This window comes from Ruegeria sp. CDSC052 (genome assembly GCF_059610685.1).
Window position 1 is genome coordinate 1 of the sequence record NZ_JBXWOB010000015.1, and the last position, 55917, is coordinate 55917.

Annotated in this window: 59 protein-coding genes (1 of these 59 only partly in view); 28 read left to right on the plus strand and 31 right to left on the minus strand. The window is 57.8% G+C overall.

The window, feature by feature from the left end:
* Positions 1 to 123, plus strand: a 123-nt coding sequence (locus AC2FIM_RS17745) for an EF-Tu C-terminal domain-related protein (protein ID WP_496708312.1), incomplete at its 5' end; no start/stop codon positions are given.
* Between the two features lie 217 nt (positions 124 to 340).
* On the opposite strand, the gene AC2FIM_RS17750 is transcribed toward AC2FIM_RS17745, so the two are convergent.
* Both AC2FIM_RS17750 and AC2FIM_RS17755 read right to left on the minus strand, forming a co-directional pair.
* Positions 341 to 790 (minus strand): hypothetical protein, encoded by a 450-nt coding sequence (locus tag AC2FIM_RS17750; RefSeq protein WP_142639317.1) that lies wholly within the window; start codon positions 788 to 790, stop codon positions 341 to 343.
* Between the two features lie 21 nt (positions 791 to 811).
* Positions 812 to 1180, minus strand: a complete 369-nt coding sequence (locus AC2FIM_RS17755; RefSeq protein ID WP_142639319.1) for an antibiotic biosynthesis monooxygenase family protein — start codon at positions 1178 to 1180, stop codon at positions 812 to 814.
* 79 nt (positions 1181 to 1259) lie between these two features.
* Here AC2FIM_RS17755 and AC2FIM_RS17760 point away from each other — a divergent pair, with 79 nt between their 5' ends.
* Entirely contained in the window at positions 1260 to 1691 is a 432-nt protein-coding gene (locus AC2FIM_RS17760) for a MarR family winged helix-turn-helix transcriptional regulator (protein ID WP_142639321.1), read from the plus strand.
* Positions 1692 to 1695: 4 nt separating this feature from the next.
* On the opposite strand, the gene rpe is transcribed toward AC2FIM_RS17760, so the two are convergent.
* A complete protein-coding gene (rpe, locus tag AC2FIM_RS17765) occupies positions 1696 to 2382 on the minus strand; it encodes a ribulose-phosphate 3-epimerase (RefSeq protein WP_496678889.1) in 687 nt (228 codons plus the stop codon).
* Positions 2383 to 2545: 163 nt separating this feature from the next.
* Between rpe and phnC the strand changes: the two genes are divergently transcribed.
* From phnC to AC2FIM_RS17790, 5 genes are all read left to right on the plus strand, one after another.
* Positions 2546 to 3367 (plus strand): phosphonate ABC transporter ATP-binding protein, encoded by an 822-nt coding sequence (gene phnC / locus AC2FIM_RS17770; RefSeq protein ID WP_496732207.1) that lies wholly within the window; start codon positions 2546 to 2548, stop codon positions 3365 to 3367.
* A gap of 68 nt (positions 3368 to 3435) precedes the next feature.
* The gene (gene phnD / locus AC2FIM_RS17775) at positions 3436 to 4338 is read left to right on the plus strand and encodes a phosphonate ABC transporter substrate-binding protein (protein ID WP_496678891.1); all 903 of its coding nucleotides are present in this window, start codon (positions 3436 to 3438) and stop codon (positions 4336 to 4338) included.
* A 63-nt stretch (positions 4339 to 4401) separates the two neighbouring features.
* Positions 4402 to 5283, plus strand: coding sequence for a phosphonate ABC transporter, permease protein PhnE (phnE, locus tag AC2FIM_RS17780; protein WP_271951512.1), 882 nt, complete (start codon positions 4402 to 4404; stop codon positions 5281 to 5283).
* On the plus strand, positions 5280 to 6647 hold the full coding sequence (gene phnE / locus AC2FIM_RS17785; RefSeq protein WP_271951513.1) for a phosphonate ABC transporter, permease protein PhnE: 1368 nt from the start codon (positions 5280 to 5282) through the stop codon (positions 6645 to 6647). The genes phnE (AC2FIM_RS17780) and phnE (AC2FIM_RS17785) overlap by 4 nt, the downstream gene beginning before the upstream one ends.
* 23 nt (positions 6648 to 6670) lie before the next feature.
* Complete coding sequence (locus AC2FIM_RS17790) at positions 6671 to 7285, plus strand: LbetaH domain-containing protein (protein WP_271951514.1); 615 nt, start codon at positions 6671 to 6673, stop codon at positions 7283 to 7285.
* Between the two features lie 158 nt (positions 7286 to 7443).
* On the opposite strand, the gene phnF is transcribed toward AC2FIM_RS17790, so the two are convergent.
* Complete coding sequence (gene phnF / locus AC2FIM_RS17795) at positions 7444 to 8154, minus strand: phosphonate metabolism transcriptional regulator PhnF (RefSeq protein WP_271951515.1); 711 nt, start codon at positions 8152 to 8154, stop codon at positions 7444 to 7446.
* A gap of 102 nt (positions 8155 to 8256) precedes the next feature.
* On the opposite strand from phnF, the gene phnG reads away from it, so the two are divergent.
* The 9 genes from phnG to AC2FIM_RS17840 are packed head-to-tail and all read left to right on the plus strand — an operon-like array spanning position 8257 to position 13924.
* Positions 8257 to 8715 carry a phosphonate C-P lyase system protein PhnG gene (phnG, locus tag AC2FIM_RS17800; protein ID WP_496678894.1) on the plus strand — a complete coding sequence of 153 codons (459 nt, stop codon included), beginning with the start codon at positions 8257 to 8259 and terminating at the stop codon, positions 8713 to 8715.
* Positions 8715 to 9290 (plus strand): phosphonate C-P lyase system protein PhnH, encoded by a 576-nt coding sequence (gene phnH, locus AC2FIM_RS17805; RefSeq protein ID WP_496708302.1) that lies wholly within the window; start codon positions 8715 to 8717, stop codon positions 9288 to 9290. Before phnG ends, phnH begins: the two co-directional genes overlap by 1 nt.
* 3 nt (positions 9291 to 9293) lie before the next feature.
* On the plus strand, positions 9294 to 10385 hold the full coding sequence (locus AC2FIM_RS17810) for a carbon-phosphorus lyase complex subunit (protein ID WP_496678898.1): 1092 nt from the start codon (positions 9294 to 9296) through the stop codon (positions 10383 to 10385).
* A complete protein-coding gene (locus tag AC2FIM_RS17815; RefSeq protein WP_282027593.1) occupies positions 10382 to 10654 on the plus strand; it encodes a hypothetical protein in 273 nt (90 codons plus the stop codon). Before AC2FIM_RS17810 ends, AC2FIM_RS17815 begins: the two co-directional genes overlap by 4 nt.
* A complete protein-coding gene (locus tag AC2FIM_RS17820) occupies positions 10647 to 11507 on the plus strand; it encodes an alpha-D-ribose 1-methylphosphonate 5-phosphate C-P-lyase PhnJ (protein WP_142639343.1) in 861 nt (286 codons plus the stop codon). Before AC2FIM_RS17815 ends, AC2FIM_RS17820 begins: the two co-directional genes overlap by 8 nt.
* Positions 11504 to 11908, plus strand: a complete 405-nt coding sequence (locus tag AC2FIM_RS17825) for a VOC family protein (protein WP_281973436.1) — start codon at positions 11504 to 11506, stop codon at positions 11906 to 11908. The genes AC2FIM_RS17820 and AC2FIM_RS17825 overlap by 4 nt, the downstream gene beginning before the upstream one ends.
* Before the next feature lie 5 nt (positions 11909 to 11913).
* A complete protein-coding gene (gene phnK, locus AC2FIM_RS17830; protein ID WP_271951522.1) occupies positions 11914 to 12684 on the plus strand; it encodes a phosphonate C-P lyase system protein PhnK in 771 nt (256 codons plus the stop codon).
* Positions 12685 to 12695: 11 nt separating this feature from the next.
* The gene (gene phnL / locus AC2FIM_RS17835) at positions 12696 to 13379 is read left to right on the plus strand and encodes a phosphonate C-P lyase system protein PhnL (protein ID WP_496708303.1); all 684 of its coding nucleotides are present in this window, start codon (positions 12696 to 12698) and stop codon (positions 13377 to 13379) included.
* On the plus strand, positions 13376 to 13924 hold the full coding sequence (locus AC2FIM_RS17840; RefSeq protein ID WP_142639351.1) for a ribose 1,5-bisphosphate phosphokinase PhnN: 549 nt from the start codon (positions 13376 to 13378) through the stop codon (positions 13922 to 13924). Before phnL ends, AC2FIM_RS17840 begins: the two co-directional genes overlap by 4 nt.
* On the opposite strand, the gene AC2FIM_RS17845 is transcribed toward AC2FIM_RS17840, so the two are convergent.
* A complete protein-coding gene (locus AC2FIM_RS17845) occupies positions 13906 to 14589 on the minus strand; it encodes a DUF1045 domain-containing protein (protein WP_271951524.1) in 684 nt (227 codons plus the stop codon). The two genes, AC2FIM_RS17840 and AC2FIM_RS17845, sit on opposite strands and share 19 nt — an antisense overlap.
* Before the next feature lie 52 nt (positions 14590 to 14641).
* Between AC2FIM_RS17845 and AC2FIM_RS17850 the strand changes: the two genes are divergently transcribed.
* Complete coding sequence (locus tag AC2FIM_RS17850) at positions 14642 to 15781, plus strand: alpha-D-ribose 1-methylphosphonate 5-triphosphate diphosphatase (protein WP_281973438.1); 1140 nt, start codon at positions 14642 to 14644, stop codon at positions 15779 to 15781.
* Here the strand turns inward: AC2FIM_RS17850 and AC2FIM_RS17855 are convergent, their stop codons facing one another.
* From AC2FIM_RS17855 to AC2FIM_RS17885, 7 genes are read right to left on the minus strand one after another with little or no spacing between them, the layout of a single operon-like run.
* Positions 15782 to 16258 carry a class I SAM-dependent methyltransferase gene (locus AC2FIM_RS17855; protein WP_496678904.1) on the minus strand — a complete coding sequence of 159 codons (477 nt, stop codon included), beginning with the start codon at positions 16256 to 16258 and terminating at the stop codon, positions 15782 to 15784.
* A complete protein-coding gene (locus AC2FIM_RS17860) occupies positions 16255 to 17028 on the minus strand; it encodes a polysaccharide deacetylase family protein (RefSeq protein ID WP_496678906.1) in 774 nt (257 codons plus the stop codon). Before AC2FIM_RS17860 ends, AC2FIM_RS17855 begins: the two co-directional genes overlap by 4 nt.
* Positions 17018 to 18166: a glycosyltransferase family protein gene (locus AC2FIM_RS17865; protein WP_496678908.1), complete on the minus strand. Its 1149-nt coding sequence runs from the start codon at positions 18164 to 18166 to the stop codon at positions 17018 to 17020. Before AC2FIM_RS17865 ends, AC2FIM_RS17860 begins: the two co-directional genes overlap by 11 nt.
* Positions 18163 to 18747, minus strand: coding sequence for a histidine phosphatase family protein (locus tag AC2FIM_RS17870; RefSeq protein ID WP_282022259.1), 585 nt, complete (start codon positions 18745 to 18747; stop codon positions 18163 to 18165). The genes AC2FIM_RS17865 and AC2FIM_RS17870 overlap by 4 nt, the downstream gene beginning before the upstream one ends.
* Positions 18744 to 19820: a glycosyltransferase family 4 protein gene (locus AC2FIM_RS17875; RefSeq protein WP_496678910.1), complete on the minus strand. Its 1077-nt coding sequence runs from the start codon at positions 19818 to 19820 to the stop codon at positions 18744 to 18746. Before AC2FIM_RS17875 ends, AC2FIM_RS17870 begins: the two co-directional genes overlap by 4 nt.
* Entirely contained in the window at positions 19820 to 21067 is a 1248-nt protein-coding gene (locus AC2FIM_RS17880) for a glycosyltransferase (protein WP_271951534.1), read from the minus strand. Before AC2FIM_RS17880 ends, AC2FIM_RS17875 begins: the two co-directional genes overlap by 1 nt.
* Positions 21064 to 22278 carry a glycosyltransferase family protein gene (locus AC2FIM_RS17885; RefSeq protein WP_185956733.1) on the minus strand — a complete coding sequence of 405 codons (1215 nt, stop codon included), beginning with the start codon at positions 22276 to 22278 and terminating at the stop codon, positions 21064 to 21066. The genes AC2FIM_RS17880 and AC2FIM_RS17885 overlap by 4 nt, the downstream gene beginning before the upstream one ends.
* Before the next feature lie 368 nt (positions 22279 to 22646).
* Here AC2FIM_RS17885 and AC2FIM_RS17890 point away from each other — a divergent pair, with 368 nt between their 5' ends.
* Entirely contained in the window at positions 22647 to 25022 is a 2376-nt protein-coding gene (locus tag AC2FIM_RS17890; protein WP_281973444.1) for a mechanosensitive ion channel family protein, read from the plus strand.
* Positions 25023 to 25119: 97 nt separating this feature from the next.
* On the opposite strand, the gene AC2FIM_RS17895 is transcribed toward AC2FIM_RS17890, so the two are convergent.
* The 5 genes from AC2FIM_RS17895 to AC2FIM_RS17915 are packed head-to-tail and all read right to left on the minus strand — an operon-like array spanning position 25120 to position 32329.
* The gene (locus AC2FIM_RS17895; protein ID WP_281973446.1) at positions 25120 to 26463 is read right to left on the minus strand and encodes a CoA transferase; all 1344 of its coding nucleotides are present in this window, start codon (positions 26461 to 26463) and stop codon (positions 25120 to 25122) included.
* The gene (locus AC2FIM_RS17900; protein ID WP_142639373.1) at positions 26460 to 27614 is read right to left on the minus strand and encodes an ABC transporter permease; all 1155 of its coding nucleotides are present in this window, start codon (positions 27612 to 27614) and stop codon (positions 26460 to 26462) included. Before AC2FIM_RS17900 ends, AC2FIM_RS17895 begins: the two co-directional genes overlap by 4 nt.
* A complete protein-coding gene (locus AC2FIM_RS17905; RefSeq protein ID WP_142639375.1) occupies positions 27611 to 28639 on the minus strand; it encodes an ABC transporter permease in 1029 nt (342 codons plus the stop codon). The genes AC2FIM_RS17900 and AC2FIM_RS17905 overlap by 4 nt, the downstream gene beginning before the upstream one ends.
* Before the next feature lie 14 nt (positions 28640 to 28653).
* Positions 28654 to 30564 (minus strand): ABC transporter substrate-binding protein, encoded by a 1911-nt coding sequence (locus AC2FIM_RS17910; protein WP_142639377.1) that lies wholly within the window; start codon positions 30562 to 30564, stop codon positions 28654 to 28656.
* Positions 30557 to 32329, minus strand: a complete 1773-nt coding sequence (locus AC2FIM_RS17915; protein ID WP_271951542.1) for an ABC transporter ATP-binding protein — start codon at positions 32327 to 32329, stop codon at positions 30557 to 30559. The genes AC2FIM_RS17910 and AC2FIM_RS17915 overlap by 8 nt, the downstream gene beginning before the upstream one ends.
* Before the next feature lie 200 nt (positions 32330 to 32529).
* On the opposite strand from AC2FIM_RS17915, the gene AC2FIM_RS17920 reads away from it, so the two are divergent.
* The 7 genes from AC2FIM_RS17920 to AC2FIM_RS17950 all read left to right on the plus strand — a co-directional run bounded on the left by AC2FIM_RS17920 (position 32530) and on the right by AC2FIM_RS17950 (position 40523).
* The gene (locus AC2FIM_RS17920) at positions 32530 to 33060 is read left to right on the plus strand and encodes a class I SAM-dependent methyltransferase (protein WP_271951544.1); all 531 of its coding nucleotides are present in this window, start codon (positions 32530 to 32532) and stop codon (positions 33058 to 33060) included.
* An 18-nt stretch (positions 33061 to 33078) separates the two neighbouring features.
* On the plus strand, positions 33079 to 33708 hold the full coding sequence (locus tag AC2FIM_RS17925; protein WP_271951546.1) for a glutathione S-transferase: 630 nt from the start codon (positions 33079 to 33081) through the stop codon (positions 33706 to 33708).
* Between the two features lie 111 nt (positions 33709 to 33819).
* Positions 33820 to 36222, plus strand: a complete 2403-nt coding sequence (locus AC2FIM_RS17930) for a GcvT family protein (RefSeq protein ID WP_496708306.1) — start codon at positions 33820 to 33822, stop codon at positions 36220 to 36222.
* Between the two features lie 2 nt (positions 36223 to 36224).
* Positions 36225 to 37769 (plus strand): trimethylamine methyltransferase family protein, encoded by a 1545-nt coding sequence (locus AC2FIM_RS17935; protein ID WP_271951550.1) that lies wholly within the window; start codon positions 36225 to 36227, stop codon positions 37767 to 37769.
* Positions 37770 to 38444, plus strand: a complete 675-nt coding sequence (locus AC2FIM_RS17940) for a TetR/AcrR family transcriptional regulator (protein WP_271951552.1) — start codon at positions 37770 to 37772, stop codon at positions 38442 to 38444.
* On the plus strand, positions 38441 to 39745 hold the full coding sequence (locus tag AC2FIM_RS17945) for an NAD(P)/FAD-dependent oxidoreductase (RefSeq protein WP_496678922.1): 1305 nt from the start codon (positions 38441 to 38443) through the stop codon (positions 39743 to 39745). The genes AC2FIM_RS17940 and AC2FIM_RS17945 overlap by 4 nt, the downstream gene beginning before the upstream one ends.
* Positions 39746 to 39800: 55 nt before the next feature.
* A complete protein-coding gene (locus tag AC2FIM_RS17950) occupies positions 39801 to 40523 on the plus strand; it encodes a hypothetical protein (RefSeq protein WP_496678924.1) in 723 nt (240 codons plus the stop codon).
* Between the two features lie 20 nt (positions 40524 to 40543).
* On the opposite strand, the gene AC2FIM_RS17955 is transcribed toward AC2FIM_RS17950, so the two are convergent.
* Positions 40544 to 40933, minus strand: coding sequence for a DUF3307 domain-containing protein (locus tag AC2FIM_RS17955; protein ID WP_416383939.1), 390 nt, complete (start codon positions 40931 to 40933; stop codon positions 40544 to 40546).
* A gap of 214 nt (positions 40934 to 41147) precedes the next feature.
* On the opposite strand from AC2FIM_RS17955, the gene AC2FIM_RS17960 reads away from it, so the two are divergent.
* Positions 41148 to 44144, plus strand: coding sequence for an ABC transporter transmembrane domain-containing protein (locus AC2FIM_RS17960; protein WP_496708313.1), 2997 nt, complete (start codon positions 41148 to 41150; stop codon positions 44142 to 44144).
* Here AC2FIM_RS17960 and AC2FIM_RS17965 read toward each other — a convergent pair.
* From AC2FIM_RS17965 to AC2FIM_RS18005, 9 genes are all read right to left on the minus strand, one after another.
* Positions 44141 to 44434 carry an ArsR/SmtB family transcription factor gene (locus AC2FIM_RS17965; RefSeq protein WP_496692965.1) on the minus strand — a complete coding sequence of 98 codons (294 nt, stop codon included), beginning with the start codon at positions 44432 to 44434 and terminating at the stop codon, positions 44141 to 44143. The two genes, AC2FIM_RS17960 and AC2FIM_RS17965, sit on opposite strands and share 4 nt — an antisense overlap.
* A gap of 109 nt (positions 44435 to 44543) precedes the next feature.
* The gene (locus AC2FIM_RS17970) at positions 44544 to 45776 is read right to left on the minus strand and encodes a mandelate racemase/muconate lactonizing enzyme family protein (RefSeq protein WP_271951557.1); all 1233 of its coding nucleotides are present in this window, start codon (positions 45774 to 45776) and stop codon (positions 44544 to 44546) included.
* A gap of 24 nt (positions 45777 to 45800) precedes the next feature.
* Entirely contained in the window at positions 45801 to 46895 is a 1095-nt protein-coding gene (locus AC2FIM_RS17975; protein WP_271951619.1) for a zinc-binding dehydrogenase, read from the minus strand.
* 82 nt (positions 46896 to 46977) lie between these two features.
* Positions 46978 to 48177: a TCR/Tet family MFS transporter gene (locus AC2FIM_RS17980; RefSeq protein WP_271951559.1), complete on the minus strand. Its 1200-nt coding sequence runs from the start codon at positions 48175 to 48177 to the stop codon at positions 46978 to 46980.
* A 73-nt stretch (positions 48178 to 48250) separates the two neighbouring features.
* Positions 48251 to 48976: an alpha/beta fold hydrolase gene (locus AC2FIM_RS17985; RefSeq protein ID WP_496708307.1), complete on the minus strand. Its 726-nt coding sequence runs from the start codon at positions 48974 to 48976 to the stop codon at positions 48251 to 48253.
* Positions 48977 to 48988: 12 nt separating this feature from the next.
* Entirely contained in the window at positions 48989 to 49777 is a 789-nt protein-coding gene (pcaD, locus tag AC2FIM_RS17990; RefSeq protein WP_496692936.1) for a 3-oxoadipate enol-lactonase, read from the minus strand.
* 57 nt (positions 49778 to 49834) lie between these two features.
* Complete coding sequence (locus AC2FIM_RS17995) at positions 49835 to 50809, minus strand: threonine ammonia-lyase (protein ID WP_496708308.1); 975 nt, start codon at positions 50807 to 50809, stop codon at positions 49835 to 49837.
* Entirely contained in the window at positions 50806 to 51633 is an 828-nt protein-coding gene (locus tag AC2FIM_RS18000; protein WP_496678928.1) for an alpha/beta fold hydrolase, read from the minus strand. Before AC2FIM_RS18000 ends, AC2FIM_RS17995 begins: the two co-directional genes overlap by 4 nt.
* Entirely contained in the window at positions 51633 to 52319 is a 687-nt protein-coding gene (locus AC2FIM_RS18005) for a haloacid dehalogenase type II (protein WP_496678930.1), read from the minus strand. The genes AC2FIM_RS18000 and AC2FIM_RS18005 overlap by 1 nt, the downstream gene beginning before the upstream one ends.
* A gap of 109 nt (positions 52320 to 52428) precedes the next feature.
* Between AC2FIM_RS18005 and AC2FIM_RS18010 the strand changes: the two genes are divergently transcribed.
* Entirely contained in the window at positions 52429 to 52857 is a 429-nt protein-coding gene (locus AC2FIM_RS18010; RefSeq protein WP_142639411.1) for an FKBP-type peptidyl-prolyl cis-trans isomerase, read from the plus strand.
* Between the two features lie 15 nt (positions 52858 to 52872).
* Here AC2FIM_RS18010 and AC2FIM_RS18015 read toward each other — a convergent pair whose 3' ends face one another.
* From AC2FIM_RS18015 to fabA, 4 genes are read right to left on the minus strand one after another with little or no spacing between them, the layout of a single operon-like run.
* Positions 52873 to 53058, minus strand: coding sequence for a hypothetical protein (locus tag AC2FIM_RS18015; protein ID WP_142639413.1), 186 nt, complete (start codon positions 53056 to 53058; stop codon positions 52873 to 52875).
* Positions 53059 to 53117: 59 nt separating this feature from the next.
* Positions 53118 to 53909: an enoyl-ACP reductase FabI gene (locus AC2FIM_RS18020; protein ID WP_142639415.1), complete on the minus strand. Its 792-nt coding sequence runs from the start codon at positions 53907 to 53909 to the stop codon at positions 53118 to 53120.
* A gap of 5 nt (positions 53910 to 53914) precedes the next feature.
* Complete coding sequence (gene fabB / locus AC2FIM_RS18025; RefSeq protein WP_281973459.1) at positions 53915 to 55144, minus strand: beta-ketoacyl-ACP synthase I; 1230 nt, start codon at positions 55142 to 55144, stop codon at positions 53915 to 53917.
* 31 nt (positions 55145 to 55175) lie between these two features.
* Complete coding sequence (fabA, locus tag AC2FIM_RS18030) at positions 55176 to 55685, minus strand: bifunctional 3-hydroxydecanoyl-ACP dehydratase/trans-2-decenoyl-ACP isomerase (RefSeq protein ID WP_142639419.1); 510 nt, start codon at positions 55683 to 55685, stop codon at positions 55176 to 55178.
* Between the two features lie 187 nt (positions 55686 to 55872).
* Between fabA and irrA the strand changes: the two genes are divergently transcribed.
* Positions 55873 to 55917, plus strand: the 5' end (the start) of a protein-coding gene (gene irrA / locus AC2FIM_RS18035) for an iron response transcriptional regulator IrrA (protein WP_142639421.1). It continues 372 nt past the right edge of the window; only the first 45 of its 417 coding nucleotides appear in the window; it begins with the start codon at positions 55873 to 55875; its stop codon lies beyond the right edge, outside the window.

Below are 55917 nucleotides of genomic sequence, written 5' to 3' on the forward strand. Positions count from 1 at the left end.
GACAACGTGTCGTTCGAGGTTGAGCTGATCGCACCGATCGCGATGGAAAACGGCCTGCGTTTCGCCATCCGCGAAGGCGGCCGCACCGTCGGCGCCGGCGTTGTGTCGAAAATCGTCGAGTAATTCGCGCAAGCGAATGATCAAATGGAAAGGGCGCCCATCCGGCACCCTTTCTCGTTTGATCTCGACAAGCCCGCGACGCGCCCATGTCGTACACCAAAGAGTGTTGAGTGATCGGAGGCGGTGATGAGATCGTTCGCCGAATAGTCTCAGACCTAACCGTCGAAACAAAAAAGCCCGCCCCAAACCGGGGCGGGCTTTTTCTGTTTGGAATGCATCTTTATTTCTGGGACTGACTGCGCCTGCGCGCGGTCATTGCCCGTCCGTCACGGATACTCATACCCATCAATGTCAGATTGGTGGCACCAGCGACCAATTCGATGACCTGAACAAGGTAGAAGCTGGTGTCGAAGGCCCCGGCTCCGGCCTTTGCTTTCAGGTAGAGTGCTGCGGGTACCAGAATAAGCAGGCCGTTGGCTGCGATGATCGGCATTCTTTTCTTTTTGGCCAATGCCGAAGCATCTTTGCGCCGGCTTCCCATCGACATTCCTGTGGCGCCGACTATTACCATGGCCGGGACCAGCAAGAACAGGCCATAGACGATCATGGTTTTTACTGATGCCACGGTCGCGTGGGAAGCGAAGATCTCGCTGTACAAAGTAGATGTCCAGAATGTCAGGATTGTTAGAAATCCGATAACTCCAGCGATGGGGTGGATTGTTCTGATCATGGGTCGCCTCCACTTTTTGCCTTAGGCAACACAGTGGTTGTCGACCGTCAGCTTGCGCAGAAGATGTGGTCGCGTCACTGCGCTGTCCGGGTAGTCGGCGATACGGCTTTGGAATTCAGGATTGGTAAAGGCCTGACGGAAACTCTTCACATCTTGCCAGACAGCATAGTTCACGAAGGTCGCGCTGTTGGCGATGCCTTTGTGCAGTTGCGTCGAGATGTATCCCGGTTGCGATTTCATGAAATCCGCGTCGTGGGACCAGGCGGTCAGCAGGGCGTCTTCGTCCTTGGCGTCAACCGTGAACAGGTTGATCAGAACGACGGGGCCTTCCTCGGTTTCCATCTGGTCAGCCAGGGTTGCGATTTCGTCCAGTTCTACGATGCGTGCCATTCTTTGATCCTCTTTCAGAAAATAACATAGCAAGCTATATAATATTGCATAGCATGCTATGCAAGTGTATTTATCCGACATGGATTTCACGAAAGAAGACTCTGCCGGATATCTGGTCAATCACATGGCGCGCTTGTTTGCCCGGGACCTGCAGCAGCGTATCTCTCCTTTGGGGATCGTCGTTGGGCAATTCCCCATTTTGCTGGAGCTTTGGCAAAAGGACGGCGTGTCGCAAAAAGAGCTGCTTGGCAAAATCGACGTCGAGCAGGCGACGTTGGCCAACACGCTCAACCGGATGGAGCGGGACAGTTTGGTCAAGAGAACCAAAAACCCAACCGATGCCAGAGCTCAGCTGATCTGGTTGACCGAAAAGGCGTCAGGGATACGCGCGGAGGCATATGAGGCCGCCCAGACCGTAAACGCGCAGGCGCTTGCGGGGCTGAGCGCCGAGGAACAACGTCAGTTTCTGGACCTCATGCACAGGGTGATTTCGGGCATGCGCCAGGAATAATGAGTTACAGCGCGGAATTCGCAGCGGCCCGCACGGCGCGGATGTTGTCGCCATAGACCCCGGGCTGATCTACCGATCCACCTTTGAACACAGCTGAGCCGGCAACCAGAACGTCGGCGCCTGCGGCCGCGACCAGCGGGGCGGTGTTTGGATCAACGCCGCCATCAATCTCAATATGGACGGGACGGTCGCCAATCATCTGGCGCAGGCGGCGGATTTTGCTGGTCATGTCGATGAACTTCTGGCCGCCAAAGCCGGGGTTTACGGTCATAACGCAGATGAGATCGGTCAGATCCAACAGGTGCTCCACCGCTTCGGCCGGAGTGCCCGGGTTCAGCGCGATACCGGCCTTCATTCCTGCAGCGCGGATGGCCTGCAAGGTGCGGTGCGAATGCGGCCCTGCCTCGATATGGGCGGTCAGGACATCGGCCCCAGCATCCGCATAGGCCTGAATGTAGGGATCGACTGGGGTGATCATCAGATGCACGTCCATCACCGTTTTGACATGCGGACGAAAGGCTTTGACGGCGGGTGGACCAAAGGTCAGGTTGGGGACAAAATGGCCATCCATCACGTCAATATGCACCCAGTCGGCGCCCTGAGCCTCAATGGCCTGAATCTCGGCGCCGAAATTGGCAAAATCGGCGGACAGGATCGACGGGGCGATCTTGATGCTGCGGTCAAAGCTCATGGTTGCCTCGTGTCATCTGAACAGTTGAGGATGCGTATAGCGTTGAGGTCAGTTGATGGATAGCCCCCGCGACAATCGCGCCGTAACAAAACTTTCACCTTACTGACACACAGCCGTTGAACAGTGCCTGTAGCTCACCGCCAAGACGAATTGGGGGTGGCCTGTGCTGCGTATCGACAAACTGACCAAACGCTTCGGCGAAAACATAGCCGTGGATGCGGCGACTTTGGATGTAGACAAGCCGTGCATGATCGGCATCATCGGGCGATCCGGCGCCGGGAAATCCACCCTTTTGCGGATGGTCAATCGCCTGACCGATTCCAGCGAAGGCAAGATCCTGTTCGAAGGCCGCGATGTCACCCAGTTGAAGGGGCGGGACAAGCGGGCCTGGCAAGCCGAATGCGCCATGATCTTTCAGCAGTTCAATCTGGTCCCGCGCATGGATGTGGTGTCGAACGTGCTGCATGGCACGCTGAACCACCAATCGACGCTGGCCACCATGTTCAACCTGTTCCCGATGGAAGACATCCACCGCGCCATCGACATTCTGGATCGTCTGGGCATTGCCGAACATGCGCCGAAACGGGCCGAGGCCCTTTCGGGCGGACAGCAACAGCGTGTCGCTATTGCTCGGTCGCTGATGCAGGACCCGAAAATCATTCTGGCGGACGAACCGATTGCCTCTCTGGACCCGATGAATGCCCAGGTGGTGATGCAAGCCCTGCGCCGCATCCACGAAGAGGATGGCCGCACGGTCATCGCCAACCTTCACACGCTGGATACCGCGCGCCGCTATTGCGACCGCGTCGTCGGCATGCGCGATGGTCGCATCGTCTTTGATGGGCTGCCGGAACAGCTGACCACCGGCGTCGCCCGCGAGATCTATGGGGCCGATGCGAGTTTCTCGGAAGAGGCGACCTCGACCGAGATCGAGACGCTCGACGCCACCCAGAAGGCCCTGATGGAAGCCGAAGCCACCATCTGAGCCACCCCAACCACCTTTCATCGCCCGACCCGATGAGAGGTCGGGGACATCAACCTGGAGAGAGACAGATGAAAAACCTAATTGCTGCCCTTGTTGCGACCACTGCCATGGCCGCGCCCGCTATGGCGCAGGAAATCAGCGAATTCCGCATTGGTATTCTGGGCGGCGAAAACGCCCAGGATCGGATGAGCAAAAACGAATGCCTGCGCGAATACACCGAAGAGCTGCTGGGCGTTCCGACCAAGCTGTTTGCGCCCGCCGATTATAACGGTGTGATTCAGGGCCTGCTGGGTGGCACGATTGACGTCGCTTGGTTGGGTGCATCGGGTTACGCCAAAACCTATCTGAGCGATCCCGAAGCGGTTGAGCCGGTTCTGGTCAAGGTCAACAGTGATGGCGGCTATGGCTACTACTCGGTAGGCTTTGCGCGCAAAGACAGCGGAATCGCTTCGCTGGACGACATGAAGGGTAAGGCCTTTGGTTTTGGTGATCCGAACTCGACCTCGGGCTACCTGATCCCTTCGATCGAGATTCCACAGGCCACCGGCGCCACCATGGACTCGGGCGATTACTTCGGTGAGGTCAAGTTCACCGGCGGTCACGAACAGACTATCGTTGCGGTAAACAACAGTGACGTTGACGGCGGCGTGACCTGGGCCGACGGCCTGGGTGATTGGGAAGATGGCTATCAGTCGGGCGCGCTGCGCCGCGCTGTTGATGCCGGTCTGGTCGACATGAACGATCTGGTCGAGATCTGGAAATCGGCGCCGATCCCGGAAGGCCCGGTCGTTCTGCGCAAGGCCTTGCCCGAAGATGTCAAAGTTCAGGTCACTGAACTGTGGAACACGCTGGATGAAAAAGACCGCGAGTGTTTCTACGGCGTGGCAGCAGGCGAAGCCAAGAGCTTTGATCCCATCACGCATGAGGCCTACGAGGTCATCATCGAAGCGCGCAAGCTGAAGTCCAACTAAGCCTGCACATCACATGATCGGGGTCCGGCGTCTTGCCGGGCCCCGTTTTCTCAGGAGCATTCCATGACAGACCTGACCGCAGGGTCCCACAGCGTCGACCAGATCCGCGACGAATACTCAGCAATGACCCGGCGCAAACGGGCCTATGGTGGCATTCTCCTGATCCTGTTTGTGGCCCTGATGGCCGCAGGGTTCCGCACCGCCGATGATCGAAACGCAGGCAGTTTTGTCGATGGCTGGCACAGGATTTTCGACTATCCGGCCGAGGTCCTCTCGGAAGCGTGGGAAAAGATCGGCGCGATGCCGGAAAATCTGGTTCGGTTCTTTCCGGCCTTGATCGAAACGATCAATATCGCGGCAGCATCAACCCTGATCGGTACGATTGCGGGGACATTTCTTGCCCTGATGTCGACACGGGGCATGGCGCAGTGGCCATCTCTGATCCCATTGTTTCGTCGGATTTCCGATATCTGCAGGGCCATCCCTGAAATCGTTATCGCGCTGGTTTTGATCTTTATTCTCGGCGGCGGTCCGGTTCCGGCAATGATTGCGATTGCCATCCATACCGCCGGTGCATTGGGCAAGCTGTTCTCGGAAGTGAACGAGAACGCTTCGCTGAAGCCGATTGAGGGGCTGCATTCGGTGGGCGCGAACTGGTCGCAACGGATGTATTTGGGCGTGATCCCACAGGTCGGACCGAACTATGTCAGCTATGCCTTGCTGCGGTTCGAGATCAACATCCGTGCCTCGGCCATCCTTGGCTTCGTCGGTGCTGGCGGGCTGGGCTATGAGCTGCGCAACGCGATGTCATGGGGGCAGGGGCGCTACGACGAGGCCGCGGCCATCTTCCTTCTGCTTTTTGTCACAATCATGGTCGTGGATCAGCTGTCCGGCTATCTGCGGGATCGCCTGACCCACGGGTCTGAAAAAGGAGCTTCGGCATGACGACCTTTGCCACTGATCTGTCGACAGATGACCTCAAGGCCGAGGCCGGTCGTCTGTTCAACCGCAAACGGATCGTGAATTTCGGGTTGCCCGGCCTTGTCGCTTTTTACCTGATTTACGTGTTCTTTGCCTTTGACGTGCCTGGTATTGCCGGGCGTGCAAATTGGGAAAACGGCAAGACGCTTGTTGCCGACAGTTACAGCTACAAAACCCATGTCACGCGGGATAACCGCAATGGTGATGTGTCCGTTGCGGTCGAAGGGGACCGCAAAGGCACCTATCCTGACGGGACCGCACCCGACTGGGTGGCGTTGGGCGAAACCACGATCATTGACCTGGAAGATGGTCACGTGGTGCGTTTCGGCCCCGAGACAATCGAATACGATATCCCTGGCTATGGCGTCGTGCGCGCTACGCCCAGCCGGGCCTCTGGGGTGCAAGCCGAGTTACCGGCGGGCGATGTTCCAGACTGGATCAATGTCTCGAAAAATCGGCTGGCGATCACCACCGATGCCGGGCGTCTGACCGTGACCCGCAACCGGTCCGAAGTGTTTCGCTATTTCCCAGGGTGGGAGCTGTTTTGGTTCACCCTCGACAGCCCGTATTATGGCAAATCCTTCCCCGAGTTGGTCAGCCGCGCCACCGCCGGTGAGGCCGGTGCCATTTTCAACGATTTCTGGACCAACAAGATCTGGCGGCATCAGGATGTGGCCTGGGCCATCTTCGAGACGATCCTGATGGCGTTTCTGGGCACCATTGGGGCAGGGATTATCGCCTTGCCACTGGCGTTCCTGGCGACGCGGAACTTTAACCCCTTGCGGTCGGTGCGCTTTGCCACACGGCGGGTGTTCGACTTTGTACGCGGTGTGGACGCCTTGATCTGGACCGTTGTTCTGGCACGGGCCTTCGGCCCAGGGCCGTTGACCGGAGCGCTGGCAATTCTGGTGACCGATACCGGGACATTCGGCAAGATATTCTCAGAAGCGCTGGAGAATGTGGATGAGAAGCAGATCGAGGGCGTGCAGTCGACCGGTGCGAATGCGCCGCAGCGCTATCGCTTTGGGGTGATCCCACAGATCACTCCCGTGCTGTTGAGCCAGCTTTTGTACTTTCTCGAATCCAACACCCGCAGCGCGACCATAATTGGCGCGATTACTGGCGGCGGCATTGGTCTGTTGCTGACGCAGGCGATCATCACTCAGAAAGATTGGGAAGAGGTCGCCTATTACATCGTTCTGATCATTCTCATGGTGATGTTGATGGATTGGTTCTCGGGCTGGTTACGGCGTCGTCTGATCCAGGGCGACAGCGGCAAGAAGAGCAAGCCGAGCAACGCGAAAACCAAAGATTTTATTCTGCCGTGAGCGCAGCTTGAAAGGTCAGGACTATGGCACGATTGCGCGCGGATGAACCGTTCATCCATCCCGATTGCCAGATTACCAACAGCAGCTTTGGTGCATTTGTCGAGATTGGCACCGGCAGCCGGATCGCCAACGCGGTCTGGGGCGACTATTCCTATTGCGACCGGACCTGCGACATCGCTAATGCAAGGATCGGCAAGTTTTCGAACATTGCCAGCTTTACCCGGATAGGCGCTACTGATCACCCGTTGCAAAAGGCCTCGCTGCATCATTTTAGCTATCGGTCGGCTGACTATTGGGACGATGCCGAGGATGATGCGGAGTGGTTTGTCCATCGCGCAAGCCGGCTCGCATATATCGGGCATGACACATGGATCGGTCACGGGGCGATCATCAAGCCCGAGGTGACAATCGGTAATGGTGCGGTCATCGCATCCGGGGCGCTGGTGACCAAAGACGTGCCGCCCTACATGATCGTTGCTGGGGTGGCGGCCCAACCACTCCGCCCCAGGTTCCCACAAGCGGTTGCGGATCGGATGGAGCAGTTGGCCTGGTGGGACTGGGACAACAGCCGCTTGCGTGACGCATTGCCGGATTTTCGCAAACTAGAGGCTGAGGCGTTTTTGGAGAAATACGAATAGCTGGCCCTGTGACCCCAGGTGCTCCGCGCCCGCAGAAGCATCGGTTTCGCCGATCCCCCTTTGCGGCCTTGGGCCGGGCGCCGCGCTTTGCGCGGCGCTACGCCCAACGGGATGAAACCTCCGATAGGAGGTTGAAGACGGGCGGGAGGCTTACGGGATCAATCCTCGTTCAGGGTCAGCGTAACTCGTTCCCCGGCAAAGGTTGTTCTCCCGTACTCGACAGGATTGCCCTCGGGGTCTGCATTGATGCCGATCGAAAACAAGACTGGTGCGCCCTCGGGCAGGTGCAGGTGCAGAGCTTGAGTTGCCGTGGCGGCGCGCGCGGTCAGGCGGGTTGAGATGCGCGTGTAATCCGGCACATCGCATCTTTGCAGGGCTTTGGTGACGGATTGGGTTTCGGTCAGAATCTGCAGAATGTCAGGAAATCGCTTGGCCGGAAAAACGCTTTGAAACAGGCCGATGGGTTGCCCGTCGGCCAGAGACAGACCGTCATAGACATGCACCGTGTCGCCTGTATCAAGCCCCAATGCTTCGGCCTCGGCTTCATCCGCGGCCCGTGTGGTCAGGGCGAGGATCTTCTTGCCGGGCATCTTGCCGCTGGCCGAGATGCTCTTGTGGTATCGCACCCGCTTACCAATCGGATACTCGGTTGGTCGGGTGGCGACGAATACACCGGCCCCGCGCCTAGAATGGACCAGCCCCTGGTCGGCCATGTCAGACAGCGCCCGACGAACCGTGTGGCGGTTAACGCCATGCGTTGCGGCCAGTTGCGCTTCGGTCGGCAGCCGGTCACCGGTTTGATATCGCCCTTCGGCAATGTCCGACGTCAGGCTTAGGGCGATGCTTTTCCAGATCGGCGTTTTGTTCATGTCACCAAAAATTCACACAGTTGCGATTGCGAGTCGCCGGGCGGCGGTCTATGATTTGTATAGTTGTATAGGATAAGTAGACAACCCCGCCAAGAGGCTTTGATGACACAACAGACAGATTCCGCGACCGAGGCGCGTAAGACCTGGATGGGCCTGCTGGCCCGCGCGCCAGATGACGCCACGTTGGCGCTGTGGGAGGGCCTCACGGACCGTCCCGGCTTTGAATGGCTGCGCAGCCCCGAAGTGGGCGGCGTGATGGTGCGCGGACGTACCGGCGCCACCGGGGCGACGTTCAACCTGGGTGAAATGACGGTCACGCGCTGCTCGGTGGTCTTGCAGGATGGCACGGTTGGACATGGCTATGTTCAGGGCCGGTCAAAGCCCAAGGCCGAAGCTGCAGCTGTGATTGATGCGATGATGCAGACTGCGGCAGCAGACCATGTGCGGGAAAACCTGCTCGGTCCGCTGGAACAGAAAATGCAGGCGGTCAAAATCGCGCGGGCGGCAAAGGCGGCGGCAACCAAAGTAGAATTCTTCACGCTGGTTCGGGGAGAAGATTGATGACTGCGCAAACTCAATTCTCGGGCGGGTTCCAGAACATACCGGTTGATTCCGCACATGCTTTTCGCGCGGCGATGACGGTGATGGCACGCCCTGGCGAAATCCGCAGCCTGTCAGGGGCCGTGCCCCCTGCGCCTTTGTCGGTAGCAGCGGGCACTTTGTTGCTGACTTTATGCGACCCGGAAACCAAGGTACATCTGGCGGGTGAGCTCGACACCGACGCTCTGCGCGAATGGCTGACCTTCCACACCGGCGCGCCGCTGGTTCCTGCTGCCGAGGCAGATTTCGCCGTCGGCACTTGGGGCGAACTTGGTGGGCTGGATCGCTATCGCATCGGAACTGCCGAGTATCCGGATCGGTCAACCACTCTGATTGTTGAGCGTGACAGCCTGGATCAGTCCGGTGCCATTTTGCACGGTCCCGGTATCAAGCAGAGCGCAGGCTTGAACCTACCCGATATCCCTGCGTTGCAACGTAATGCGGCTCTTTTCCCTTTGGGATGTGACTTCTTCTTTACCTGCGGTGACAAGGTCGCGGCCCTGCCGCGCAGTACCCAGATCAGCGCGGAGGGTTAAGCGATGTATGTTGCCGTCAAAGGAGGCGAAAAGGCTATTGAGAATGCCCATGCCTGGTTGGCCGAAGAGCGCCGAGGCGCCCCGGATGTGGCCGAGCTTAGCCTGGTCCAGATCCGGGAGCAGCTGAGCCTGGCGGTGAACCGGGTGATGGCAGAAGGATCGCTGTATGATCCGGACCTTGCCGCACTGGCGATCAAACAGGCGCGTGGTGATCTGATCGAAGCGATCTTTCTGATCCGCGCCTATCGCACGACATTGCCGCGTTTCGGTTATTCCGAACCGGTTGAAACGGGCAATATGGCCTGTGACCGTCGGATATCGGCGACGTTCAAGGATGCGCCGGGCGGGCAGGTGCTGGGCCCGACATTCGACTACACCCACCGCCTGCTAGATTTCAAACTGGCTGCGGATGGCGAAACTCTACCCGCGCCCGAAGGTACGGCGCGACACGAGCCGACCCCGCATATCACCGAATTCCTCAAGGGTGAGGATATCATTCAGGACGAGCCGGTCAGCGATGCTACGCCCGGCGACCTGACCCGCGAACCGCTGGAGTTTCCGGCGGGCCGTCCGCTGCGGTTGCAATCGCTGGCGCGCGGGGATGAGGGGTTTGTGCTGGGCATGGCCTATTCGACTCAGCGCGGCTATGCCCGCAACCACGCCTTTGTTGGCGAGCTGCGGATCGGCAAGGTCGCGGTCGAAATGGACATTCCCGAACTGGGCTTTGCCATCGAGATCGGCGAAGTCGAGTTGACCGAATGTGAGACGGTGAACCAGTTCCAAGGCTCAAAGACTGAGCCGCCACAGTTTACACGCGGCTATGGGCTCGTCTTTGGCCAGTCTGAACGCAAATCCATCGCCATGGCTCTGGTCGACCGGGCGCTGCGGTGGGAGGAGCTGGGCGAGGACAATCTGGGCGCACCTGCACAGGACGAGGAATTTGTCCTGAGCCACTCAGACAATATTCAGGCAACGGGTTTCCTCGAACATATCAAGCTGCCGCATTACGTGGATTTTCAATCCGAACTGGAACTGGTGCGCAAGCTGCGCCGCGAGGCCGAGGAACGGACTGCATCGAGGGAGGCTGCGGAATGAGCTCTGTACGCTTTGCCCTACAGGCTCGTCCTACGGTTCAAAAACCAGTCGTTGCCCTGATTGGGCGATTTCCTGCCGAATGTTTCGCGCGAATTCACGATTTCAAGCGATTCCCATTCGCACGAAAGGTCGCGGGCCATAGCCCCGAGGCGCCACTTTGCGCGAAAATTGCGCCAGATAAAATAGAGCATAATCGCCAAAAAGAGCGAACAAATACCAAATACGTTCATAAAAACACCAGAAACAAAATAGTTACATCAAATGACTGAATATAACTTCGCATATCTGGACGAACAAACCAAGCGGATGATCCGTCGGGCGATCCTCAAGGGGTTGGCTATTCCCGGATATCAGGTGCCATTTGCCAGCCGAGAGATGCCGATGCCTTATGGCTGGGGTACCGGAGGCGTGCAGGTATCTGCCGCAACTTTGACCCCGGACGATACGTTCAAGGTGATTGATCAGGGCGCGGATGATACGACCAATGCCGTGTCTATCCGTAAGTTTTTCGAGAATACGGCGGGCGTCGCCACCACCGAGGAAACCGAGAAGGCGACGGTCATCCAGACCCGCCACCGCATCCCCGAGGCGAAGCTGCGCGCGGATCAGATTCTTGTCTATCAAGTGCCGATCCCGGAACCGCTGCGGTTTCTGGAACCGCGCGAGACCGAGACACGCAAGATGCACAGCCTCGAAGAATACGGGTTGATGCACGTGAAACTGTACGAAGACATCAGCCAGCATGGTGCGATCTCAACCGCTTATGCTTATCCTGTGATGGTCTCGGACCGTTATGTGATGGACCCGTCCCCCATCCCGAAATTCGACAACCCAAAGCTTGAGATGGACGCGATCCAGCTGTTTGGCGCGGGCCGCGAGCAACGTATCTACGCGGTGCCACCGCATACCAAGGTCGTCAGCCTCGATTTCCAGGACTACCCGTTCGAGGCCACCAAGGCCGACCATCCCTGTGATCTGTGCGGGGCCGAGGACAGCTATCTGGATGAAGTCATCATGGATGATGCAGGCACCCGCATGTTTGTTTGCTCGGACACTGATTATTGCCGGTCGCGCCGCGAGGCGGGCCATGTGGGCCGTTTGGCCAGAGAGGATGCCGCATGAAACGAGAAGATGTGCTTGGAATTGACCACCTTGGCCTTACGGTTTCGGACCTCGACGCCACGCGGACGTTCTTTGTCGATGCGCTGGGTTGGGAGGTCTTCGGCAGCAATCCGGATTATCCGGCGGTTTATGTGACCAATGGCGCGGCGAAGCTGACGCTTTGGCAGCAAAAAGGCAAGGGGCTACAGGGGTTTGACCGGCACAAGAACGTCGGGTTGCATCATGTTGCCTTGAAAGTTCCCGATGAAGAAGCGCTGACTGCGGTTTTCGATGCGGTCAAAGACTGGCCTGACGTCGTTGTCGAGTTTGCACCTGAACCCTCGGGTTCAGGTCCGAAACTCCATTTCATGATCCGAGAGCCGGGCGGCAATCGGATCGAGTTTTCATATGACCCAAGGTGAATGAAATGACACCGCTGCTGAGTGTACAGGATATCAGAAAATCCTACGGGGCCCGTATCGGCTGTACCGATGTGAGTTTTGATCTCTATCCCGGCGAGGTGATGGGGATCGTGGGTGAGAGTGGTTCGGGCAAGTCAACCCTGCTGAACTGTCTGGCGGGTCATCTGGTGCCGGATGCGGGGCAGGTGATCTTTGACACTCGTGCAGACGGTCCGGTGGATACCGTGACCATGTCGGAACCTGAACGCCGGATGCTGAGCCGCACCGATTGGGCATTCGTGCACCAACATGCGCGCGATGGCTTGCGCATGTCTGTCAGTGCGGGCGGAAATATCGGCGAACGACTGATGGCCGTAGGTGACCGCCACTATGGCGATATCCGCGACAAGGCGATCGACTGGCTGGGTCGGGTTGAGATCGAAGCGGAGCGGGTTGATGATCGTCCGTCCGCGTTTTCCGGTGGCATGCAGCAGCGCCTGCAGATCGCGCGGAATCTTGTGACCGGCCCCAGGCTGGTCTTCATGGATGAACCGACTGGTGGTCTGGACGTCTCGGTACAGGCTCGCCTGTTGGACCTGTTGCGCGGGTTGGTTCGGGAAATGGGGCTGAGCGCCATCATTGTCACCCATGATCTTGCCGTTGTCCGTCTGCTGGCGGATCGGCTGATGGTGATGAAAGCCGGTCATGTGGTCGAGGCCGGATTGACTGATCAGGTTCTGGACGATCCGCAGCATGCCTATACGCAACTGCTGGTGTCCAGCGTGTTGCAGGTATGAGGGCCGGGACAATGATTGAACTGAACAATGTCAGCAAAAGCTTTATCCTGCACAATCAGGGGAGCGCGGTGATCCCGGTCATGCAGGGCGCTACGCTCAGGGTTGAACCGGGTGAGTGTGTGGCGCTGACCGGCGCGTCGGGGGCAGGTAAATCCACCTTGATGCGGGTGATCTATGGCAACTATCTGGCTGCCTCGGGTCAGGTTCTGGTCGGTGGTTTAGACGTCGCCAAGGCTGAACCGCGCGAGATCTTGACCCTGCGGCGCGAAACGCTGGGCTATGTCAGCCAGTTCCTGCGCGTTGTGCCCAGAGTGCCGACGCTTGAGGTCGTGGCCGAGCCGCTTCTTGCTGTTGGTTGCGAAAAACAGATGGCACTGGACAAGGCTGCGGGTCTGCTCGAGCGTCTGAATATTCCTGAACGGCTCTGGCCCCTTAGTCCGACGACTTTTTCGGGCGGCGAACAGCAGCGCGTGAACATCGCGCGCGGCTTTGCCCATGAATACCCGGCCATGCTGCTGGATGAACCCACAGCCAGTTTGGATGCGCTGAATCGCGAAACCGTCCTGTCCCTGATCCTTGAGGCGAAAGAGCGCGGAACGGCGATTATCGGCATCTTCCATGATGTTGACGGGCGGAAGCAGGTTTGCGATCGCGAGATCAACGTTTCGCAATTCACGCCGGGAATTGCGGCATGACGCTTGCCCCGGTCATAGCGGTTGTCGGTCCGTCAGGTGTCGGCAAAGACAGTGTGATTGAGGCGTTGGAAGCCCGCGCAAAAGGTATCCAGCGGCTGCGCCGTGTCGTCACCCGCCCCGAAGGCGAAGCGGGGGAAGATTTCAGACGGGTCACAGATGACGCGTTTCGACAGATGGAAGGTGAGGGCGCATTCGCGCTCAGCTGGCATGCACATGGGTTGCTCTATGGTGTGCCGAAAGAGATTGCGCAGCAACGTCAGGTGGCGGAGGCAGTTCTGGTCAACCTGTCGCGTGCTGTGTTGTTGCAGGCGCAAGAGATCTTTGGCGATCTGATTGTTATCTCGTTGACTGCAGACGCGAGCGTTCTAGAGCAACGCTTGTCATTGCGCGGGCGCGAAAGTGACAGCGAACAGGCGCGTCGGTTGGGCCAGGCCAAGACCCCTTTGCCTAAGGGGCTGGTCCGGGTGATCGAGGTCGACAATTCTGGTGCTCTGCAGGATACGGTGGCCAAAATTTTGTCCCGCCTTCAGTTGGAAAGCGCATAGCGATGGATCAGGTGAAACCGTCCATCCTCGGCCTCGCCCATCAGGGCCAGATCCGCAATTCGAAAGGGTTTTGGCAAAAGCGGCCCCAGATGGTTTTCCAGGGTGCGCTGGACCGAATCCAGCACGGGCTTGTCCAACCTGCCGCTCAAGGTGATGTGAAACCGAAACGCGTTCAGCACATAAGGGTAACCCCATTTGACCAGGTTGGCGTCCTGATCCGGTGTCAGTCTGGAGGCGCGGCGATGGTCAAGTTCAGCCGCCGACGGTGGGGACCGGAACATATCAAGCTCTTGAACACAGGCGGCGGCCAACGCGTTCAGCGCGGCTGTGTCGCCCAGTGGTCGCAGGGCCAGAAACCGGCCAAGGCGGGCAATCTCAAGACCTTCCATCATGATTGCGCATTGGCTGGCAGCAAGGGTGGCGCAGGCCTCTTGCAACGCTGTGACGGATTGCCCCTCGCGCAGGCGGAACGGGGGTTTCATGGTCGCGTGCAGCCCGTATTTTCGCGGTACCTCCGTAACCGCTGCAACATCCACACCATCCAGCCCAGGATGGGCGACCTCGGTGCCAGCCTCCATGTCCCAGCCCAGCCAACGGGTTGCGAATTGCGTCCACTCCGCCGTGGCGGGTGGCGCAAAATAGATCGCGTATCGCGTGAATGTCACATTGGCCTCCTATTGCGTGGCCTTCCAATACCTCAAACTGTGTGAAGTTCAGATGACAGAAGAATTGATCCTTGCCAATGCCACGCTGATCCTGCCCGACGAAACCATTAACGGCAGCGTCCGGGTTCAGGGCGACAGCATCACCGAGATCGATACAGGCGCGGCGGTTCCAAGCGGTGCAATCGATTGTGAGGGTGACTATGTCAGCCCCGGTCTGGTCGAGCTGCACACAGACAATCTGGAACGTCATATCCAGCCCCGCCCCAAGGTCGACTGGCCCCATGCGGCGGCAATTCTTGCCCATGACGCCGAACTGGCCAGCACGGGCATCACAACCGTGTTCGATGCGATGCGCGTCGGGTCGATCCCGACTGGTCCGCGCTACAACAAATACGCACGTGGCCTGTCCCGCGAGCTGTGGCAGTTACGAGAGCAAGACGCCTTAAAAATCAGCCATTTCCTGCATTTGCGGGCCGAATTGTGTTCAGAAACGCTGGTCGAAGAACTGGATGAATTCGGCCTCGAGGACCGTGTTGGGCTGGTGTCACTGATGGACCACACGCCTGGTCAGCGTCAATTCCGTGATATCTCAAAGCTCGAAAGCTATCTGAAAGGAAAGCTGGGGTTGGAGGGCAAGGAATTCCAGCAGCATGTCGCGGACCTCAAGGCGATGAGGGACAGGAACGGCGAAAAGCACGAGGTGGAAACCGTAAAAGCGGCCAAACGTTTTGGGGCCATGCTGGCCAGCCATGACGACACCACCCGGGAACAGGTACATGTGTCAGCGGGCCACGGTATCCGGCTGGCCGAGTTCCCCACCACGGTCGAGGCGGCGCGGGCCTGCCATGATCACGGGATCAAGGTGATGATGGGGGCGCCGAATGTAATCCGGGGCGGGTCACATTCGGGGAATGTCGCCGCCAAAGAACTGGCCGATCTGGGACACCTGGATATTCTGTCATCGGACTATGTGCCGGCCGCGTTGTTGCTGTCGGCGGCACGGCTGGGCGAGATGTGGGGCAACATGGCCCGTGGACTGCGGACCGTTACGATGTCCCCGGCGCAGGTGGTCGGGCTGGAAGACCGTGGCGAGCTGCGCGCAGGCGCGCGCGCCGACGTCATTCGGTTCCGGATGCGTGAAGGGGCGCCTGCCCTGAACGGAGTGTGGTCGCGAGGGCGACGTGTGGCCTGATCAGGCCCTGTAGAAAAGGTATCGGTCGGGTGCGATGGTCTCCGGTCCGGTGATCTGTTCAAACCCAACCAGTGGTTGGCCGGATATCAGCAGCCCACCGGGCAGCATGACCTGAGCGATCAGCGGGCTGAGCATCGCCGCCTCAGTCACATCATCCTGCTTGATACCGCGCCCGAAATCGTAATGTGCCAATGCTATTTTCGGGCCACCGGCTGCTAGTTTCTTTAACATAGGACCCGCTTCGCCCTGCAGAAAATCCTCTGCCGGAGGGGTGCTGGACGGGTGGCACTGTAAAACCCTGTCCATGACCCAGATGCGCCGGTCTGGTAGAATTTCACGTAGGTGATCATAGGTGCGGCCATTCCCCAAACCCATGTCCAGTATATCGCCGCTCGTATCTATAATCTGATCGACCGCCCAGTTCAGCCCGTCGCGTTGGGCCGTCAGGCGGCGCAGCATTGAATCCAATCGGCTCATTCGGGTCTCCGTGATTTATCGTTTTTTGGGGCGGTCCAGACGGTCGTCGGACCATCCAGAAACCGCGTCAGAAGGTCCTGCGTAAAGGACCAGATATCTTCATCATGCACCAGGTGATGCGTCAGGATCCCAAACGGCTCGGTATTGTCCGCAGGCCCTTCGCGCCTGTCCCGCAGCAGATCTGTGGCTTGAGCGATCAGCTTGTCCCGAGGGGCCAACCCCCGTGACCCGCGCCAGTCGATCGGGTCCAGATGCGTGTTGACCTGCATAAGGCCAGGTGCCGCTATCTTTGCCTTTCGGGGCGTCGCAGTGGACAGGATTTGATATCCCAGGCCCGGCAGTTCCTGCACCATTTTTGAGGCGATACGGTTCCACGGCGGCACGAACATTGGGCACAGCTTGTCGGGAAACAGGGTCTGTAGCCGGGTCAGCCCGGCCCGTGCATCGTTGCGTATGTCCTGAAAGGGGCGATGCAGTCGAAACTCTGATTTCTTCTCGTTTGTCGGAGCGTGGTTTTGATGGGCCCAGCCATGGACCACCGGTATCAATGCGGGCGAGCCTTCGACATGGGTAACCAGATCTTCATCTGCGTCACGCGGAATAATCGCCAGATGAACCGGCAGTTCCAGTGATGCGGACAGCGCCTCCAAACGTTCCAACTGTGGCGTGACACAGACCGCGTCATCATCCCTCCACCACAGCGGCAGAGACAGCCCGTCGCGTCGCCACATATCAAGCTCGGTCATCAGGGGGTGCCAATCACCGGTCATGGGCGTGATCCAAAAGTGATTGTACAATCTCGACAGATTTTGCAGCCCCGTCAAAACCCTGACCGGCACTTGGCCGCGCGGGGGCGGCCAGAACGGCCTCGACAGCCTGCGCCAGGGTATCTCCGGTCAACTTGTCGCTTGGCAATACGTCTATTGCGCTGAGCTTCGACAGGCTTTGGCCGCGCAAGGTCTGTTCGACTTCGCTTCCGTCGTCGAAGGGGATGAAAACCGAGGGTACGCCAGACTGCAGAATGTCCAACGCCGTGTTGTAGCCGCACATGCTGACCGATGCGGCGGCCAAGGGCAGCATTTGTCGAAAGTCCGGGCGCACCGGTTCCAGCGTGACAGGGGCGTCGCCAACACCTGCTGTCAGGCGTTCTATGCGTGCTGCGGAGTCCAGCCCGCCTACCAACAGGCGCCAGCGCCTGTTGGGCATCTTTCGTGCGGCCTCGATGGCCGCCTGAAAGATAGGCTCGCCCACCGACCCACCGCCAGCGCTTACCAGAATCTCACCTTTACCGATCCCTTCGGGATGCTGGGTCGGTGCCGTAGGGGCCACGAACCCGGTATAGAACAGGCGATGCGCCAGACGTTCCGAGACTGGCCAGCTTACACTCAGCGGGATCATGCTTGGGTCTGAATGGACAAGGACACCGTCAAAGAGGTCAAGAATGATTTCCTCGGTGCGCTGGGCTGTGGCAGGTTTGGACGGGGGCGCCAGTATGTCCCTGACAGATCCCAAAATAACCGGACGGGGACCCTGTGCGTGGGCAGCATCCAACAGGGCGTCAAACTCATCCGCCAGGGATCTGCGGCCAAAGGGGTAAAGCTCGGTTATCAATACATCCGGAGCAAAGCTCCGCAGCGCCTCTGTCAGGGCAACCTTGCGGGCGTCGAAATAGGCAGGATGCGCGGCCTCATCCGATTGCGTCAGCAACCGCGTGAAATTGGTGCCGTCCGAGCGCAATGGCGGCAGCCCTAGCAAGTCGATCCCGGTATGGTCCAGCTGCGGCGCGGGCATTCCGCCCGAGACCAGCAAGACCTTGTGACCCTCAGCGGCAAAGGCCCGGCCCAATGTAAGCGCGCGGCTCAGATGTCCGGTGCCCAGCAGATGGGTCACAACAATCATCACCCTCATATGCGGGTCTCCTGCCGGATCAAGCGGATAGGGTCAGTTTCGGGGCGCATGGACTCCATGTCCACGATATAGAGGCGGTTGCGCTTGATCTTAAAGGGGGCGGGGCCGTCAAAATCCCATCCCCAGGCGCGGGCCAGAATGACCCGCATGATACCGATATGGCAAACGGCTACGGTGTTTTCGCCAAGACTGGCAAGCCAAGGTTCCAGCCGCTGCCAGATTTCGGCGGGGCTTTCACCTCCGGGGGGTAGGAAATCCCAACCCCAATCTTCGATATGGCGATAACCGCTTGTGGGATCGGCAATGAGATCGGTGCCGTGCTGCCCCTCCCAAGCGCCCCAGTTCATTTCTGTGAGGGCCTCGGACTTCAACGGTTCGCGCCCTGAAACCAGTTTTGCCGTCTGGGCCGCACGCGCCAAGGGACTGGACCAGACCATAGCCTGATCCCAAGGGGAGGGCAGGGAATAGCATGCCAGTTCTGTCTGAGCCTGTTCATCCAATGGAATATCGCTGCGCCCCTGAATACGCCCGGCGCGGTTCCACGCCGTATGCCCGTGGCGCAATAGGGCGAGCTTGCTCATGTGGATGCCTCCAGCAAAGGATCAACAGCCGTCCAGAACCGATCAGTTGCATCTGGCATCAGGTGGCGCGCGGCTATATATGCGGCCGATTGGCTGCCTTGAGAAGACCGCAGTGCCGGATTGTCCAGAAGAGTGCGCAGCCTTGCAGCCAGCCCCTTGGCCCCTTCAGCAACCGAAGGATAGTCGGACGGCATAAGCACATCCCGGACGCCCGGCCTGTCTTGCGCGACCACGGGGATACCATGTGCCTGAGCCTCTAGATAGATCATGCCATAGGCCTCATTCACGCCGGGCCAGACCATCAGGGATGCGGTAGCATAAGTCTTGCGCAGCGCGTCGCGATCAAGCTGCCCCAGAAACCGGACTTTCGTGCCAAACTTGGCCATCAGCGCTTCGATTTCGGCGCGGGCGGGACCATCGCCCGCAATAGACAGGGACCAATCGCCCTGCAGGTGGCGCAGTGCCTGTTCAAGCACCCGGTAAGAGGCCAGCTTGTCGCCGTGTCGCATCATGCCCACGGCCAGCATCGGGCCATCGCAGCTAGAGGCCTGCGGCAGCGAGGAGGCGGGAAGAAACGGCGGAAGCTCGACAAGCGCCTGATTTCCGAACTGCTCGCGTTCCAGCGTGATGAGGTCATTGGCGGTGTGATAAAAGATCACCCGGGCCGCGTCGCAGGCCTGATGGGCCGCTTGGGCAAACCCTGACCATGGCCCCTGAAGGCGGCTGTAGGCACGGGTGCTTTCAAGCTGAACATAGGGTATGTTTCGCGCCGTACTTACACGGGGTCCAATCAGATCAGGGGCCTTGTAATAATTGTGATAGGTCACCCATAGTGCAGTGTCAGCAGGCAGGTCGCAGGTCAGGCGCAGCACCTCGGCATCAGCCTCATGGCGCAGTTTGGCCTGGACCTCTTTGTCGCCGTGCTTGTCGAATACGCGCAGGTCCGAGGCCAGATCCACCGCATCCCCTCGGGCTTGGATTGCCAGAAGAAGATTTCGGGCCATTTCCCGGTCCCCCGACGGCACCGGGCTATTGGGGGATTTCATCGGGGCGTAGAAGGCGATGCGCGGCATCAGCTCTTATGCGCGCCCAGCGCGCTTAACCTGGAAGACAAAAGCGCTATGCCCGGGTCCATGCGGAAGTCGGCGATCAGACGATCATAGGCAGCACCCGCCATTGCTGCAGCCTGCGCGGGGTTGGCCGCCAGCTGTGCAATCGCATTTGCCAGCGCGTCCGGATCGTCATCCGTCAGGACGCCATGCGTGCCTGTCTCGATAAACTCGGGAATCGCAGAAACGGAGGTCGACAGGATCGGCAGATATTGCGAGGCGGCTTCCATCAGCACATTGGGCAGGCCATCCCGGTCCCCATCTGCGGCGATCCGGCTGGGCAGAACAAACAGGTCTGCTGTGCGCATCGCGGCGATGACCTCGGGTTGGTCACAGGCCCCTTTCCAGGTGATGCGCCCGGACAACCCGGCCCATGCGGCCCGGTTCTGCAAAGTATCACTCAGGCTTCCTCCGCCGATATGCGTCCAGTGCCAGTCAAGATCGTCCGGCAGCATGGCGAATGCATCAATCAGGCGATCGAAGCCTTTCTTTTCGACCAACCTCCCAACGGACAGCATATGAAAAGGGCTGTCAGCGGGGCGTAAGCCGCGTTCCGGCGGGGCTGGAAAGCGGCCCAGGTCCAGCCCGTGATAGATCAGTTCAACCCGTGCCGGATCGTCGGCGAGGCTGCGCAGATGCTGGGCGCCGATCGCGGTGCAGGTTGCACCAAAAGCTGCTCCGTAAGTGTCGGAGTGCAACTTTTCCGATTTTTCCCAGTCCGGTGACGTCCAGATATCTTTTGCATGGGCTGAAAAGCTCCACGGAAGGCCGCGCATGATCGCGGCATAGCGCGCGACCGACGAGGGCGTATGCATGAAATGCGCATAGAGAACCTGTGTGCTGGCGGGCAATTCCGCAGCCAGAACGCAGGCCTGACCGAACCGACGGATGCGGTTGTGCGTGGGATCGCGGCGCAAATCAGCGCGCCAGACCTTATAGGCCGCGCCGTATCCCGGCAGACGCTGCGCTTGTTCGCGGGCAGCCCATATGCGCTGAGGTTCTTGATACAGATATTCCGGCAAGTACCGAACCTGGCCACGAAACCTGTCGTGCAGCGGATGCCGTTTCATATCGGTTGGATGACGCAGGGACCAGATGTCGAACTCATGGCCGGCCTCTTGCAGAGCAACAAGTTCCTGCGCGATGAACGTTTCGGACAGGCGCGGCCACCCTTTGACCAACACCGCCAGATTGGGCGCGCCTGCGGTCATCCGGTTGCCCGTTCCTGTTCCTGATTCAGCAATACCTCAATGCGCCCGGTGACATAGTCCAACCCGTCCAGCAGGCCCTGTTCAATGGCCTGAGACGGCAATGGCTGATGTGGTAGATCGCGAATGGCACGGACCATGGAATCGGTTGTTAGCCCGTCACGGAACTCGTCCAACATCCGGATCAGTCCTAGATCCTCGGCGCGTGAGGCACGGATCCACTGTTCCATACGCGGACTGGTCCGTGGAACAATGACGGCGCGTTTGTCAAAGGACAGGACCTCGCAGAACGTATTATACCCACCCATACAGACGACGCCAGCCGCGCCGTGGAACAGCGTTTCGATCTGGGATTCAAAGCCGACGGCGGTCACACGCCCGTTCAAGGCGGCCACACGTGTTTCGAATTCGTCCCGCAGATCACCAGACAGGAACGGGCCATAGACCAATACCGCGCGTGGTGACAGGTCGGGGTCCTTTTCGTAAGCCGAAAGAACCAGGTTCACCATCGCCTTGCCGTCCCCACCACCACCTGGGGTAATCAAGATATAGGGCTGTTCCGGTGGGGTACCGATTGGCCCCAGATCACGACGCAAATAGCCAGTCCAGTGAATGCGCGACTGGGCCGCGTGATTCAGAGGGAGCCCCTTGGTCGGATCATAGATCGAACGCAGCCCGTAAACCCAGATTTCATGATAGAATCTTTCGGTCGCTGCAGTTGCCTCTTTCCGTTCCCACTCTGCGGCCAGAACTTCGGGTTCATCCAGAACATCACGCAAACCCAGCACCAGTTTGGTGCGCTGCGAGAGCAAAAGGTTTTCGAGTGTTGGCAATAGCTCGCCGCGGAACCCGGTGGGTTCTTTGTCTACGATCAGAATGTCCGGGTCAAACTGCTGAACGGCGGTCTGAATCAACCCCGATCGCAACTCGGTCACCTCGTCGATCCCCATCCCGATTGTCTGAGACGCGTATGACCCGTCCGCCCGTTTGGTCACGCCAGGCAGACGCACGTGGTCGACCCTGCGCGGAAATGTGAACCGGCCAGCGACAGGCGATCCGGTCAGGATCAGGGATGATGCCGTTGGATCCGCCTGCGTAATTGCGGCGGCCAGTGCACGAGACCTGCGCAGATGGCCCAGCCCGAACGTGTCATGGCTGTAAAACAGGATCCGTGGCGCGCGGCCAGTAGTATCGTTTTGTCTTCCTAGGCTCATGCCTTCGCCTGTCTTAAGTGTCTTGGTGTCGGTCCGCGCATCGGCACCTGTTAGCTTATCGTCTTTCACCCGTCTTGCCAAAGGGCCTTGTGACCCGCCGACTGGAAGGGACTGCGTAAAACGTCAGCCATTCCTCGGGTAAGCCGCAAGGTGCCTTTTCGTTTTTGCGCAAAGACCTTAGCTGCTTGCCCGAAAGTGTATGCCCAGCCCGTCATATTCAGTTTTGAAGCGGATGAAAACATCCGATTCCAACTCATTGCACCCGGAACACGCCTGTGCACTTTATCGGGACCGCAGCAGCGCACAAATTGAAGTGTTCGGAAAGCTTCTGTAACCTGCGACAACATGCGACCCGGAAGCGAGAATTCATGAGATTTAACCTATTGGCTGCAATGGCCCTGTTCGTCTGGGTGGCTATGCTATCTCTGGGGTCGGAAGCGACGGCGCAGACTTCGCTTATACCCGGGTATGGTTCGGGGTCTGGCACGACATCTGAAGCAGATAAGGAAAGCGAACTGGCTGACGCGATCCGATCAGCCACCGAAGCGGGTGCAAGCGTCATCGTCATCGACAGCGCCGGTCAGCTTGTCTCATCTGGTGGCAATACCGCCTCGACGCACGACGATATCGCCCATGACCCGATGTCCGAAGGGTCACAGTTGATGAAGGCGCAAGAGCGGTTCTCGAAGTTCCGCGAGTCGATGGAGTCGCGCCTGCAGGCTTTGCCGTATTCGATCTTCGAAGTGCAATATGTTTTGCGAGAGACCAGCCCAGACGGCCGAATACAGACCTATGTCGAAGTGTTGGGCTGGAATATACTCTTCCTTCTTCTGGGGCGCTGGCTGTCGATAGAAATCTACGGCAAGCGTCTTGCAAAAAGGCTGGTGGTGGCGCGGTCAAAAGAAGATCCGCAGGGCTATCGCGAAAAAATGCCCTTTCTGGTCTTTCGCTTTTTCATGGGTGTTGGGGCCACGATCTTCGCGATGCTGATGGCCCTGATCGTGGGCTATCTGATCTTTGGCGAGGCTGAAGATCTTTCGATTCAGTTCACGACCACCGCCATATTTACGGCATTCTTTCTTGCACGCACAGTTTCCGATCTTTGGCGTATGGTGTTGTCTCCTTACCTCAGTCAATACCGGCTGCCGCCCTTTTCCGACCGGGAGGCAAAACGCCTTTACGTCTGGGCCTCGGCAATCGCGACATATGATATCTCGGTGGTATTGTTTTCTACCTGGGTTGCGGATTTTGGTCTGAACTACAATGTCTATGCGATGGTCTATGGCGGCCTGACCATGTTTGGCGCCTTGGGCAATGTTCTGATGATTCTGTTCAACGCGCGCGCCATCTCGAACGCGATCCGAGGCGGGCGGTCAAAGGAACAGGTATCCTGGATTTTGCGCCTGATATCGATTGCCTGGGCGCCGGTTCTGGCAGTTTATATCGTGTTCAGCTGGTTCAAACTGGCTGTTGATCTGGTGCTTGAGAACGAGAATTCCATTCCGATTGTTGCCAGCAGCTATGCCATCTTCATGTCTGTGGTAATTGCCTATGGCGCGATGAACTATCTGCTTGAACGCTACTTCGTCCGCAATCGCCAGATTGAAGAGCTGAACGCAGAGACTGGTGCCGGTGTTGAAGAGGATGAGGTTCCTCAAACCCCACAAGCGGAAAAGAGAAAGCACTCGATCGTCACCTATGAGGATCTGGCGCGACGTGTGGCCGGTATCCTGGCATTTGTCGTCGGGTTATATGCTCTGGTCGTAATCTGGAATCCGGACGCAAGCTGGAGCGAAGACCTGCCTATTGAACGGGCTCTGGACGTGATGGTTATCCTGTTCATGGGCTACATCTTGTTCCATTTCTTTCGTGTCTGGATTGATACCAAGATTGCTGAGGAAGAAGACGTAGCCGGTGGAGAGGTTGAACTGGGCGACGAGGGCGGGGAAGGCGGGCAAAGCCGTCTTGCGACACTGCTGCCGTTGTTCCGTGGCGCAATTCTGGCGGTTGTTGTTGTGACCATCGTTCTGATTGTCCTGATGGAATTGGGTATCAATGTCAGCCCGCTGTTCGCCGGTGCCGGTGTCGTGGGTCTGGCCGTTGGGTTCGGGTCGCAAACGCTTGTCCGGGATATATTCTCGGGCGCGTTCTTCCTGATGGATGATGCCTTCCGCAAAGGCGAATATATCGACATTGGCGATGTGAAGGGGACGGTCGAGAAAATCTCGGTCCGGTCGTTCCAGTTGCGGCACCATCTGGGCGCACTGAATACGATCCCCTTTGGCGAGATCAAGGTTCTTACCAACTATTCGCGTGATTGGGTGATCATGAAGTTGCCCCTGCGGGTGACCTATGACACCGATGTCGAAAAAGTACGGAAACTCATCAAGAATTTGGGCCAAGAGCTTTTGAGCGATCCGGTGATTGGGGATAATTTTATCCAGCCGTTGAAATCGCAGGGCGTGATCGAAATGCAGGATTCGGCGATGATTATTCGGGTCAAGTTCATGACCAAGCCGGGCGATCAATGGCTGGTGCGTAAGAAGGTCTATCAGGATATCCGCGAATTGTTTGCCCGCGAAGGGATCAAGTTTGCGCATCGTGAGGTGACCGTCAGGCTTGCTGACGGAAAAGAGGCCGAAAACCTGACACCGCAGGAACGCGAAGCGGTGACCGGTGCGGTGCATGCGGCCATCGACGAGGATTATCTGGACGATATCGGTCCTGGAGGCGACGACCGCTAGGGACCGCTCCCGCCTCTTTGGGCTGCGTCTCTGACGAGACCCCTTCCAAAGCGTTGGGCCGGACCGCGCGGCTGCCGGCGAGGGCGTAGGCGTAGGGCTATGACCAGGAGGCGCTCGACGTGCCCAGTTTGCTTGCGGGTAGGTCCCACGACATCTGGGCCGGACCAACCGAGAGTGCGGGCTTCAACCTGTGGCCAGGTCCCCATCCAGAGGTTTCGGTCTTGGTCGTGAAATCCGCAGGAACCGAAGCGCCAATTTCTGTCTTGGTGTCGAACTTGCCTAGAATGGTCAGCAGGTCAGCCGTGCGTGCCAGCGACAATCGGGCCTGCATGATCGGCGCACCCATCGCGGCTTCGGACAATGCTGACAGGACGGCGGCAGCCATCAGATATCCAGTCGCGTGGTCCAGCGCCTGCACCGGCAGGGGTGTCGGCTTGTCTGCACCGGCCCATACCCGACCTGCATCGGCAATCCCGCTGCTCATCTGTACGAGGCTGTCAAATCCGCGCCGCGAAGACCAAGGGCCTTGCCAGCCATAGGCATTCAGCGTGACTTCTACTCTGTTCGGGGCAATCTCGTCCCGTTTGGCTTGGGTGAGGCCCAGCGCGTCCAATGCGCCAGGGCGATAGCCGTGAATGAAGACATCCGCCTGGGTCAGCAAGCCGTGTAGCAACTCGATCCCTGCGGGGGATTTCAGGTCCAGATAGGCACAGCGCTTACCCAGAGAAATATCCGGGATCACACCCGGCTCGTCCCAGTCCGGAGGATCAATGCGCAAGACCTCTGCCCCGAACCCCGCCAGAGTTCTAGTTGAAACCGGACCGGCTAGAACGCGGGTCAGATCAAGCACGCGCAGACCTGCCAGCGGGCGCTTGGCGGTTGCCTCTGGCCGGTCGCGAAGCTTAATCTGTCGGGGTTTGTGCCACCCGATCAGCGGGTCCCGTGAAACCGCGCGCCCCTGTGGATGATCTTGCCATTCCCCACGGCTGCGCATGGCGGCTGCCACACCACCCTCAGCCACGACAGCGTTTTCAAGATTGGCCGCCGACAAAGTTGCAACGGCCTTTGTAACCACGTCCCGATCTCCTTTGACCTTCAGGACTTTCAGGGCGGCCGCACGGTGCTGAGGCAGGTTCGTGTGCAGCCTGATCCAACCATCATTGGCAAGGTAATCACCGGCGATACTGTCCCAGAGGTTGGGCATTTCCCAGCCATCGGGTTTGAAAGAATATCCGTACCAAAGAGACGCCAACCGGTGATCGACCAAAATCTCGGGCGGGCTTTGGGTCAGGTTCAGCGCGCCCATCAGGCGTGCCAGTTCCTGACCAACAGCCGCAAAGCTGGCGGTCGCCAGTTCGGAGACTGCATACACGCTGGGTCGCGCTCCGGTGCCGGTTGTCCGATACCCTTCCGGTGATGGCAGTACTGATAACAGCGTCATTGCTGATACGGATCCAGGCTGTCACGAAGCCCGTCACCCAGAAAGTTGAATGCCAGCACGATGACAATGATTGGCAGCATCGGGATGGCCGTCCAGGGGTAGATCTCGATCGACGCAAGGTTCTGCGCATCATTCAGCATCACACCCCAGCTGACGGCCGGGGCGCGCAGCCCAAGCCCAAGGAAGCTGAGCGCTGTTTCGCCCAGGATCATTGCCGGGATCGACAGGGTTGCCGATGCGATCAGATGCGACATGAAGTTGGGCAGCAGGTGCTTGCGGATCACCCGGCCCGAGCTTGCTCCCATCATTTCGGCTGCACGTACGTATTCTTCTTCGCGCAACGATAGGAATTTGGCACGAACGGATCGCGCAAGGCCAGGCCAGTCGAGAATCCCCAGGATAATCGAGATGATGAAGAATACCGCGACCGGGCTCCAATTCGAGGGGACCGCCGCTGATAGCGCGAGCCAAAGGGGCAATTCAGGTAGTGAGCGCAGAATTTCGATTATACGGTTAATCACCCAGTCGATTCTGCCGCCAAAATATCCCGCAATCGAGCCGAACAGGATACCAAGAAAGAAGGACACTGAAATCCCGATCAGACCCACCGTCAATGACAGCTGGGCGCCAAAGAGGATACGGCTGAATACATCACGGCCCAGACGATCCGACCCCCAAAGGAACAAAGTCGCGTCTTCAGGTGCGCAGAACAGATGGGTGTCGGACTTGATCAGACCCGCCAGCTTGTACTCGGCCCCTTCGCAGAAAAACTTGATTGGCCGCGGGGTGTCGGTGTCGGCGACAAACTTCCACTGGAAGGTCTCCAGATCCGCCTCGGCCACCATCGAATAGACATAAGGCCCGATGAATTCGCCCTCATGGAACCAGTTGATGCTTTGCGGCGGGGCATAGAGATGCTCGTCATTACGTTCATTCGGGCCATAAGGCGCGATGAAACCCGCAAAGGGCAGCATGAGATAGCACAGCAATAGGAAGACGCCGGAAATCAGGCCCAGCTTGTGGGTTCGGAATTTGCGCCAGACCAGAATCCAGTTCGGAGCATCCAAATCGGCGCGCTCAAGCTGTTGCAGGGCGGCATCGGGATCGAATGGGGCGTCGTCGACATAGCGACCATCAGGATGTTGGGTCATGCTTCACGCCCCTCATATCGGATGCGCGGGTCCAGCATGACCAGCAGAATGTCAGAGATCATCGTACCGATCAGTGTCAGCAAAGCCACAAACATTAGGATGAAGGCGGACAGGAACTGGTCCTGGGTTTTCAGCGCGGTCAGCAATGTCGGGCCGATTGTCTGAAGGCCCAGAACAACCGATACCAGAACAGAGCCGGAGACCATCGAAGGCAGCAGGTTTCCGATATCCGCGACAAAGGGGTTGAAGGCCACACGCAGCGGATATTTGGTCAGCATCCGCGACGGGGCCATGCCTTTGGCAATGGCGGTTTCCACATAGGGTTTGCCCAGCTCATCCAGCATATTCGCCCGTAATCGCTGCATCATCGCCGAAGCGCCAGATGTGCCGATCACAAAGGTCGGTACGATCAAATGGACGAGGATGGATTTCAGCTTTTCCCAACTCATTGGCAGCCCTTCAAAGGACGGGTCCATCAGGCCTCCGATTGGTAGGTTGAAATAGCGGTGCCCATAGTAAAACAGGATTAGTGCCAGTAGAAAGTTCGGCGTTGCCAGACCCAAATAGCCCACAAAGGCCGAGGTATAGTCGATCCAGGTCCGCGACTTCGCGGCTGCAAGGACACCCAGTGGCAAGGCCACCGCATATACGAACAGGATGGCGGCCAGATTGACCACGACGGTCAGCCACAGCGTGTCGCCCACGATTTCTGCGACAGGGCGGTCAAATTCAAAGGACCAGCCGTAGTTGCCTTGCACCAGCCCATCGAACCCATGCGGGCCAGGCCAGAAACCGATCCAGATCATATATTGTTCCCACATGGGGCGATCCAGCGCATATTCCGCGCGCAGGAATTCTGCCTTGGCCACACCCGCCGATTGTCCGGACGCCTGCAGTTCAGCGATCTGATTGCTGAGATAGTCGCCCGGGGGCAGGTTGATAATCACGAATACCAGAACCGACACCACAAGAAGGGTCAGCAGCATCGTGAAAAAGCGATAGACTGCATAGCGCAGCATGACCATGTGGCTGCTCCTGATCAGTCGGCGAAAAAGAATTCGTCCGGCCGGTGAATGCCGAAATGTGCGCCGGGTTCCCAGGCCCACATGGCCTGCTCGGGGACGTTGCGCAGGCGGTTCGATACGACGATAGGCTGAGGCGCACCGTTCAGAATGCCAATGGCATAAAGTTGGTCAGCGTGGATTTTCAGCATCTCATCCCATGCGGCCTTGCGTTCCTCATCAGTCGAGGCGACCTCCCAGTTATGGGCCAGTTCCATCAGGCGCTCGGCCTCAGGCATATCGGGTTTCTCGCCAACATCGCCTCCGGTCTGATAGTACTGCCCCCATTTTGGCCAGGCCAAAAACACCTGATCGGTAGGGGCAAGATAAGCTGGTGAGGTGTGGTGTTGCGGGATGCCGTCATCCCAGCCGAACCAGACGGACGCCATTGTGCTGCCGGCAAACACCCGGTTGCGCAGAATGTCCCTGTCCAATGGGCGCATGATAAGATCGACGCCAATGTCGCGCCATGTGTCCGTGACGATTTGCAAGGCGTTTTCGACCTCTTGCCGCTCACCTGCAGTTTCGATGACCAGTTCCATCGGGCGGCCATCCGGCAACAGCCGCGTGCCGTTCTTGTCACGTTCGGTCAGGCCGGCCTCGTCCAGCAGCGCATTCGCCAATTCGATGTCGTACTGTGCCCATGCCTTTGCGTTTTCTTCGTTGAAGAAGGGCGAAGCAGGCAAGACCGACATCGCGGCGGGATGGGCCAGTTTGAAATACAGCGCCTGATTTATCGTTTTGCGGTCGATTGCCAGAGACAGCGCACGGCGAACACGCGCGTCACGCAAAACGGCACGCCATGCTTCGTCTTCGTAGTTCAGATTGGGGTAAATCGCGATCTGTGAGGCAACCCCGGTTTTCCACAGCAAGGTTTTGTAGTCTCCACCGGCCTCGCCTTTTTTCAAGATCGAAGCGTCGCGGAACGCCAGTCCGCGCCCCTGTAGATCGGATTCGCCAGCATTGGTTTTTGCAGCAACCAGACCCCCGGCCACGATCTCCATCTCGACCACGTCGATATAGGGAAGCTGCACCCCATGGCTATCGATGCGATGAAAATAGGGATTGCGAACAAAGTTGTGACGGATCTTTTTGCCCGAACTTGCATTCAACCAGGGCTGCAAGGTTGGCAACTCGTGGTTGTCAAACTTGTAAAGGTTGTCGAGTTTGTTGTGTAAAGCTGCCCAGCTTTTGACGCGGGCATCTTCAACCTGAAAGGCAAGCTTTTCTGCGTCAGCGTATTTCTCGTGGTACTGTTTCAGGAACTCGGAAGGGCGGTAGATGAAAGGCGGGCGCGCTTGTGCCAGAGCCTGCAGGAAGCCGGGGTTGGGATCTTCCCATTCAAACACAACGGTCGTTTCATCGGGGAAGGTCACGGTCGGAGTCTTGCCTTCGACGATCAGAAAATCCGGTGGTCCCGACGGGCTGAGCAGTTCATTATTTGCCACATCCTCCCACCAGTATCGGAAGTCCTCGGAAGTGAACGGAGAGCCATTCGACCATTTGTGACCTTCACGCAGGTTGAGGGTGTATTTGCGGTTGTCGTCGTTCTGGAAGGATTCAAGCAGGTCTGGAACGACCTGATAGGTCTGGTCGAACCCAACAAGGCGGGCGTATCCGTAAACGACCATCTGCCGGATGTCTTTGGACCGAGTAATCATTGTGCGCAAAGTGCCGCCCTGTTTGCCGAATTCCCTGCCTTTTGCAGCAAGATCCACAATCAGGGGTTCGGCGGGAATTCGGTCCTGTATGGGCGGAAGGTTCCCCGCATTCACTTCGGTTTCCCAGAAAGTACTTTCTTGCAACTCGGGCATGTCTGCCGTGGCGGGCAGGGCCCATGTTGCGGCCAGCGCAACGGCCAGTAACAGCGGGCGAGTGGTCTTAAACATGGCATCGTACCTTATGGCCGGGCTCCATCTCTACCAATGAAGGTACCACGGAGTCGGTAAATCGGAAGGCGTCATCCCAACTGTCAGGTGAACCAGCACCCAAAGCAACCAAATTCAGGTCGATGGGGCGGTTGATGTCGGGCTCTGGCTGCGCTGCAATCAGTGCCTTGGTGTAAGGGTGACGAGGGTTGTAAAACAGTGTCTCGGGCGGGGCCTGTTCCACGACAAGCCCACGACGCATCACAGCAACTTCGTCGGCAATGCGTGCAACGACCGCAAGGTCGTGCGAGATGAAGAAATACGACAAGTTCAGGCTGTCCTGCAAATGTTCCAGCAATGTCAGGATTTGTTCCTGAACCGACACGTCCAGAGCCGAAGTGGGTTCGTCACAGACAATAAGCTGAGGGTCGAGCATCATTGCGCGGGCAATCGACAGGCGCTGTCTTTGGCCGCCGGAAAAAGCATGGGGATAGCGTTTCAGCATATCGGCGTTCAGGCCAACACGTGTCAGCATCTCGGCCGCTTTTTCGCGCTGCTCGGCGGTCGATCCGATACGGTGAATCTCCAACGGTTCGGTCATCGCATCCTGAATGCGCATGCGAGGGCTGAGCGAGCTGTAGGGATCCTGAAACACCATCTGCGCCTTGCGCTGAAACGCGGTGCGCTGGGTCCGGGTCATCTTGTGAACGGTGATCGCTTCTTCATCGGGGGAGGTTCGAAACAGAACCTCTCCGCCCGGATCAGGCGGCTCAGCCCCTAGTGCGATGCGGGCGGCCGTAGTTTTGCCCGAGCCGCTTTCGCCGACGATCGCCAGCGTCTTGCCCCGCGCAAGGTTCAGATCGACTCCGCGGCAGGCATGGATCAGGCGTTCGCCCTGCCAGCCCTTGCTGGATCGCATCGTATAGGTTTTCGACACGGCCTTCATCTGAAGGATCAGATCTTCGTCGGGCATCGGGATGCCAACCGCGTCCTGATCCGGAATCTCGGGCGCGGCGTTGAACAACTGTTGGGTATAGGGGTGAGCAGGGCTGGTCAGGATCGGTGCCGCTGCTCCAGCCTCCATCACGCGGCCTTTGTGCATGACCACGACCTGTTCGGCCATATTGGCGACGACCCCCAAATCATGGGTCACAAGGATCAGCGCCATTCCCGTTTCACGCTGAAGCTCTTTGATCAGCCCCAGCACCTGGGCCTGTGTCGTAACGTCCAATGCTGTCGTCGGCTCGTCCGCGATCAGTAATTCCGGTTTGGAAACCATGGCCATAGCGATCATGGCGCGTTGGCGCATCCCGCCGGACAGCTCGAACGGGTAAGAATCATAGGCGCGCTGAGGGTCTGGAAAACCCACGCGTTCGAACTGTTCCAGAACCGTTTTGCGGGCCTGTGCCTCGGAGGCATTGCGATGCAGCCAAAGAACTTCGCTGACCTGATTGCCAATTTTGTGCAGGGGAGAGAGCGAGCGCATCGGCTCTTGAAAGATCATCGAGATCCGATTGCCGCGAATGCCGCGCATCTGACGCTCGCTGATCTGAGTCAGTTCCTCTATACCTTTGGAATCATTTAGAGTAATCGTGCCGCTTCGAATTTGGGCTGCTCGGGGAAGAATGCGCAAAGCAGCCCGGCATGAGATCGTTTTCCCCGACCCTGATTCACCCACAAGCGCAAGTGTCTGTCCCGCTTCGACGTCGAAGTTGACGCCTTGAACCACAGACTCTCCGGCACCAAATCCGATGCTGAGGTCCCGGACAGACAACAACGCAGTCATGCGGGTATTCCACCCGTTAGGCCGTAGCTCGGCATAGGCTTGATCAACTCCCTGTGTTTTTTGTCGCAGTTTCGCGCGGTTGTGCCTGTATAGTCAAACCCGTTCTTGGGGTGAAATGTCGCGAAAACGTGAAACTGAGGCCGATTTGCCTACACAATGCCTTGAGGATTTGTCATCACATGCGATGTCGGTCACAGGTTATGTGTCGTCAAATATCAAGGAGAGATTTCCCAGTGCCCGATCCCCAAAGCCGTCTTGACCTGTTCATCGACCGTATGGTGTCGCAGCGTGCCTGCCTGGACCATGCCATTGCACAGACAAGTACCATGTCCGGTCCGGTGTTCGAGCTGGGATTGGGGAATGGTCGTACTTATCATCACATGGTTCAGTACATTCAAAACCGTCCGGTCTATGTGTTCGAGCGCGCCGTGGCCTCCCATCCGGACTCTACCCCGCCCGAGGATCTGGTGATTCTGGGGGATGTGCGTGAGACTCTGCCTGCGGCGCTGGAACGGTTTGGGCCGACGGCCAGTTTGATCCATGCGGATCTTGGCGGCCATAACAGGGACAAGAACGATGCTTTCGCGCGGTTGGTTTCCCCCCTGATAGAACCGTTGTTGGCAGAAGGTGGGCTGATGGTGTCCAGCGACCGGATGTATTTCGAAAACCTGACCGAAATCCCGCTGCCTGAACATGCGGTGGACGGACGTTGCTTTATCTACCGCCGCTAAGCGCAAGAAGGATACCAAATGCTTTTCTATGATTGCACGACCGCTCCAAACCCGCGCCGCGCGCGCATGTTGATCGCTGAAAAAGGGCTGGAGATTGAAACGCGCAATATCTCGATTGCAAAGGCGGAACAGTTGGATGGCGCTTTCCTTGCGGTAAACCCCAATGCGACGATCCCTGTTCTGGTGACGGATGAGGGCGCAACGCTGACCGAAAACCTGGGCATTGCCGCCTATCTTGAGGCGCGCTTTCCCGAACCACCTTTGATGGGACGTACGCCAGATGAAAAGGGGCTGGTCCTGATGTGGAACAGCATTGTCGAGCAGCAGGGTGGAGTGCCTATTGCCGAGGCTCTGCGCAACACCCATCCCGCGTTCAAGGATCGGGCGATTCCGGGCCCGGCGAACTATGCGCAGATACCCGAGCTGGCACAGCGTGGCATGGACCGGGTTGGCCGGTTTTTCGATTTGCTTGAAACGCGGCTGAAGGATAGTGCGTTTGTTGCGGGGGCTGAGTTCACGCTGGCCGATATCTCGACCTTTGTGTTCGTTGACTTTGCCCGCGTGATCAAGATGCGGATTCCACAGGAAAATACCGCGACGCTGTCTTGGTTCGACAAGATCGCATCGCGTCCAAGCGCACAGCTTTAAGGCGTTGAAATTGAGCTGTCTGAACTTGCTCACTTGCACTGTACAGAAATGTCTAGACAGGTGTGAACAGTATCACTAGCGTCTCCCTCGAGTCATGCAGGGGAGAGCATAATGAAATCTCAGTATCGCGTTGTGGTCATCGGTGGCGGCGTTGTGGGCGCCTCGGTTCTGTATCACTTGGCCAAATTCGGCTGGTCAGATGTGGTCATGCTGGAACGGCGGCGATTGGCGTCGGGATCGTCCTGGCACGCGGCGGGCGGTATTCACGCGCTGAACGCGGATCCGAACATGGCATCGCTGCAGGCCTATACAATCGACCTTCTCAGCGAGATCGAAAAGGAATCCGGGCAGAATATCGGCCTGCACATGACTGGTGGTCTGACTTTGGCTGGAACGCCCGAGCGGTGGGAGTGGCTGCAGGCCAACTATCGTATCTTCCAGTCTATCGGTATCGAAGACTGCGAATTGCTGACTCCACAAGAGGCGCAAAAGCGCTGTCCCATCATGTCGACTGACGGCGTTCTGGGCGCGATGTGGGCCGATCGAGAGGGCTATATCGACACGACCGGTACGGTTCAGGCCTATGCAACCGCCGCCAAGAAACGCGGTGCCGAGTATTACGAGGAGACCAAGGTCGAGGAATTGATCCAGACCGATGATGGCTGGCAGGTCGTGACCGACAAGGGCACCATCACCTGTGAACACGTGGTCAATGCCGCGGGGCTTTGGGCCAAGCAGGTCGGGCGCATGGCTGGGGTTGAGCTGCCAGTATCGCCGCTGAAACATCACTATCTGATCACGGATACAGTGCCCGAAGTGGCGGCGGCGGATTTTGAAATGCCGATGACCGTGGACCTCGAGGGGTTCACCTATATGCGGCAAGACCAAAAGGGCGTTCTGGTCGGTATCTATGAGGTCGACCATGAACATTGGGCCATGGACGGCGCGCCGTGGAATTATGGCGAGGAACTGTTTCAGGAGCAGCTTGACCGGATCGAGAATGAACTGACGTTGGGCTTTGAACGCTATCCGTCGATCCAGAATGTCGGCATCAAAACCTGGGTCAACGGGGCGTTTACATTCTCGCCTGATGGTAACCCGCTGGTCGGGCCGGTTCCAGGCAAACGCGGGTATTGGACCGCCTGCGCTGTCATGGCCGGGTTCCTGCAGGGCGGCGGCGTTGGCAAAACGCTGGCTGAGTGGATGATCCATGGCGAGCCCGAGGCCGATGCATGGCCGATGGACATTGCCCGCTATGGCGATTTTGCCCAGAACAAACGCTATATCCGTGAAACCACCGGGCAATTCTATTCCCGCCGTTTCGTGATGAATTATCCGAACGAACAGATGCCTGCCGGTCGTCCGCTGAAGATGGCGCCAGCTCATGACGCGATGACTGAAGCGGGATGCAAATGGGGTGTCAGCTGGGACCTTGAGGTGCCGCTGTACTTCGCGCCGAAAGGGTTCGAAGAAACGCCGACCCTCAAGCGATCCAACGCGCATGACATCGTGGCCAAGGAATGCAAGGTGATCCGCGAGGGCGTCGGCCTGATGGACATCTCTGGCTTTTCCCGGTTCGAGGTCACCGGACCAAATGCCGAGCTGTGGCTGGATCACGTGATGGCTTCGAAACTGCCCGCGCCGGGACGGGCCAAGTTGGCACCAATGCTGGGTGAGAATGGGCGGCTAAAAGGGGATCTGACCGTTCTGAATTGGGGCGATGGCACCTGGTGGATCATGGGCAGCTATTACCTGCGCGCCTGGCATATGCGCTGGTTCGACGATCATATGATCGACGGAGTCGAGGTTCGCGATCTGGGCGAGGAGTATTGCGGGTTCGGTCTGGTCGGGCCGAAATCGCAGGAGGTAATCCAAAAACTGGCCGAGCAGGACGTCTCGGGCCTGAAATTCATGGGCTGTGGTGATTTTGATATCGGTCTTGTCAGGGCTCGCGTTGCGCGCATGTCAGTCACTGGTGAAAAAGGCTATGAGATCAACTGCCGCTATGGCGATCACATCAAGCTGCGCCGGATGTTGCTTGAGGCCGGGGCCGACGCGGGCATCCGCGAGTGCGGTTTCAACGCGATGCTGTCCACGCGGCTTGAGAAGAGCTTTGGCATCTGGTCGGCGGAATTCACGCAAGCGTACACGCCGGGCATGACAGGTATGGATCGCTGGATCGATTGGGACAAGGATTTCGTCGGTAAAGAGGCCGCCTTGGCCGAACGCGATGGCAATGGTCCTGCGCAGGTTCAGGTGACGCTTGAGGTTGATGCTTTGGACGCAGATGCCAGCGGATACGAACCTGTCTGGTCAGGGGCAGAGCACGTGGGTTTTGTCACCTCGGGCGGCTATGGCCACTCCACCGGCAAGTCCCTGGCGATGGCGCTGGTCAATCGTGACAAGGCCGCACCAGGCACTGAACTGTCTGTCCATGTGGTTGGGGTCGAACGACCTGCGCGGGTCATCGCGCCGTCGCCCTATGATCCACAGGGCAAAGCGATGCGGGGCTGACAATGACCAACCCCGAACGTGGACGGCGAAGGCGAGGGCGTGGCGCTGATGCCGCGCCTGCGACCAACCGCAAGGTCGACTACCGCCAGCTGAGGAATCCATTCCCGGTGATGGAGGTGTTTCCGGCGGATCAGATCGCTGACATGCACGAAACCGCGCTGCGTTTGTTGCAAGAGTTGGGCATCAAGGTGCTGCTGCCTGAGGCGCGGAGCATTTTTGCCAAAGCTGGCGCGCGCGTTGATGTCGATAGCGAAATGGTTTTTATTGGTCGCGACATGGTCGAGGCCGCCGTTGCCTCGGCCCCGAAATCCATCACCTGCCGAGCCGGTGCGTCGCACCGGGATTTCACGCTGGAACTGGGTAGCCTTGTGTTTCAACCGGGGGCAGGGGCCCCCAATGCCACCGATCTGGTGCGCGGGCGTCGCCCGGCGACGGGGCAGGATTATCTGGAGTTCCTGAAACTCACCCATCATTTCGACGTCTTTCAAATGATCTCGCCGCAGGTCGAACCGCAGGATGTCCCAACCCCTCTGCGGCACTATTTCACCACGCAGGCGCAGATGGAGCTGACAGACAAGTTCCCATTCTTCTTCTCGCGCGGGACACCGCAGGTGATGGATTGCTTTGAGATGCTGACGACCGCGCGGGGCCTGTCGGATGACGAATTTAGGACCCACCCGCACAGCTATACGATCATCAACACGAACAGCCCGCGCACGCTGGACATTCCGATGGCGCAGGGGCTGATCGACTTTGCTCGGCACGGGCAGATGTCAATCATCACGCCCTTCACGCTGATGGGGGCGATGGCACCGATCACGGTGGCGGGGGCCATCACCCTGTCCCATGCCGAGGCGTTGGCCGCACTGACCCTGACGCAATTGGCACGTCCCGGTGCGCCTGTGTGCTATGGCACTTTCACCAGCAATGTGGATATGAAATCCGGTGCTCCGGCCTTTGGAACGCCCTCGCATTTTCAGGCCTCACTGGCGGCCGGGCAGTTGGCGCGGCATCTGGGCCTGCCGTGGCGCTCGGCTGCGGGGTCGGCTTCAAACATCAATGATGTGCAGGCGGCAAATGAAAACCAGTTTGGCCTGTGGGGGTGCCTGATGGCTGGGGCGACGGTGATCATTCACTCGGCGGGATGGCTAGAGGGCGGATTGACCGTGTCCTTTGAAAAACTGGTCTGCGACGCCGAAGTGTTGAACATGGTGGCCGAGCTGTGCGCCGGGGTGCAGGCTGGCGAGGCTGAAATTGGGTTCGACACTGCGCTAAGCGAGGTTGAGCCCAGCGGACATTTCTTTGCATCCAGCCAGACGATGGAACGCTACAATACAGAATTCTACGAGCCACATGTCCATGATTATGCCAATTTCGGCACCTGGGCCGAGCGTGGATCGTTGGACGCAAACAGTCGTGCGACCGGTGTATGGAAGGAAATCTTGGCCAATTTTCAGCCACCTGAGCAAAACAGCGACCAGATTGGCGCGCTGAAAGATTTTATTGCCAAACGTACCGAAGAGGGCGGCGCGCCGCCGGAGAGTTAAATGAATACGAAACCCATCCTGCACCGGGACGACCCGGAAGCTGAACCGCTGATCGGCAATATCAAGGTCACGCGCGACGACTGGCTGAACGTGGCGTTGGATGTGCTAATCTCGGACGGGGTCGATCAGATCAAGGTGATGAATCTGGCGGAACGGATGGCCGTGTCTCGGTCGTCCTTCTATTGGTACTTCAAATCGCGCCAGGAACTGCTGGATGCTCTTCTGGCACGGTGGCAGGCCACCAATACCGCGGCATTGGTCGCGCAGGCCGAAGCTCCGGCAAAGACGATAACCGGTGCGGTGTGCAATGTGCATCGCTGTGTCGTCAATACCGACCTGTTTGACACCGCACTGGATTTCGCGGTGCGCGACTGGGCGCGCAAATCGGGCAAGGTGCGGCGCGCGCTGGACCAGTCTGACGCCCGACGGTTGCTAGCGCTGCACGCCATGTTTGCCCGCTTTGGCTATTCCGAGGTCGAGGCGGAAACCCGTGCGCGCGTGCTGTATTACATGCAGATAGGATACGATCTGGCGCAGCTGAATGAACCGATGTCCACGCGGATATCAATGGTGCCGCATTATCTATATGTCTTCACCGGGGTCGAGCCGAGGCCAGAGGAAGTAGAAGAATTCAGCGCCTATTCGCGCCATCACTGGAAAGGAGAGCCATCATGAGTCAACCAGATGCAATCATCATCGGAACCGGCGTGATCGGGGCGGCCATCGCATTTGAAATGGCCAAGGCCGGGTGGAAAACCGTATCTCTGGACCGAAACGCTCAGGTTGGCCATGGCTCAACCGCCGGATCCTGCGCGATCATTCGGATGCATTATTCCACCTTTGACGGCACGGCATTCGCCTGGGAAGGCTATCATTATTGGCGCGACTGGGCCGAGTATCTTGGCCTGCCGCAAGGCGCCGATCTGGCCCAATTCCGCGAAACCGGCTGTCTGGTCATGAAGACCGAGGCGAACGGGCTGCTGGAAAAACACATGAGGAACAGCTCCGCGCTGAATTGCCCGTTCGAGGAATGGTCCCCCGAACAGGTCACCGACCGGCTGCCGGTCTATTCGCAGGACAGTTTTGCCCCCGCTCGTCGCATGGATGACCCCGAGTTTGGGCAGCCCAACGGACGCAAGATGCAAGGCGGCGTTTACTGGCCTCAAGCCGGGTATGTCACCGATCCGGCCCTATCCGCACAGAACCTGATGGATGCCGCCAAACAGCACGGGGCCGAAGTGCGGACCGGGGCCGAAGTGGTCGAGATTTTGACTGATGACGGGCGAGTTTCTGGTGTCAGGTTGGCATCGGGAGAAGACATTCATGCGAAAGTTGTGGTTAACGTAGCCGGGCCGGGTTCGGCCATCATCAACGGGATGGCAGATGTTCTGGATGACATGACCATTCAGACCCGCCCCTTGCGCCAAGAGGTCGTTCACGTCCCTGCGCCCGAGGGGTTTGACTTTGAAAATGACGGGACAATCGTGTCGGACAGCGATATCGCCTGCTATTGCCGGCCAGAGCATGGCAACCACATCCTGGTGGGCTCGGAAGACCCCGAATGCGACCCACATCAATGGTGCGAAGATGACGTAACCTATAATCGTGACTTTACCGACCAGTGGACGACGCAAGCGATGCGCTATGCCCAGAGAGTGCCCAGTCTTGGCATTCCTTCCAAGACCCGCGGTGTGGTGGACCTGTATGATGCGTCTACGGATTGGATTCCGATCTATGACAAATCCAGCCTTCCCGGTTTTTATATGGCCTGCGGATCCAGTGGAAATCAGTACAAGAACGCGCCGATTGCAGGCAAGATGATGACGGCGCTGATCGGGTATTGCGAAGACGGCGCGGATCATGACAGTGCGCCGCTACAATTTGAACTGCCCTATATTGGACGCACAATCGATGTCGGTTTCTATTCCCGCAAGCGCCCGATCAACAAAGAAAGCAGTTTTTCCGTTTTGGGCTAGCCGACGCGTCCTGATGCACTAGCATTCACGGGATCGAGTTGAGCCCGGACGCATAATGACCAAATCGAAGAACAAGGTTCTGATCCTCGGCAGCGCCCCCACCGCGCTGCGTGCGCGGGACTGGGCGCGTACGCCGTTCACGCATATCGTCGCTATCAACAATGCCTGGCGGGTCCGCGCAGACTGGGATTTTCTGATCCACCCCGAGGATTTCCCGACCAAGAACATGCCCACATCTGTCAGTGACATCCAGCGTATAGTCACTGCAAATGAATACGTTCCGATACAGAATGGTTTCGGTGGGTTTGTCTATGCCGGGGGAACGATGGCCTTTACCGCCGGATACTGGGCTTTGTCTGCATTACAGCCCTCGGTTCTGGCTTATTGCGGTTGCGATATGATCTATTCCGGACAGGGTCGGACGCATTTCTACGGCAACGGAGCCGCAGATCCGTTGCGATCCGATGTGACCTTGCGACTGCTTGAGGCGAAGTCGGCGCGACTAGGATTGTTTGCTGCGGCGCAGGGCTGTCGCACAGTGCGATTGTTCGAAGGGCCAAGCCGACTGGTTTACCCCCCGGTCGACAGCGAAGATTTGTCTTCGGTCGAGATGCCTTCTACATCGGGGATGGCTGAGATCATACGGTCGGAGTCGGATCTTGGATATTTCGTGGAGTCTGGCCGGTACTGGGAAGTTGAGACCGAGTTCGACCCGCAGAAGATCGATGCCATAGACCAGCGGTGGCTATCGCTCTATCCATCGGCCACTCAGCTCTGAATTGCTGTGGTAATTCTGGTTCAGGCCGCGAATGTCGCCCAGGCCCAGACCATTGCCACATAGGTCAGATTATGCATGCACTGATCCAGCCCGGCTGCCCGCCAAAAGGCTGCCTGGGTTGGCATAAGCTGTTTTTTGTCGGAATAGCTGGCTTTGGCAAAGTCGATGTTGAAATGAACGATCCACTCTAGCCCGGCAATGATTACGATAAACGGCAGCGGGGTGCCGAATACCAAGAAAACCAACACCGACCCAATAACATGCACAGCGGCATGTTGGGCGCGTCCCCAGTGAAAATATTCGCCTCGGCCGGACAGCATCTTAGGCGTCTGGAGGTAAAAATCTGCAAACATATGTTTGATCTGCAATAAGCAGAGCATCAATAACACAGTGCCTAGAGTGGCAGGCAAATGAATCCTCCCGATATCGTCCTGAAGCAAACAGTAGGGGCTAATGTGAGGTTGCGCAAATGAACTTGTTCACATTCGGCAAATATCTGTTCAATTCGGAAACTATTTGCGTCTGCAGGCTTGATTGCGGTAAATTCAGACTGTTGAATTTACGAGAATTTCGTAAAGACCGGGTCAGTGATCCGCAGCAGGGGCAGGTTCCATAGAACGCACGATTTTCCGTTTTATCTGGAAATATTCAAAGCGCGACCAGCTGATTTTGCTGGCCGTAACCACGTCTTTGTTTCCGCTGCTATACCTGACGCTGGAACTGCCCAAGCGCATCATCAATGACGCGATCGGGGCTGCGACCCCTGTTGTTGATGTGCTGGGCTACAGCCTGTCGCAAACGAATTTTCTGATCATATTATGCATTGGGTTTCTGCTCGCCGTTCTGGCGCATGGTTTGATGAAAATGCGCATCAACACCATGAAAGGCGTCCTGAGCGAACGGATGCTGCGCCGATTCCGGTATCAGATGATCAGCCGCGCCTTGAGATTTCCGCAACCCTATTTCGAACGGGTCAGCCAAGGCGAAATGGTGTCGATGATCACCGCTGAAAGCGAGCCGATGGGTGGGCTGATGGGCGATGCGATCAGCCAGCCGGTATTGCAGGCGGGACAGATGATCACGATACTGTCCTTCCTGTTCCTACAGAGCTTTTGGTTCGGGCTTGCTGCCGTTTCCCTGATCCCGTTACAGGCCTGGTTGATCCCAAAGCTGCAGCGCCAGATCAATCTGTTGAACAAAAGCCGCATCCAGGAAGTGCGCGTGCTGGCTGCACAGATTGGTGAAAACGCAGCAGGTGCGTCAACGCTGCGGGCAAATGGCGGCTGGCGGTATCGCCGGGCCATGATCTCGGATCAGCTGGGCCGGTTGTTTGAAATCCGCTTCGATATCTACCAGAAAAAGTTCTTTATGAAGTTCATCAACAACTTCATTTCGCAGCTTACCCCATTCCTGTTCTATCTGGTTGGCGGCATTCTGGTCTTGCAGGGCTCGGTCTCGTTGGGGGCGTTGGTTGCGGCTTTGGCGGCTTACAAGGACCTCAGTTCGCCTTGGAAAGAGTTGCTCACATATTACAACCAGACACAGGATATGTCCCTGCGCTGGGATGTTGTGATCGAACGCTTTGCACCCTCTGGAATGCAGGACGAAAGCCTGTTCGAAGGCGAGCCCGACAAACATCCCAGGCTGGACGGGGATATTGTTCTGAAACATGCGTCTGTTCGTGACATGGACGGGAATCTGGTTCTGGACGACCTCGATCTGACATTCCCAGGCGGTAAAACCATCGGAATCGCTGCGCCCAGCGAAGAAGACCGGCGTGCGGTTTCGGAATTGCTGACCCGAGAGATCCTGCCCAGTTCCGGCAGGGTAACGGTCGGGCAGGAAGATTTGTCAAAGCTGCATCAGGGGGTCATTGCTGCGCGGATCGGTTTTGCCTCATCGCGACCGGTTATGTTTCAGGGAACTTTGGGCGACAATGTGATGATGCCGATGCGTCTTCGTCCTCTGTCGACAGAATCAGACGACCCCGGCTTTGCTGAAACAAGACGAGCGGGCAACAGTACCGACCCGTTTAGAGTTGATTGGCTGGACCCGTCGCTGGCTGGTTTGAACACCGTGGAAGACCTGCGCGACTGGTGGTTACAACTGATCGACGGTCTAGGTTCGGGCGCTGCCCTGTTTCAGCGCGGTGCTGAACAGACATTCGAAGCCAACGAGCACCCCGAGTTGGTCAGAAAACTGGTTGAACTACGGCCCAAAGTTCAGGAGGCGGTGGTCAAGGCTGGGCTGCAACAGCAGGCTCTGATCTTTGACCGCAATGCATATAATGCGGCCTTGCCGGTCGCGGAAAACCTGCTTTTCGCGACACCCTGCGTTCCGGTCACTCAGGAAATACTGACCCGTCAGGGCGTGTTTTTGGGGCAGCTGCGCGAGCTGGGCTTGGACGAAACCCTGGTCGGCCTGACGCGCGATGTCATTGATATGTTGCGCCAGATCTTTGGGTTGGACGGCACGGACCACCCGTTGTTCCGCAAGCTTGGCTTGCAGGCCGAAGTCTACGAAGCTGCAGTTGAACTGGTAGAGCGCACCCGAAACGAAGGTGTCAGCGGTCTGGATGATGGGCAACTGGCCAACCTTCTGGCGGTTCCGTTTGTCATCTCGGCTGAACAGATTGGCCCCGCGTTTACGGATGAATTGAAAAACCGCATACTTGAATTGCGGCAAAGCCACTCCGAAAAACTGCTGCAACATCTGAATGATGTCTTCGTGCCGCTGAAGGAAACCGAGTTTGCCCCCGGTCTGACCGTGATGGAGAACGCTTTGTTCGGTAAGGTCAGCCAGATCGGCGGCGCGCGATCAGATGAGGTCCGTAAGCTGATCGTTGATGTCCTTTCTGAAAACGGAGCCCGACCTTTGGTGGTCGAGCTGATTTACGATGTACCGGTCTCGCTGGGCGGGCAGAACCTGCCTGCGGTTTTCGCCGAACCTTTGGCCTTTACGCGGGCTACGATCAAGAAACCCGACATTCTGATCCTTGATAATGCCTTGGCAAGCTATGACATGGAAACTCAGATTGCGGTCTATAAGAACCTGCGCGCCCTATTGCCAAATGCGACGGTGATTTATCTGAACGATCAGTACGAAAACCCTGACGTATTCGACATGTTCATAGAAATAAGGCAAGGTCGTGTGGTTTCAGACGAAGGACCCGCCGACGTGGAAGAAGATAGCGCAGCATCAGCCGATTTGGCGCGCAAGCTTCGTGCGCTGGAACAGACGCCGCTGTTTTCCGGTCTTGACCGCAGACAGCTGCGCCTTCTGGCATTTGGTGCGCGCTGGTTCCAGGCCCAACCGGGAGAGGTGGTGTTCCTGAAAGATGACCAGCCCACCGATGGGGCCTATGTCGTTTTGGAAGGCGAGGCAGGCCTGTATTTGCCGCAATCAGAAGGTCCCGATCAACTGATCGCAACGGTTGGCTCCGGCGCATTGGTCGGAGAGTTGGGGTTGATCCGAAAGGAACCCCGCGCCCTGAGCATGATTGCGGAAACCGACCTGTCTTGTCTGCGTATCGGTGAGGAAGAATTCCTGGCCGTGGTCGAAAACGATGCAGCAACCGCTTTCAAGCTGATGCAGGTGATCGCCGGCTATGTTTCGAACTAGGGGTTGGCTTCAGGTTTGCAGAACAGGTCGTATAGCAACTGGATGACTTTCTCTGTATTTCCGTCCTGCAGGGAATAGTAGATGGTTTTGCCATCGCGCCGTGTCGACACCAGCTGTTCTTCTCGTAGGCGTGCCAACATCTGACTGACTGCGGCCTGCCGGATTTGCAGCAGTTTTTCCAGCTCACCAACCGATTTCTCGCCATCACCCAGATGGCACAAAATCATCAGGCGGCCTTCATGCGCCAGCGTCTTCAGGTACGCGGCGGCACGTGCTGCACTTTCCTGCATGCCGGGCGGAGTTTCGTCCGTATTCAGTGTTTCGTGGTCTTGAACTGTCACGCGCGTATAGGTTCCAAACTTGGCTTTGGCGCAATATGACTCAGAATTTCAGTACTTGTCACCCCTTTGCAGCAGGGGCACCGCCCTGAAAGGCGTTGCCGTTGGCATAGTCGCAAGGTTCTTCCTGCATCTGAAGGTGCAACCCATCGCCGGTATAGGGGTGTGAGCGGGCCAGATCTTCGTCCACTTCGATCCCCAACCCTGGCGCATTCGGTGCCACGACAAAGCCATTTTCAACGCGCAGTGAACCTTTGATCAAAGCGTCGTGATACGGCGTATCAATGGTTTCCAGCAACAGCAGATTTGGGATTGAGGCTGCCAGATGGATGTTGGCGGCCCATTCAACTGGACCAGCATAGAGATGCGGAGCCATCTGGGCGTTGAATATCTCGGCCATGGCTGCGACTTTCTTCATCTCCCATATCCCACCTGCACGCCCAAGGGCGGGTTGCAGGATTTCTGCTGCACCTGCGCGCAAAACTGCACCGAATTCGGCTTTGGTGGTCATGCGTTCCCCGGTTGCCACGGGTATTCGCACGTTGCGAGCGACGCGGGCCATGTCTTCGATCATGTCAGGTGGGGTAGGTTCTTCGAACCAAAGCGGTGAATAGGGTTCCAGCGCCTGACCCAGCCGGATTGCGCCTGCGGTGTTGAACTGACCGTGGGTGCCAAACAACAGGTCGGCCCTGTCGCCGACCGCTTCACGGATCGCTTTGCAAAAGGCAACTGACATCGAGATGTCGGACATAGCAGGCATATGCCCGCCACGGATCGTGTAGGGACCAGCGGGATCAAATTTTACTGCCGTGAAGCCGCGGCTCACCATTTCAGCTGCACATTCCGCGGCCTGGTCGGGCGAAGTCCAAAAGTCGGCCAGGTCATGCCGGGGCAGGGGGTAAAGGTAGGTGTAGGCCCGGATGCGTTGATTAACCAGCCCACCCAAAAGCGCATAAACCGGACGGTCGCGATCTTTACCCAGAATGTCCCAACACGCGATTTCTAGCCCTGAAAACGCACCCATTACGGTCAGGTCGGGGCGCTGGGTAAATCCGCTGGAATAGACGCGGCGGAACATAAGCTCGATGCTCTCGGGGTTCTCGCCGAGCATATGCCGTTCAAAGACATCCCGGATTACGTGACACATAGCTTCAGGTCCAATGGATGAAGCATAGCATTCGCCCCAACCGGTGACGCCTGTGTCGGTGGTAACCTTTACCAGTATCCAGTACCGGCCACCCCAACCCGGAGCAGGGGGGGCCGTGACAATGATATCGAGATCCTGCAGTTTCATAGGATATACTCCAGCCGGGGCTGCTTAGGCCCTGTCAAACATGATGACGTTTCGTTTGGCCGATCCGGTTTTGGTATCCGCAATCGCCTCGTTGATTTGCGACAAGGACCAGCGGCCCGAGATCAGTTCATCCAGCCTCAGCCGCCCCTGTTCATACAGGTCGATCATCCAGGGAATATCACGTTGGATCACCACATCCCCCATCTTTGACCCGATCAGCCCCTGACCAAGTGCGGCCAGGACAACAGGTTCATAGCTTGCCATGTCGCCGGAATGGGGCATCCCGATCATGATGGCCTTACCGCCTCGGCCAAGATAGCGAGCGGCCTGGTCATAGGCCGGGATTGCACCGACTGTGATCAGCACGGCATCGGCCCCTCGACCGCCAAGTGCGCGGTAAGCTGCCTTCCATGGTGCGTCCAAAGTGGCCAGAACGCCGTGGGTTGCACCAAATTCCTTTGCAATGGCCAGTTTGTCCTCGGTCATGTCGACCGCAACGATACGCCGGGCACCCGCAATCCGTGCGCCTTGTATGGCGTTCAGGCCAACGCCTCCGGCCCCGATCACGACGACATCCTGACCCGGGCGCAGACCGGCGGCATTCACGGCAGCGCCCACACCGGTGATTACCCCGCAAGACAGCAGACTGGCCACATCCTTTGGCAGGGCCTCGGGAATTCTCACGATCTGCCGGTGGCTGACCACGACTTTTTCGGCAAAAGCCCCGCACGCCATTGCTTGCTCCAGCGGGCCCCCGTCAGCGGTGCGCAACGGACCTTTTACAGTGTCGTGGGGTGTTTCACATAAGGTTGGCTTGCCACCCGCGCAGGAGGGGCAGGAACCGCATGCACGGATCAGCGTCACCACGACGGAATCGCCAACCTCGAACCCTTCGGTCATGCCGCCCGTTGCGGTGATCACACCCGCGGCCTCATGGCCATAAACAGCGGGCAGGAATCCACCCCAGGCGCCGCTGGCGAAAGAAATGTCGGAATGGCAGATCGCAACCGCATCCAGGGTGACCTCGACTTCGCCGGCGGCGGGCGGGGCGATCAGCACGTCTTCTATGACCAGGGGTTTGTCGAATGCCCGACATACGGCCGCCTTGATGGATTGCATGATGTCCTCGTATTCGGTTTTAATCACGGTGGCGCGGTTCGGAATGACCTGCAAGGCCGAAACCGTCATCGTCATGTCGTTGTTATGCAGAAATGGGGCGAGATCTGTAAAAGAGGATAAGGCCGACAATCATAAGGCACATGGCCAGAAGAAACGGCGCGCCGGGAAAATAGATGGCGGTGCCGGGCTTTGCGAACCAGGCAAATACGCTGCTCATGACCAGAGGGGAAATCACCATGGAAAGCGCGTGCAGTGAAGTTAGCACGCCCTGAAGCTCTCCTTGTTGCGAATCTGGTGTTGCGCGCGAGGCCAGAGCCTGGATTGCCGGGGTTGCTACTGCGCCGATAGCCGTGATCGGGATCAGCATCAGCGCGATTATTCCATTAGTCAGAAAAGCCAGAAGCAGAAAGCTGACAATCTCGAACACCATCCCGAGAAGGATTGTTACGCGTTCGCCGAGAAAACGTGTGGCGGGGCGTATCAATCCGCCCTGAACCGCGGCCATTCCAATTCCATAAAGACCCAGCGACACACCAATCATCTGGGGTGACCATCCAAAACGCTCGGCGGTGAAATAGGCCCAAATGGCCGGATAGACGTAGATTGAGACTGAATAGAGGAAATAGACCCACAACATCGGACGGATCCCCGGCAGCGCCGCGATGGCACGCAATGAATTCAAGGGGTTAGCGCGGCGCAGGCTGAACGGGCGCCGGTTCTTATCGGTCACCGTTTCAGGCATCACCATCAAACCGACGCCGAATGTTATGGCCGAAAGCGCTGCGGCAGCCCAGAAGGGCGCACGGGTTCCATATTCGCTCAGCAATCCGCCGATGACCGGACCCAGGACAAAGCCAACCCCGAATGCCGCCCCTAACAGACCGAAATTCGCAGCTTTTTCGTGGGGTTTCGACACATCCGCCATGAACGCCGCGGCGGTGGAATGAGTTGCGGCTGTGATCCCGCCGACGATCCGACCGGCAAGTAATAGCCAGATACTGCCAGCAAGCGCCATGACCACATAGTCCAACGACATAACAAACAGAGATACCAACAATACCCCCCTGCGCCCGAAAGCGTCAGACAGGTTGCCCAGGATCGGTCCAAAGATAAATTGCATCGCTGCAAAAGCGGTGCTTAGGACGCCGCCCCAGATCGCCGCGCTGGCCAGCGTACCACCCTGAACATCAATAATGAGCTCGGGCATAATGGGCAGCACAAGGCCAATCCCCATTGCATCAATCATGACAGTGGCAAGAACAAACAGGAAAGGTAAGCGCATGGGAACCGACAAAGAAAGTTTCGGGCACCCTATCGGGGGTCAGGTTCAGAGGAAAGCCGCAAGATTTCGCAGATCAGTCAAGAGTATCAAAGCCCTGCGCGATGTCGTCCAATAGATCAGCCAGTTCTTCAGGGTGCGAAAAGAATGGCGAATGAGAGCTTTGGATGGAATGGCGCATTCCCTCGGGCATGCTGAGGCTCATGATGTGCTGGTATTCAGGCGGGATGGTATGGTCGTCGAGTGTTCGGATATATGCTTTGGGCATATCCTGAAAATGTTCTGTCAGGGTAAGCCGTGCCTCCTGAGGTGCAATCGCCTGCGGGCAAAGCCGAGCCAGCGCATAAAGCAGGACCTCTTCCGGGCAGTCGTGGTAAAACAAGGCCTTCACGCTATCGGGTTTGACCGTATAGGACAGCCCGTCAGTCGATTTTTCGACGGCATCAACTATTGTTTGCCGCGGTGATTTCCGGCGCATCTCGACCATCGACAATCCGTTCTCGGGGACGTAGGCGGACAGGAAAACAAGTCCGCGCATCGCATACGGTCTCAATTCGGCGGCGGCACTAATGGGGTATCCCCCCCAAGAATGGCCGACGATGATCGTATCCGATCTGCTCGCAGCCAGAACGGCGTTCCGGCAACTGTCCAGGGTCACCTGGTCGATCGACGTCGGGTCAGATCCGTGGCTGGGCATATCAATTGCGCGGACCGAATGGCCGCGTGTTTCAAGTGCTGGGATCAAATCTCTCCAACACCAGGCACCATGGCATGAGCCATGGACCAACAGAAAATCCGCCAAAGCAATGCTCCTTCAGATATGACCGATGCCAGTCAAAAAGTCTTTTAGTAGCGCCGCGTATTCAATGGGTTGTTCGACGCAGGGCAGATGGCCCGCTTTGCGTATCAATTCGAAACGGGCACCGGGAATAAGATCAATGGTTTCTTTTACTAGATCCGGCGGGGTAGAGCCATCCTCGCTGCCCGCAATGCCCAAAGTCGGCAAACGCAGGCCACTTGTCGGCGTGTAAAAATCGGTTCCGGAAATGGCGGCGCAACATCCCAGATAACCTTCAACAGGTTGCCGCACCATCATGTTGCGCCATAGCAGGTGCTGGGGCGACGCGTGGAAAGCCCGCGAGAACCAGCGCTCCATAGTTGAGTCGGCTAACATTTCGATGCCGCCGATCCGGACGGCTTCTATACGGTCCGCCCAAATCGCCGGGGTGGCTATTTTGGCCGCTGTATTTGACAGAACCAGCCCGCGAATCAAATCCAGGCGTTTGACGGCCAGACCCTGCGCGATCATCCCGCCGATGGACAGACCGACAAAAACGCAATCTCGGACCTTTAGGTGATCCAGAAGGCCTTCGGCATCGCGGATCAGCGCCCCCATCGAATAGGGCGCCTGAGGCGCCGAGGACAGGCCATGCCCGCGTTTGTCGTATCGAATGACTCGCAGCCCGTCAGGCAGGTATGGCAGCATCGCGTCCCACAGGCGCAGATCAGTGCCCAGCGAGTTCGCGAACACGATCGGCGCGCCTTGTGGGTCGCCGTCGATCCGGTAATGAAGCTGTACATCCCCAAGGTCAGCTATCTGCATAAAAATCCTCTGTCTTTGCATGCTGAACTGACACGCTGCCGGAACCGACGGCGGTTGTCAGGTCAGGAACTCCATAGCTTTGGCAAAGACGTCCGGGTCCGCATTGCCACCCGATGCGACAATGATAACGGCGTCTCCTTGAATTTCGGACCTGCGAAACAACGCTGCGGCCAGGGAAACCGCACCGCCCGGTTCCAGCACGATCTTCAGGCGCAGAAAGGCCAAAGCCATGGCGCGCATCGCCTCTTCTTCGGTCACAGACAGGCCGGGACCGCACAGCCGTTGCAGGATCGGAAAGGTGATGTCGCCGGGTTGCGGGGTCAGAATGGCGTCGCAGATATTGCCAGATGTGGCCGCGTTGTTCTGTATTCGTCCCAGCGCCAACGAGCGTTTGACGTCGTCAAACCCTTCGGGCTCGCAGGGGCGGGCGCGCAGACCGGGTGCGTGCCCCTCGAGCGCAAGCGCAATACCCGAGGTCAGCCCCCCGCCGCCGCAACAGACCAGCACATCAGCCTGTTCGACGCCCAGCACAGCCGCCTGGCGCGCGATTTCCAGCCCGGTTGTGCCTTGTCCGGCTATCACCAGCGGTTCATCATAGGGGCGGATCAGGGTCAGGCCACGCTTGGCCGCCACGGCCTCCCCGATTTCTTCGCGGCTTTCATTGGAGCGGTCATACAGAACCACCTCGGCCCCCAGAGCGCGCGTGTTGTCGATTTTGAGCTTTGGGGCATCCGAGGGCATGATGATAACAGCCGAAATACCATGCTGTGCGGCGGCATAAGCCACGCCCTGAGCATGATTGCCCGAGGAATAGGCGATCACACCTTTCTTTCGGTCTGCTTCACTGAGGCCCGAAATGGCCGACCACGCCCCGCGAAACTTGAAACTGCCGGTGTGCTGCAGGCATTCCGGTTTTACCAACACGCGGCGACCCGCGATTTCATCCAAAAACGGAGAGGTCAGGATTGGTGTTTCTCTGACGTGCCCTTGCAGACGCAGGGCTGCGGCTTCGATCATTTCAAGTGTGCTCATGCCGCGTCCAGTACTTTGCGAATAACGCCCAATGATTGAGGTTCGTCCAGAAACGGCACGTGTCCGCGATCGGGCACGGTAGCCGAGATCAACCCCGGGTGCCGGTTCTGCATCTCGGCCAATGTCTGCGCGCTCAGAAGATCGGAATTTTCACCGCGAATGACACCCGTTGGGATGTCTTGCAGGGCCTCGAAGAAAATCCACATATCCGGGATTGCCCCGGCTGCGGCCTGTTCCAGCAGCGCTGTGCGCAGGGCCGGGTCATAGCGCAGGGTCAAACCTTCTGTCGTTTCCTGATTTTGAAATTCAGCCATCTGCCGCCATCTTTTCAGTGAAATCCCTGGAAACTGCGGGCCCATCATGTGCTGAAGCGCCTGCGCGGCCTCGTCATAGGTTTTCGAGACCGGTTGCTTGCCGACATATTCCATTATTTTGGCGATGCCCGATGGATTAAAGACCGGACCAACATCATTGAGCACAACAGCCGCCAGCCGCTTTGGGTTGGTGGTGGCCAAGGTCATCGCGATCAGGCCTCCACGTGAGGTCCCAATCACGGTCACTTGATCCAGGTCAAGATGATCCAGCAGATCGATCACGTCTTGAGATTCGCGTAACAGGCTATAGTTCCCGTGATCCGAGTCATGCTCGGATTGCCCGCGCCCGCGATAATCCATCGCGATCATCCGCCAATCGGTCATGTGCGGGGCAAGAAATGAGAAATCCCGGCTGTTTCGGGTAAGGCCAGCCAGACACAGGACCGGCCTGCCGCTGCCGGTGTCTTCGAAATAGAGGCGTTTGCCGTCGTTGGTCGAAAAAAAGGGCATCAGAGTCCTGCAAGTTCCGGAATGGATGTCAGGTCGGACAGTACATGCGTTGGCTGCCATGGCAACCGATCCATTGGTTCGTTCGCACGGTTGACCCAGGCGGTGACGAAACCATAGCCACTGGCCCCCGCCGCGTCCCAGCCATTTGAGCTGACGAACAAGACTTCGTCGCGCTCGCAGCCGAACCTCTGCGCGACCAGATCGTAAACCTTGGCATGCGGTTTGAAGACGCCGACGCTTTCGACCGACAGAACATCATCGAGAACGCCGCTTATCCCTGCGGATTGAACCGCACCATCCAGCATCGGCGGTGATCCGTTCGACAAGATCGCAGTCTGCATCCCGCCGGCCTTAAGGGTGGCCAGCATTTCGGGAACCTCGGGATAGGCCTGTAATTCCCAGTAGAGATCAAGCAGGCGCTGGCGTAGGGCAGGGTGCTGGTCCAGCCCCGTTGCCTCTAGTGCCCAATCCAGACCGTCCTGGGTGACGTCCCAGAAATCTGCATGTGCATCGGCCACCGCACGCAGCCAGGTGTATTGCAACTGTTTCAGGCGCCAGTGATTGGCCAGTTCCGGCCATTTCTGCTGCAGCGCCTCATTGCCAGGTTCCGATGCGGCTTGCCTTGCAGCGGCGGCCACATCGAACAACGTGCCGTATGCATCAAAAATGCAGGTTGTGATCGGCATCAATTCCCCTCCGTTCATTCGGTGCAGGTTTGCAAAAGTGCTAAGGGTTTACAATGTTGCTTCATTGCCTAGGTTTGACCGCTCAATTTTTTATCGGCCGGAGGCCAAAATGACAGCGATAAAACAGGGCGACACAGTTCGCATCCACTATACCGGTACGTTGCAGGACGGGAATGTCTTTGACAGTTCACAAGGGCGCGATCCGCTGGAATTCGAGGTGGGGTCCGGGCAGATCATTCCCGGATTGGACAGTGCTATGCCTGGTCTGGTGGCCGGGGACAAAAAACGTGTCGAGATCGCCTGCGTTGATGCTTATGGGCCGATCAATCCCGAAATGCGCCAGAGCATTCCACGCGAAGGTATTCCGGACGACATCCCGCTTGAACCCGGCACCCAGTTACAGATGCAAACGCCCGAAGGGCACGCATTGCCGGTAACTGTTGTCGAGGCTGATGAGGTGACCGTCACGCTGGACGCGAACCATCCTCTGGCCGGAAGGGACCTGATTTTCGAAATCGAAGTGGTTTCGGTGAATTGAGTTTCGTGATCTGGATCAGCCTGAAAACAGGCTGGTCCATGATGCAAAGATCTCGCGTACATGCGGCTGAGTGAAGAATACAAACAGCATCAGCAGCATTGTTAGGGTCATCAAGGCGACGCGGCCCCTAAACCCCAGAAAACCCGGTTTTCGGCGGGAAACCCGCTTGCTGCTGGCGATGATTTGCTCTGCTTTGTTCATGCAACTATCCCTGCCTGCGAAAGATGGTCAAATCTTGGCACTGACAGGGAAAGAAATGGTCACATATGGTCCGGTTGAGGCATTCCCAGAACGTGGAAGCCACCATCAACACGAATAACTTCGCCCGAGGTGCATGCCCCCGCATCCGAAGCCAGATAAACCGCGGTGCCGCCGACAGCCTCAAGCGTGGCATTGCTGCGCATTGGAGCGTTCTGGTCGCAGAACTTGAAGGTCTTGCGGGCCCCACCGATGGCCGCACCGGCCAGTGTTTTCATCGGACCCGGAGAGATTGCGTTCACCCGGATTCCGTCAGGTCCAAGATCGTTGGCCAGATAACGGGTCGCTGATTCCAGCGCAGCTTTGGCCACACCCATTACGTTGTAGTTGGGCACAACCCGGTTAGACCCCTGATAGGTCAGCGTCAGGATCGTACCGCCGTTTTCTTTCATCATCGGATAGGCGCGGCGGGCCACTTCGATCAGCGAATAGGCCGAAATATCCATCGAATTCTTGAAATTCGCCCGGCTGGTGTCCAGGAACCGGCCTGTGAGCTCGGATTTGTCAGAATAGGCGACGGCGTGGACAACAAAATCTATGGTGGGCCAGCGCTGGGCAAGCTCGTCAAAAGCGCGATCTAACGACTCGTCATCGGTGACGTCCGCATCGACCATGAAATCGCTGCCAAGGCTCTGCGCCAGCGGTTCCAGCCGCTTTCCGAATGCCTCGCCCTGATAGGTGAATGCCAATTCAGCGCCCGCTTCGTGCATGGCCTTTGCGATGCCCCATGCGATCGAACGGTCATTCGCCACGCCCATAACGAGGCCGCGTTTGCCTTTCATTAGATCTGACATTCCATTCACCCGTTATACTTTGAAAGAACCATGGACCCGTTCGTCCCACCAAAGCCGAAGCTGTTGGTCATGACGCTGTCCAAACCTGCATTTTCAACTAGCTGAGTTGCAATTTCTCCGGGCTGGATGCCCTCGGCAAGCGTGTCGACGTTGATCGACGGCGTTATAAAATCATGTTCCAGCATCAAAAGGCAGAAAATAGCCTCCAGCGCGCCAGCCGCACCTTGTGCGTGACCTGTCATCGACTTGGTCGAGGAAATCGGCGGCACGCTTCCCTCGCCAAAAATACGGCGCACAGCTTCGACTTCGCCGACATCTCCGACCGGGGTCGAGGTGCCATGGGCATTGATGTAGTCGACCTTGCGGCCTTCGGGCAGGGTGTCCAGCGCCAGACGCATGGCGCGTTCGCCACCTTCGCCAGAGGGGGCTACCATGTCGTGACCGTCGGAGGTTGCTGCAAAACCCGTCACTTCAGCATAGATTTTGGCGCCGCGTGCCAATGCGTGTTCCAGATCTTCCAGCACGACAATACCGCCTCCGCCGGATATCACGAACCCGTCGCGGTCTTGGTCGAATGCACGAGAAGCTTTTTCGGGCGTATCGTTGTATTTCGACGACATGGCACCCATTGCATCGAACAGACAGGACAAGGTCCAGTCCAGCTCTTCCCCGCCGCCCGCGAACATTATATCTTGTTTGCCCATCATGATCTGCTCTGCGGCATTGCCGATGCAATGCAACGAGGTCGAACAGGCCGAAGTGATCGAGTAATTGATGCCCTTGATCTTGAAGGCGGTCGCAAGGTTGGCCGAAATGGTTGAGCACATGCATTTAGGAACTGCAAACGGGCCGATCCGCTTGGTCGCGCCGTTTTTCAGAACGGTCTGATGCGCAGTCAGCATGGCGCTGGTCGACGGTCCGCCCGATCCGGCGACAAGGCCGGTACGTGGGTTGGCAACCTGGTCTTCGGTCAATCCTGAATCGGCAATCGCCTGGCTCATCGCGATATGCGCATAGGCCGCTCCGGGACCCATAAAGCGCAGGGTGCGCTTGTCCACATGTTCGCTAACGTCGATTTTGAGCGACCCGGCGATCTGGCTGCGAAAGCCATGTTCGACCATCTGGTCATTGGCCACGATGCCGGACTTGCCGGCCTTGAGTGAGGTCAGAACCTCTTCGGCATTGTTCCCGATGGAAGAGACAACTCCCAAGCCGGTGACAACTACTCGACGCATGTGCGTGCTCCTTATTTGGGGCCGGTCAGGCTCAGGCTTCGGACAGAACTACTTTCATGTCCTTGACATCGTAAATCATCTCACCGTCGGCTTCGACGATACCATCTGCGACACCCATAGTCAGGCGGCGGGTCTGGATCGCTTTCTTGAAGTCGATTTTATAGGTCAGCATCTTGCGGTCCGGGCGTACCATACCTGTCAGCTTGACCTCGCCCACTCCAACGGCCATGCCGCGCCCTTGCCAGCCGCGCCAGCCCAGGTTGAATCCGGTCAGCTGCCACAAACCGTCCAGGCCCAAGCAGCCGGGCATGATCGGGTTGCCGGGGAAATGGCAATCAAAGAACCAAAGGTCGGGCGTAATGTCGAATTCAGCGAGAATATGACCTTTGCCATGGGCGCCACCATCGGCCGAAATCTCGGTGATCCGATCCATCATCAACATCGGCGGGGCGGGCAACTGTGCGTTCCCGGGGCCGAATAGTTCGCCGCGGGCGCATTTCAGCAGATCGTCCTTGTCAAAGCTGCTTGGGAATTGGGCCATTCTGCGCCTCTCCTGCCAGGGGTCTTTCCATCTAATTTGGTCTCGTCTAGCACCCGTATGCAAGGTCCTGCAAGAGCAGTGGCCTACATCATGTTGTGTTTACATTATTCTCTGCGAATGAAATTCATTTGAAATTACCTGACTACAGCACTTATATATACCTCAGCAACAAATTGGTATTGGACTGATGACAGCAGATTGCCAGAGCATAGCCACAGGTTGGTTGGTTCAC

Coding starts and splice junctions, on each gene's coding strand:
- AC2FIM_RS17750 (WP_142639317.1), bottom strand. CDS start 790: ATGATCAGAACAATCCACCCCATCGCTGGAGTTATCGGATTTCTAACA.
- AC2FIM_RS17755 (WP_142639319.1), bottom strand. CDS start 1,180: ATGGCACGCATCGTAGAACTGGACGAAATCGCAACCCTGGCTGACCAG.
- AC2FIM_RS17760 (WP_142639321.1), top strand. CDS start 1,260: ATGGATTTCACGAAAGAAGACTCTGCCGGATATCTGGTCAATCACATG.
- rpe (WP_496678889.1), bottom strand. CDS start 2,382: ATGAGCTTTGACCGCAGCATCAAGATCGCCCCGTCGATCCTGTCCGCC.
- phnD (WP_496678891.1), top strand. CDS start 3,436: ATGAAAAACCTAATTGCTGCCCTTGTTGCGACCACTGCCATGGCCGCG.
- phnE (WP_271951512.1), top strand. CDS start 4,402: ATGACAGACCTGACCGCAGGGTCCCACAGCGTCGACCAGATCCGCGAC.
- phnE (WP_271951513.1), top strand. CDS start 5,280: ATGACGACCTTTGCCACTGATCTGTCGACAGATGACCTCAAGGCCGAG.
- AC2FIM_RS17790 (WP_271951514.1), top strand. CDS start 6,671: ATGGCACGATTGCGCGCGGATGAACCGTTCATCCATCCCGATTGCCAG.
- phnF (WP_271951515.1), bottom strand. CDS start 8,154: ATGAACAAAACGCCGATCTGGAAAAGCATCGCCCTAAGCCTGACGTCG.
- phnG (WP_496678894.1), top strand. CDS start 8,257: ATGACACAACAGACAGATTCCGCGACCGAGGCGCGTAAGACCTGGATG.
- phnH (WP_496708302.1), top strand. CDS start 8,715: ATGACTGCGCAAACTCAATTCTCGGGCGGGTTCCAGAACATACCGGTT.
- AC2FIM_RS17810 (WP_496678898.1), top strand. CDS start 9,294: ATGTATGTTGCCGTCAAAGGAGGCGAAAAGGCTATTGAGAATGCCCAT.
- AC2FIM_RS17815 (WP_282027593.1), top strand. CDS start 10,382: ATGAGCTCTGTACGCTTTGCCCTACAGGCTCGTCCTACGGTTCAAAAA.
- AC2FIM_RS17820 (WP_142639343.1), top strand. CDS start 10,647: ATGACTGAATATAACTTCGCATATCTGGACGAACAAACCAAGCGGATG.
- AC2FIM_RS17825 (WP_281973436.1), top strand. CDS start 11,504: ATGAAACGAGAAGATGTGCTTGGAATTGACCACCTTGGCCTTACGGTT.
- phnK (WP_271951522.1), top strand. CDS start 11,914: ATGACACCGCTGCTGAGTGTACAGGATATCAGAAAATCCTACGGGGCC.
- phnL (WP_496708303.1), top strand. CDS start 12,696: ATGATTGAACTGAACAATGTCAGCAAAAGCTTTATCCTGCACAATCAG.
- AC2FIM_RS17840 (WP_142639351.1), top strand. CDS start 13,376: ATGACGCTTGCCCCGGTCATAGCGGTTGTCGGTCCGTCAGGTGTCGGC.
- AC2FIM_RS17850 (WP_281973438.1), top strand. CDS start 14,642: ATGACAGAAGAATTGATCCTTGCCAATGCCACGCTGATCCTGCCCGAC.
- AC2FIM_RS17855 (WP_496678904.1), bottom strand. CDS start 16,258: ATGAGCCGATTGGATTCAATGCTGCGCCGCCTGACGGCCCAACGCGAC.
- AC2FIM_RS17860 (WP_496678906.1), bottom strand. CDS start 17,028: ATGACCGGTGATTGGCACCCCCTGATGACCGAGCTTGATATGTGGCGA.
- AC2FIM_RS17865 (WP_496678908.1), bottom strand. CDS start 18,166: ATGAGGGTGATGATTGTTGTGACCCATCTGCTGGGCACCGGACATCTG.
- AC2FIM_RS17870 (WP_282022259.1), bottom strand. CDS start 18,747: ATGAGCAAGCTCGCCCTATTGCGCCACGGGCATACGGCGTGGAACCGC.
- AC2FIM_RS17875 (WP_496678910.1), bottom strand. CDS start 19,820: ATGCCGCGCATCGCCTTCTACGCCCCGATGAAATCCCCCAATAGCCCG.
- AC2FIM_RS17880 (WP_271951534.1), bottom strand. CDS start 21,067: ATGACCGCAGGCGCGCCCAATCTGGCGGTGTTGGTCAAAGGGTGGCCG.
- AC2FIM_RS17885 (WP_185956733.1), bottom strand. CDS start 22,278: ATGAGCCTAGGAAGACAAAACGATACTACTGGCCGCGCGCCACGGATC.
- AC2FIM_RS17890 (WP_281973444.1), top strand. CDS start 22,647: ATGAGATTTAACCTATTGGCTGCAATGGCCCTGTTCGTCTGGGTGGCT.
- AC2FIM_RS17895 (WP_281973446.1), bottom strand. CDS start 26,463: ATGACGCTGTTATCAGTACTGCCATCACCGGAAGGGTATCGGACAACC.
- AC2FIM_RS17900 (WP_142639373.1), bottom strand. CDS start 27,614: ATGACCCAACATCCTGATGGTCGCTATGTCGACGACGCCCCATTCGAT.
- AC2FIM_RS17905 (WP_142639375.1), bottom strand. CDS start 28,639: ATGGTCATGCTGCGCTATGCAGTCTATCGCTTTTTCACGATGCTGCTG.
- AC2FIM_RS17910 (WP_142639377.1), bottom strand. CDS start 30,564: ATGTTTAAGACCACTCGCCCGCTGTTACTGGCCGTTGCGCTGGCCGCA.
- AC2FIM_RS17915 (WP_271951542.1), bottom strand. CDS start 32,329: ATGACTGCGTTGTTGTCTGTCCGGGACCTCAGCATCGGATTTGGTGCC.
- AC2FIM_RS17920 (WP_271951544.1), top strand. CDS start 32,530: ATGTGTCGTCAAATATCAAGGAGAGATTTCCCAGTGCCCGATCCCCAA.
- AC2FIM_RS17925 (WP_271951546.1), top strand. CDS start 33,079: ATGCTTTTCTATGATTGCACGACCGCTCCAAACCCGCGCCGCGCGCGC.
- AC2FIM_RS17930 (WP_496708306.1), top strand. CDS start 33,820: ATGAAATCTCAGTATCGCGTTGTGGTCATCGGTGGCGGCGTTGTGGGC.
- AC2FIM_RS17935 (WP_271951550.1), top strand. CDS start 36,225: ATGACCAACCCCGAACGTGGACGGCGAAGGCGAGGGCGTGGCGCTGAT.
- AC2FIM_RS17940 (WP_271951552.1), top strand. CDS start 37,770: ATGAATACGAAACCCATCCTGCACCGGGACGACCCGGAAGCTGAACCG.
- AC2FIM_RS17945 (WP_496678922.1), top strand. CDS start 38,441: ATGAGTCAACCAGATGCAATCATCATCGGAACCGGCGTGATCGGGGCG.
- AC2FIM_RS17950 (WP_496678924.1), top strand. CDS start 39,801: ATGACCAAATCGAAGAACAAGGTTCTGATCCTCGGCAGCGCCCCCACC.
- AC2FIM_RS17965 (WP_496692965.1), bottom strand. CDS start 44,434: ATGCAGGAAAGTGCAGCACGTGCCGCCGCGTACCTGAAGACGCTGGCG.
- AC2FIM_RS17970 (WP_271951557.1), bottom strand. CDS start 45,776: ATGAAACTGCAGGATCTCGATATCATTGTCACGGCCCCCCCTGCTCCG.
- AC2FIM_RS17975 (WP_271951619.1), bottom strand. CDS start 46,895: ATGCAATCCATCAAGGCGGCCGTATGTCGGGCATTCGACAAACCCCTG.
- AC2FIM_RS17980 (WP_271951559.1), bottom strand. CDS start 48,177: ATGCGCTTACCTTTCCTGTTTGTTCTTGCCACTGTCATGATTGATGCA.
- pcaD (WP_496692936.1), bottom strand. CDS start 49,777: ATGCAGATAGCTGACCTTGGGGATGTACAGCTTCATTACCGGATCGAC.
- AC2FIM_RS17995 (WP_496708308.1), bottom strand. CDS start 50,809: ATGAGCACACTTGAAATGATCGAAGCCGCAGCCCTGCGTCTGCAAGGG.
- AC2FIM_RS18000 (WP_496678928.1), bottom strand. CDS start 51,633: ATGCCCTTTTTTTCGACCAACGACGGCAAACGCCTCTATTTCGAAGAC.
- AC2FIM_RS18005 (WP_496678930.1), bottom strand. CDS start 52,319: ATGCCGATCACAACCTGCATTTTTGATGCATACGGCACGTTGTTCGAT.
- AC2FIM_RS18010 (WP_142639411.1), top strand. CDS start 52,429: ATGACAGCGATAAAACAGGGCGACACAGTTCGCATCCACTATACCGGT.
- AC2FIM_RS18015 (WP_142639413.1), bottom strand. CDS start 53,058: ATGAACAAAGCAGAGCAAATCATCGCCAGCAGCAAGCGGGTTTCCCGC.
- AC2FIM_RS18020 (WP_142639415.1), bottom strand. CDS start 53,909: ATGTCAGATCTAATGAAAGGCAAACGCGGCCTCGTTATGGGCGTGGCG.
- fabB (WP_281973459.1), bottom strand. CDS start 55,144: ATGCGTCGAGTAGTTGTCACCGGCTTGGGAGTTGTCTCTTCCATCGGG.
- fabA (WP_142639419.1), bottom strand. CDS start 55,685: ATGGCCCAATTCCCAAGCAGCTTTGACAAGGACGATCTGCTGAAATGC.